Source organism: Streptomyces sp. NPDC056486 (assembly GCF_042795295.1).
GTDB lineage: Bacteria > Actinomycetota > Actinomycetes > Streptomycetales > Streptomycetaceae > Streptomyces.
Map to the genome: position 1 here is coordinate 1 of NZ_JBHTSF010000070.1, position 45,405 is coordinate 45,405.

Below are 45,405 nucleotides of genomic sequence, written 5' to 3' on the forward strand. Positions count from 1 at the left end.
GCGGTGGAATCCGCTCGGGCCGACGGCTTTCTGTCTTTCGGTCTGTGCCGCCGAGCTGCCTATCCGGCCCCGCGCAGCGCGGTGGTGGGGCGCTGCCGGAGGGCCATGCGGGTGGTGGAGACGCCGGTGGCGAGCGCGAGGATGCCGGCTCCGCCCAGGATGAGGGCGAGGGTGATGCCTGCGAGATGTGGGCGGGCCGATCCGGTCAGCGCGTGACTGAACACGGAGAGGACGGCCCCCGCGACCAGCGCTCCGACCAGAAGCGCGGCCAGGACGATCACCGCGGTCTCCAGACGCATCATGCGGGCGACCTGTTTGCGGGTGGCTCCGATGAGGCGGAGGAGAGCGAACTCGCCCGACCGTTCCATCGTCGTCATCACGAGGGTGTTCACGACCGAGATCGAAGTGAAGACCGTCACCACGACCAGAAGCAGATAGGTGGCGATCATGGAGGCATCCTGCCGGCGCAGCGCCTCGGCCCGGTAGGCATCACGGTCGAGCACGTGCCAGGACGGCTCGGCGCGGTGCAACTTTGCCAGGCCGTCGGCGAGTTGATTCCCCTGGCCGGGCTTGGCGCGCATGTACACGGCATCCTGGAGCAGCTGCCCGTCGCTCAGGTGACCGGCTGTCAGCCGCTGCGGAACCACGGCCTCGCCGAATCCACGGGAGCGGCTGTACACGGCCGCGACCTTGACCTTCTCCGTCCGGTCGTCCTCCATGGCCAGCCGCACTTCGTCACCGGCCCGCACATGGGCCCGCCGTGCCAGGTCCCTGCTCAACGCGACGTCCCGCGGCCCCAGTTCATGGGCGGTACCCTGTACGACGCCCAGATCCAGGACCTCGTCCAGCGGACCCCCGGTGACGGCTTGTGCGATGCCGCCGGACCCCGGTTGCGATCCGTCGTCGTCGACGGCGACCGTCACGTAGGTGCCCATCGTGCCGAGCGCGGCGCCAGTTCCCCGAATATCGCGCAGAGTTCGGGCGGCAGTGGCCGGCAGCCCGTTGCCGGTGCTCTGGACGACCTGGTCGGCCATCATGCGCTGCCCGTCCTGCTGCTGCTGTTCGTGCCACTTCATCTGCGGTACGAACAGGGCTACGGCAGCGAAGGCGACGGTGAGCGCGAGGGGAGTGGCCGCGGCGCCCAGCCGACGGTAGCCCGTGGTGAGGTTGGTCCTCACCAGCTGGCCGACGACGGGGAACAGCGCCTGGCACAGGAGGCCGAGCCCGGCGCCCGCCAGCTTCCCTGTCCAGGGGGCGAGCAGACCCACGGCGATCATCAGCACCATGACCATCGCCACGGCGCTGTTCGCCGCATCGGAGCCCCCGGAACCATAGATCGCCGCGAGCCCCCAGACGCCTCCGGCCAGGACTGCGAGGCCGCAGCCGGTACGCACCGAACCTGCCCGGCGGCGCGGCAGGGAAGCCTCGCTCAACGCCTGTACGGCGCGCACCCGGGAGGCCCTTCTGCCGCTGCTCCAAACCGCGGATTCGGCAGTGATCCAGCAGATCAACAGGGCGGTCAGGATGCTCAGCGGGCCGAAGTCGAGAGGGAAGGCGGCCGGGATCATGCCCTGGGCCACCAACCAGGCGCGCAGGCCCCCGGCCAGCAGCACACCGAGCCCGCAGCCGGGGACAGCGGCGATGCCGGTGACGACCAGTGCCTCGTATGCGATGAGTCTGCGGACCTGGCCGGGCGTCGCGGCGACGGCCCGCAGCAGGGCGACCTCCCGTATCCGCTGCTGGACGGACAGGGAGAACGCGCCCCCCACCGCGAACACCATGACGAACAGGCAGATGAAGCCGAAGGGCACGACGAAGGACACCACGTCCGCGCCGCCCTGAGCGGGAGTCGATCTGCTCCCGGCGTCCAGCAGTACCGCGCAGGCTGTGATCAGCGCCTGTGCACAGAGCATGGCCACGAAGGACCCGGCGAAGGAGACCTTCCTGGTGCGGATGGTCCACCATGCCAAGAGGAGGAGCATCTCTTCATGCCCCCAGTCGCGCCATGTGCTCGGCGATGGTGCCGGCCGACGCGCGTGGCAACACCTCGGTGATGCGTCCGTCCGTCAGGACCAGGACGGCATCCGCGTACGAGGCGGCCACCGGATCGTGGGTGACCATCAGAACCGTCTGGCCGATGTCGTCCACCAGGCCGCGCAGCATCTCGAGGACCTTGCGGGCCGAGGTGGTGTCCAGGGCTCCGGTGGGCTCGTCGGCGAAGACTGCCTCAGGGCGGGTGATGAGTGCACGGGCGATCGCCACCCGCTGTTGCTGACCGCCGGAGAGTTCACCCGGCCGGTGCCCACGACGCTCGGTGAGCCCGGTGTACTCGAGCAGCTGCTCGAGCCAGGGGCGGTCGAGCCGAGTGCGGCGGCCCGCCAACCGCACGGGAAGGGTGATGTTCTGTTCGGCTGTCAGTGCGGGGAGGAGGTTGAATCCCTGGAACACGAAACCGACGCGCTCCCGCCGCAGCACCGTCAGCTCGCGTTCGCCCAGGGGTCCCAGCTCCCGGCCGCCGATCTCGACGGTGCCCTGGTCCGGGCGGTCCAGACCGGAGGCGCAGTGCAGGAATGTGCTCTTGCCCGAACCGGAGGGTCCCATCACGGCGGTGAACGTTCCGTACGGCAACTCCGCGGTGATCCCGTCGAGTGCCGTCACGGCGGAACGCCCGCTGCCGTGCACCTTGCGCACCGCGCTGAGACGCACGGCCCAGGGACGCTGTCCAGGTGGCGCCGCGTCACGGTCCCGTGGGCGGTTGTGCGCCGACCCCCCTAAGTGAAGCCCGGCTCCAGCGCCTGCGTGATCGTTCACGTGCACTCTCTCTCGCTCCAGCATTTCCTGTCCGGCGATCGGTGACCGCCGGGTACGCGCCATCGGCCCCGTGGCCGGTTCACGTCACGGCGAGGGCCAGAGCACGGACGAACCGGGGAACGTCGACCGTGCCCCAGCCACTGGCCGTGTCGTAGCCGTGTCTCGCGGTGAACCCCGGTACTTCGGCATAGGAGTTGGCGCCCTGCGTGACATCGACGATCCCGGCGGCGGGACCAGCCGCGCCGAGCCGGTAGAGGGCCGGGTTGATGTCTCCGAGCGGCCCGCGGTGCGACTGCACCGCAAGGGCGAGCACCCCGGCGAAGAGCGGGGCCGACTGGGATGTTCCGGCCGCGCCCTGCATCGTGATGTCCGGAACCGAACGCCCGGACCCGGAGCCGGTACCCGCCACAGGACGCTGCCACAGGGGACGCGGGAAGACGGACGAGTGGCCCGCCCCCGACTTGGGCCACAGTGTGTCGGGGGAAGTGCGGTGGCCCTGTGGGTCGACGTGCAGCAGTGAGCCGCCGACAGCGGTCACCCCGGGGTCCGAGGCCGGCCAGGCCACCACACGCCGGGGGTGGTGCAGGGTGGGATCGTCGCGCAGTGGGCCGCTGGCTCCATGGTCTCCCGACGAGGCGACCAGGGTTGTGCCCGCAGCGCGGGCACGGGCAAGTGTCCGACTGTAACGGCGGAGGGAATCAGGGCTGTTGAAGTTCTCCTCGACGGAGCCGAAGCTCATGGACACCACATCTGCCAGCCGGTGCCGCGTGAGATGGTCCAGGGTGCGCATCATCTCGGGCATGCCGCTGTCGCCCTGGGTCTCGTCCACGGGCGAGGCAGCGATCAGGATGCGTGCCTCAGGTGCCAGCGAGTGGACCATCGCGACATCGAGCCGGGTCTCCGACACCCAGGCCAGGCAGTTTTCCGTGTTGACTCCGGGGTCGGTGCAGGAGGGCGGCTTTCCCAAGGGCTCCACCCGCCGGATGTCGGCCGGGGGAAGTGCGTACTGCTCGTCGTAGTCCGCCATGAACTTCTCTATGCCCGGGTCTCCGAAGGAGACGAGCACGGCGACGGTGGCACCCCGGCCCGTGATGCCACGCCGCCACAGTTCGTCCACGCGGTACGGCACGGCTATCGATGGCTCCCCGCTCGCGGCGGCGGCGTACCCGCCGGAGGTGCGAGTGGGACCCGCGCCCTGCGCGCCGGCCGAACCAGTACCGGGGACCAGCAGCACCATGACAGCCGCGAGCAGGCCGGCGGTCCGCTTCCATGTGTCGGCGACGCTGCGCGCCGGCTTCCTCTCCGACCCCATGCGGACCGCTCCCCTCCATTGGTCTCTCTTGTTCTCCAACAGGATCGGCCGGGTGCATGGGCGGAGCACGGTTCACCGGCGAAATCATGGGATATCCATGGGTGGCCCCACCGGGCGGCACAGATCTGGCTGCCGCACGCCCGGGCGGGCCGCGCTGGCCGGGATCAGTGCCCGAGCCGGGACATCGCCTGGTCCGGATAACGACCGCCGGCCACCGAGCCGTCCGGCACGGCACTCCTGAGCAGGCCGATGTGCTCCCTGCTCAGGACCACATCGGCAGCCCCCGCGTTCTCCTCCAGGTAGTGCCTCTTCTTCGTGCCGGGAATGGGGACGATGTCCTCGCCCTGGGCCAGCAGCCAGGCCAGCGCCGCCTGGGCGGGGGTGCAGCCGATCCGTGCCGCCACCCGGTGCACCGCGTCGACGAGCGTCAGGTTGTGCCGGATGTTCTCATCGGCGAACCGCGGCCAGCGCCTGCGATTGTCGTCGCTGCTCAACTCGCCGGAGGAGGTGATGTTCCCGGTGAGCATGGCGCGGCCGAGCGGTGAGTACGCCACCACAGCGATACCCAACTCCCTGCAGGTGTCCAGCATGTCGCCCTCCACCACATCCCGGGTGAACAGCGAATACTCCAACTGGACCGCGCTGATGGGATGTACGGCATGGGCCCTGCGCAGAGTGCCTGCGCTCACCTCACTCAGGGCCAGGTGCCGGATGTCGCCCGCTGCCACCAACTCGGCCATGGCGGCGACCGTTTCCTCGATGGGGGTCGCGGGATCGCGGCGGTGCACACAGTAGAGGTCTATGTACTCGACACCCAGGCGTCGCATCGAGGCGTGACAGGCTGTCCGTACGTATCCCGCAGACGTGTCCACGACGTTCACCCGGCCTGATGCCGCGTCGTGACGCAGCCCGAACTTCGTGGCCAGTACGACTCGTTCCCGGTCGGCCGCCCGGCGTCGCAGCCAGGCGCCCAGGAGTTCCTCGTTGGCTCCCCGCCCGTAGGCGTCCGCCGTGTCCAGGAAATTGACACCCAGATCGAGCGCCCGGTCCAGGGTGCGTCGGGACTCGGCGTCGTCCGGGGCCCCGTAGGCGATCGACATGCCCATGCAGCCAAGGCCCACGGATGACACACGTGGTCCGTGGGTGCCGAGCGTGCGGTACTTCACGAGGAACTCCTCTGGCCGGGGGGCGGAAGACGGGAGAAAGCTCTGGCCACACTCAGCAGCCAGGCCACTTCTGTGGCGTAGTCGCCACTCTCGCGCAGGTACGGCTCCCGTGGCGCGGGCACCTCGGGAACCCGGAGGCCGGGGTCGGCGCGCTCGGCCCGCAAGGCCTGGCTGAGCACCGTGGCCTGAACTGCCGCCTGCAGGGCTCTCCCTGACAGGCCTGCAAGTACGGCGGTCTCGCGGGCGCTTGCGGTGACCGCCGGGTCCATGTAGGGCCGAAGGGCCAGCAACCCGTCCTGGATCTCGATGACTTCACGGTAGAGGCGGTAGTTGATGTTGCCGGGCATCATGCGGACAAGAGGGGCGGACTGCTGTGGCTCCAGCACGATGTGGGGGTGTGCCTTGCAGAGGGCGCGCCACAGCGGTTGCAGCCGCTGGTAGCTGATGAAGTTGCGTACTTTGCGGGGTACGTCGGAGGCTGTCGGCCCCCAGGAAGGCATCGTGAGCCCCACCGAGAGAAAGAGAATGCCCAGTCCGTTGGCCAGCGGTGTGAGCAGCTCCCAGCGAAGCGGATCGAGCCCGAACTGTACGGCGAGCACTGCTGTCGCGCGATGAATGCAGTAGATGAGGTAAGCACCCGCGCCGATCCCGGTGGCGTACAGACCCCGTCGCAGCCATTGGCGTCCGGCGACGCGCCCGAATCGTCGGCACAGCCGGATGATCTCGACCATCCCGGATCCGAAAGCGGTCACATAAACCAGCAGATAGATGGCGACAGGCGGCCGGTGTGCCTGTTGCAGCAAGTAGTGGGTGGCCCGTCCTTGGGCCCCGGAGTGGGCCACGAACCACATCGTCACCATCACGGCGGCGCACAGCGCACTGCTGAGCAGTCTCCAGAAAGCCTTGCGGCGAGCCTCTTGCGGCGGATAGACCCAGTAGGCGATCGCGATGAGGATGGCTGCGCTCGAGGCTACGCCGCCGAAGAGATGGATGCCCAGCGCGCCCAGATCGGGTATCCCCGTGCGGCCGTCCACCGCTTGCGAGACCGACGGTGTGGACAGTGCGAAAGAGGCTGCCTTGCAGGAGAAAGCAATGAGCAGTGCCAGCAGCGCCGGGTCGGTGCGATGGGCGCGTACGTCGCGCAGTTTGTAGAGCAGGACGAGCACACAGAGGGCGGTGCACAGCGGAAAGACCGTGCTCTTGACCTCGAGCAACACAACTCCAGTCCGTCGGGGTCTCCGCGGGATCCGTCTGCTGAGTCCACACCGGCTATTTTGGGGACCTCAGGGACTGGTCGATCCGTGCAACGGTTTCCGCATCGCTGGAGGGCACCGCCCATCTGGACTCCATGGGCGGGCGGGAGATGTGCTCAAGGATCAGTGAGGCGACGATCTCCGCAGCCTGTTCGTCCTCGGTCGGATAGGCCGTTCGGCCGAGAATGCCGAGTACGCGCTCGACATCGAGGTGCGGAAACAGCAGGCTCATGTTCTCCGATTCCAGCTCCTGGGAGCCGGAATGGCTGCACAGCATGTGCGCCAGCTCGTGCGCAATGATGTGGTCCCGGTGGAACGCAGTGGTGTCGGCCTCGACGATGATGATGTCGACACTGTCCGTCGCCAGCCATATTCCGCAGGGTTCGCCGGCGCCCAGCGAGATCGGCAGCACCTGGATGGGACGGTTGCGCGTATCGCTCAGCCGGTCGATGAGTGCCGAGATTCCGCTTCCGGCGGGAAGATCGAGACGGTCCAGAAACTCTTGGGACGTACGGCGCAGTCGCCGGAATTTCCTGTGGACGGACCACCAGCGGGAGATGACGGATAACTTCACGGGCAATGACCGATTTCGCCCGAAGGACAGCTCCGGCGGCCTTCCGTCTGGCGAGGAAGCTCCCGGACTCGCGCGTTCTGCGGCATGCGTCCTCCAACCCGATGGCAAAGTCACGCGCCCGTACAGCGATTTGGGCACTTGAATGCTAACTGTCTCCGTGGGCTGCCGGTCGACCGTAATGGCCGGAAATGATCACCCTGTGGGTGCTCCCGCCCTACTCGCCGCCGGGCCCCGCAGCGGATTGTCCGGGGAGTCCTTCCAGCTCGCGGGCATGCTCGATGATCTCCTTGATGGACCGGAGGGTCTTGGGCGACAGGCCTGCGGCCCTCAGTGCCACGTGCTGCACTCCAGCGGTCCGCAGCGCGACCATCAATGCGAGTTCACGGTCGACGTCCTGGGTCACCTGATCGTCGAAGAAGTAGGCCGGCGGCACCCCGAAGAACCGGGCGAGCGCTTCGACGTGCTTGAGGGTGGGGTTGTCGCGCTGCCCCTTGCGCAGCAGCCAGATGTAGCTGCCGGAGATGGAGACGCTGCCGGAAGAGATGGCGCGTGCCACCTCTTCCGTGCTGTACGGGCCGCGCCCCACCGGCACAACTGTCTCAAATAGATAGTTCAACTTGGCGGCGAGCGAACCCACGTCGACGCCCTCTGGATCAGTCACATCGCACCTCCGTCCCCGCCTCAATCTAGCGGCACACTCGTGTGGGAGTCGATGGGCTGCTCATTCACATGAGTTGACGGGCGTGGATCAGCGGCTTAGCCTCCTGCTTCGTGGCATCAACTCATGTTGCTGTGCTGGGGGTTTGATCAATCAGTGGTTGATGGCCGCGAAGCAGGCGCCGGGTCTTGGCGCGGGTCCGTCAGGGAATGGACCTGATCTTCCGTACTGAGGGGGCGGGGGTTTCGTGAGCTTCACGAAAAGAGGAGCAAGTCGGCTTTACCTGTGCGGAGACGGGGAGGATGGTGCCTTCTCGGCGTTGATGAGCGTGGAACGGTTCCAGGGCCGCGTACCGGTCGACAGCGAGCCGGACACCATCGGTGTACTGATCATCGCGCAGGGCGCACTGTCGCGCAGCGGCATCGCCGCCATGCTTTCCTCCCGCGCGGGCATCCGGGTGCTGGGGGGTGCGGACGATGTGGTGTCCGTTCCGACGGGCGGGGAGCCCCGTCCCGATGTGCTGGTCCTTTGCCTGGCCGACGGCAGCAGAGCGGAATTCGAGAAGCTCGGACGGACCCGCGAGGCATTTCAGAGATCCGCGATCCTGCTGGTCATGGGAGCCCTGTCCGCGGGCGGGATCCAGCGTGCCCTGCAGGCCGACGTCGCCGGAGTGATCTCCGACGATGCATCGGCCGATGAGCTGGTCGAGACGGTCAGGCGCCTGAGCTGGGGTGAGCGCGTCGTCGGCACCGATGTGGCCGTCATGGGCAGCGCTCGGACACCCAACCCGCTGACTCCCCGGGAGTCGGAGATCCTCGGCCTGGCCGCCGAGGGCGAAAGCCCCGAGGAGACGGCCGCGCATCTCCACCTGTCCGTCGGGACCGTGCGCAACCATCTCCTGTCCACCGTGCAGAAAGCTGGAGCCAGGAGTCGACTCGACGCGGTTCGCATCGCTCGGCGCCGTGGGTGGCTCTGACCCGGACCTTGCGAGCGGTGATTCCGGCTCGCGTGGCCGACTCCACTTGATTGCGCATGAGTGCGAGCAGCGGACCTGTGGACAACTCTTGGCGTGCCCCTGATCGCACTTATCCACAGGGCAAACCGGAATCCGGTGATCCGCGGGAGAGTCGGCGCATGGCGAATCACAGCGAACAGAACGACCCGATCGACTCCATCGACTCGATCGACCCGATCGATTCCACCCACTCCACCCACCCCACCGACTCCATCGACGAGACCCTGGTCACTCTGCGCACCCCGGCCGAACTCGCTGATTCCTTGCCGTACTTGCTCGGGTTCCGGCCCGAGGAGAGCGTCGTCCTCATCGCTCTGCACGGCGAGCGGGGGCGGTTCGGTGGCCGTGTGCGCCTCGGTATTCCCGGGCGCGCGGAGGACTGGCCACCCATCGCGGAGCAGCTCGCCCAGTGTCTGGTGGGCGGCTGCGAGCGGCGTGGCACCCGGCCTGACGGCGTTGTCGCCTTCCTGTGCGCGGAGCCCGTCGGCGCCGAATCCGGACGGCAGGTCATGGAACGCCTGCGCCCCCTCGCGCAAGTGCTCCGCACAGCCTGCGGGAGCCTCGACGTCCCGGTCTTCGAGGTCGTGTGCATCTCGGCGGGCAGTTTCTGGACCTACTGCTGTCCGAACAAGCAGTGCTGCCCGCCGGAAGGCGTACCGCTGATGCGGCCGGGCTCGTCGGTCCTGGCCGCGGCCACGGCCTACGCCGGCGTCCAAGTGGGTGTCACACCACGGGAGATGCGGGCGCGGCTCGCCCCATGGGAATCCGCCGCCGCAGCGGACCAGGAGGCCGCTCTCGACGCGGCGGGCATGGCGATCGTGCGCCGGATCATCGAGGAGGACGGGCACGCCGAGGTCGCCGCTGACACGCTCGACCTGGCCCGCCGGATCATGGCGCGGATGGCTGCGGCGCCGACGGTCGTCGACAGGCTGGATGCGGATCTCCAGGACGACGAACTCCTTGCGCACGACGAAGCCGCGGCGCTGATCCTCGGCCTGCAGGACCGTACGACGCGTGATCAGGCTGCGGAATGGATGGAGGGCGACGCCGCGGCAACGGCACTTCGTCTCTGGAGGGTTCTGGCCCGTCGCTGCGTCGGCGCCTACGGAGAGCACGCCGCGGCGCCGCTGTCCCTCGCGGGCTGGGTCGCCTGGTCCCTCGGCGACGCCACGGAAGGTCAGGAAGCCCTCGCCATGGCGCTGTGTGCCGACCCCGGCTACACCTTCGCGCAACTTCTGCACCATGCCTGCGCCGGCGATCTGGACCCCGAGCCGATCCGCCGCTGCTTGCGAAGGGAGCGATCTGATCGATCTGACCGTGACGTGTCGGAGATGCAGACCGAACTGCCGCTGCCAGCAGAGCCCTTGGAATCCGCTGAAGAGCCGGTGGGCGCCGCACCCCGACGCCGCAGCCGCCCCGCACGCCCGAAGAGCGGCACCGGTGCACGGGCCACGGACAGGCCGAGCACAGGGCCGCAGAACCGCCGTCGCACCATCCGGCGCGCGGCGAAGAACGACACGTGAACACAGGAGTTCGGCACTGGAGGGCAGGCCAGCGGGCAGGCCGGAGGGCAGGCCGGCGGGCTGGGGCGAGATGGGGACCGGCGGGGACGCCTTACGCGGGAGAGGAGGGCCGGCCGGGTGGCTTCCCGTTCTGTGGGCGTGACCTGGGGCGGGGGCGGTCCGTTCACCTGAGTGGCGGTACCTGGGCCTGGACCGAGCCGCCGTACGACCTCCGACTCCCCGTAGCGCGGACAGCGCGGAAGAAGCCGCCTCATGTCCCTGCCCGCCCCGTCTCCTGTCTCCGGCAGAGAGGGTCCCCAGCGACCCGCGCCGACTCCATCGCGCCTGCCCGGCGGGCAGGCCCCGGCTCCCGTGCCGCGTCGCCCCGCACAGCTGCCGCCCGCGCACGCCGCGCTGATCTGTGTCGCCATGCCCGCGCTCGCGATCTCCACGGAGCAGGGGCAGTTGACCGGCCGCGGACTCGAAGGGTTCTATCGCGCGGGGCGCAGGTTGCTGTCCCGCTGCGAAGTGCGGGTGGCGGGGCGCGAGCCGCTCGCCGTGCAGGCCCGGATGCTCTCGGCCGACCGCGCCCGCTTCGTCGCGACGCTGCGCACGTCCGCGGACGGCGGCCCGGATCCGGACGTGGTCGTCGAGCGGACCCGGTACGCGGACGGTACGGAGCGGATCATCCTGCGCAGCGCAACGGGCCGTCTCCTGCGGTTGCCCGTGGAGGTGTCGCTCGGCACCGATCTGGCGGAGCTCGGAGCGATCGCGTCCGGCAACACCGGCCCCGAACTGCCCGCCAGTGTCCACGACTCCGGCATGCGCTGGTCCTCGTCCGCGGGCCACTGTGCGGTCACCGCGCATCCGGCGCCCGCGGACGCGCTGGCCTCCGCAGGGCTGTTGCGCTGGGAGGTGGAGTTGCCACCGGGCGGGACCTGGAGCCTGGAGCTGCGGGTGCGGACGGAGGGCGCGGGGCCGGTGCGGGCGGTCGGGCACGGGGTCTCGCGCTCCCTCGCCACGGCGCGGGCCGCGGGCGACGATCCCAGGGCCCGGACCCTGCTGGACCGATCGGTGGAGGATCTCCAGGCGCTGCTGATGCGGGACCCCGAGCACCCGACCGATGTCCACCTGGCCGCGGGGGCGCCATGGCGCTGTGGCCTCGCTCCGGCCGAGGCGCTCGCTGCCGCCCGGATGACCTTGCCGCTCGGCACCCGGATCGCCGTGGGGACGCTGCGTACGCTTGCCCGCCGTCAGCTTGCGGGCAAGGGGCCGCGGGCGGGCATGATCCCCGGACCTGTGCGGAACAAGGGGCCGTATCTGCCGCCAGGATGCACGGGGATCGAGGCGACGCTGCTCTTCCCGGCGCTGCTGGCGGAGGCGTGGCGTTGGGGGCTGTCGGCGCAGGAGACGGAGGAGTTGCTACCGGCTGCCGAGCGCTGCCTGAGGTGGCTGCTCGCGGCGGTCGGCGACGGAGTACGACTGCCGGATCCGTATCCCGGTGGCCCCGCGCGCTGCGAGACCCAGGCCCATGCCCACCGGGCCGCGCTGCTCGGCGCCGACCTGCTCGACGCGCACGGCCGCGCGGGCGGCACCGGCCTGCGGCAGTGGGCGGAGCGACTGCGGGCCACGTTCCGGGAGGACTTCTGGGTGGAGGACCGGGCGGGTGGCCGACCCGCAGCGGCCTGCCTGACCGACGGCCGCCCCGTTCCTCTCCTCACCGGTGGTGCCGCCCACCTCCTCGACACAGGGCTGCTCGGGTCCGGTGCGCTCGCACCAGGACTGCTCGACAAGGTGCAGACCGAGCAGCTTGCCCGGCTGCTGGGCGGGCCCGCCATGGACTCGGGATGGGGGCTGCGGAGCCTGGGCGTCAAGGAAGCCGCGTACAACCCTTTCGGGCACCGTGGCGGAGCGGTCCGTATCCATGAGACGGCGGTCGCTGTCTCCGGTCTGGCCGCCGCCGGTTACGAGAAGGAGGCGAGTGGACTGCTGCGAGGGGTGATGGCGGCGGCCGAGTCGTTCGACTACCGGCTGCCTGAGATGTACGCGGGGGAGCAGCGCACGGAGGGCGGCGCTCCGTTGCCGCACCCCGCTGCCTGCCGTCCTGCGGCCACCTCCGCGGCCGCAGGGGTGCAGCTCCTCACTGCGCTCGCCGGGATCCGCCCCGACGCCCCGTCGGGCACGGTGACGCTGAGCCCCGTTCGCAGCGCGCCCTTGGGGGAGCTGGGGCTGACGGCGCTGCGTGTCGCGGGTGCCCCGTTCTCCGTGCGCGTCAGCAGGCTCGGTCTCGCCATGGTCGAGGAGGCCGCCGAGGGGCTGCAGTTGGGAGTGTGACCCACGGGAGAAGGCCTGCGGTGGGTGTGGCGCAAACCTGACGCGCGGCCCGGTGGATCCAACCGTGCAGGCAGGAACAGTTCTTCGCGCACGTCAGCAGGGACAGTTCCTCGGGCACGTCAGCACGAACAGTTCTTCGCGCACGTCAGGAAGGGCGGCCGACCTCCCAGGCCGCCTCGACCATCCGGAAGATCTCGTCCACCGCGGCCTCCGGATCGGCCGCCTCTCGGGCCAGCGCATAGGCGTCGATCGCGAACCTCGCGATCGTCCGGCAGGCCGTCGTGGTCTGTGGCAGGTCGAGATCGGCGGCGATGGCCGTTGCCAGCGACTCCGCATGGCGCAGCTGCATCGACTCGTCGTACTTCCGCAGGGCAGGTGATTCGTCGATCATCCGGAAGACCGGGGCGGCGCCGTCCGCCGTGCAATGTCGCACCAGGGCCTGGATCTCGTGGCGCAGTGCAGGGACGAGCGGTTCGTGCGGTGCCCGGCCGGTGACTGCCTGCGTGAGGCGTTGCTCGAAGTCTTCGTCCTGCTCGAACACCAGTGCCTCTTTCGAGGCGAAGTGGGAGAAGAGCGTGGTGACGGCCACGTCGGCCTCAGCGGCCACGTCACGGATGCCCACCGCGTCGTACCCGCGTTCCAGGAAGAGCTGCAGGGCGGTGTCAGCGATCTTCTGGCGGGTCGCGGCCTTCTTGCGCTCTCGACGTCCGGGCGGCTCGGTCATCCAGTGACCCTATCAAGTGCAAAACAAAAACCGTTCTTAAACACTAACCGTTAGTGTTACGGTCAACGGCATGAAGAGAGTGAGCTTCGCCGAGTTCGGCGGTCCGGACGTTCTGCAACTCCTGGATGCCGAGGAGCCCCACGCGGGCCCCGGTCGGATACGCGTCGCCGTACGGGCGGCAGGTGTGAACCCCGTTGACTGGCGGGTCCGTGAAGGTCAGGTCCTGGGGGCCCATCCGATCAAGTTGCCCGCCGGGGTCGGCCTTGACGCCGCCGGGGTGGTGGACGAGGTCGGCGAGGGTGTCGAAGGGGTCGAGATCGGTGACCATGTGTTCGGTGAAGGCGACAGCACCTATGCCGAGTTCGCCGTGCTGTCGGCTTGGGCGCACATGCCCGAGGGTCTGACGTTCGAAGAGGCAGCCGGTTACCCCTCCGTGGTGGAGACCGCGCTGCGCATCATCCGCGAGTCCGGTGTGCGGTCCGGGCAGACGCTGCTGGTCAGCGGTGCGTCCGGGGGAGTCGGCTCGGCGGTGCTGCAGATCGCCCGCGACCGTGGCATAGCGGTGATCGGCACGGCCGGGGCGGCGAATCAGGACTACCTGCGAAGCCTGGGTGCCGTCGCCACGACGTACGGCGAGGGCTGGGTCGAGCGGGTGCGGCAGCTCGGCCGTGTCGACGCGGCTCTCGACCTGGCTGGCTCGGGCGTGATCCGCGAGCTCGTCGAGCTGACCGGGGATCCGCAGAAGGTGATCTCCATCGCCGATCTCGGTGCGCCGGAGTTCGGTGTCCGCTTCTCCGGCGTGGCCGGGAGCGTGCCGGCGGCGCTCGCCGAGGCCGCCGGTCTCATCTCGCGCGGAAAACTCCACATCCCGGTCGAGAAGTCGTACACGCTCGCCGAGGCCGCGGAGGCGCACATCGACAGCCAGGCCGGTCACACGCGCGGGCGCCGGGTCGTGGTCATTTGAGCCGTTGTCCGTGCGGCTGCCCGGCCCGGCGCGGCCCGGCAAGCTGAATTCCTGGTGGGTCCGATTCGGCGAAGTCCGTCAACCGCAGCTCTGGGTAAGGGGCTTCGCCGAGTCGGTGCGTCCACGTACTGAATCAACGTCACGTGGAAATGCTCACGAGGTCGCGGAACCCGGAACCGGGATCGGATGCCGGAGGAGCTGTTTATCGTCAGGCAGACGACTATGATCGCGGCATGTCGCCCTACGACCCGTCGGCTTTCCCGCCCTTCGCTGTCACCGTCGATCTGGTCGTGCTGACCGTGCGCCGCCACGCGCTCTGCGCGCTTGCCGTCCGGCGGGGTGAGTCGCCGTTCCAGGGTCGTTGGGCGCTCCCCGGCGGATTCGTGCGCGACGACGAGGATCTGTCGGCGGCCGCCGCGCGGGAGCTGGTGGAGGAGACGGGCCTGTGCGCCCACGACCGGGACACTCCGGTCCAGGCGAACGGCGCGCACCTGGAGCAGCTCGCCACGTACGGCGATCCCAAGCGCGATCCGCGGATGCGGGTCGTGAGCGTCGCCCACCTCGCGCTCGCTCCCGATCTGCCCGCACCGCGGGCCGGTGGTGACGCGAAAAGCGCGCGCTGGGCGCCGGTCGAGGCGCTGCTCCATCAGGGCGGATACGGCCGTGAGGGCGAGCAGGCGGCGCCCTTGGCCTTCGATCACGCGCAGATCCTGGCGGACGGCGTGGAGCGCGCCCGTTCGAAGATCGAGTACTCCTCGCTCGCGACGGCCTTCTGTCCGCCCGAGTTCACCGTCGGCGAGCTGCGCCGGGTGTACGAGGCCGTGTGGGGCGTCGTGCTCGACCCGCGCAACTTCCACCGCAAGGTGACCGGCACGCCGGGCTTCCTCGTCCCCACCGGCGGTACGACCACCCGCCAGGGCGGCCGCCCCGCCCAGCTCTTCCGCGCGGGCGGCGCGACGCTGCTCAACCCGCCGATGCTGCGCCCCGAGGTCTGAGGCCCGCGCCACGGGTCACGCGCTGGTCACCTGTCGGTCTGGCCGCGCGATGGACACCCGCGACCCACACCCTGACCGAAATGACGGAAATATCGCGTTATCTTGCTGAAGTACCCACGGGGTTCGTCCGTCCCCGACCCGGCGGACGAACCTTGGCCGCCGAGCGGTCGCACATCCCGCGAGAGAAGCGATGATCCAGGCCATCGGACTGACCAGCAATCTCCGCCAGGAGCTGCCACCCGCCGTCGACGACGTGTCCTTCGAGGCGCGAACAGGCCGTGTCACGGCGCTGCTCGGCGCACAGGGCGCCGGCAAGACGACGGCGCTGAGACTCATGCTCGAAATCCAACAGGGCCGAGGAGTCACCTACTTCAGAGGGCGTCCGCTGCACCGCATCACCCATCCCTCACGTGAGGTGGGCGTCCTTCTGGGCGAGGTGCCGGGACACCCCGGCCGCTCGGTCCGCGGCCAGCTGCGCATGCTGTGCGCTGCCGCCGGCGTCCCCGTCCAGCGCGCCGACGACGTACTCGAAGTCGTCGGTCTCGTCAGCCTCCGCGATCAGCGGCTCGGCACGCTCTCGCGCGGCATGGACCGTCGTCTCGGCCTGGCCTGCGCGCTGCTCGCCGACCCGCACACGCTCGTCCTCGACGGTCCGGCCGACGGGCTTTCGGCCCGGGAGGGCGGGTGGCTGCACGACGTTCTGCGCGCGCACGCCTCCCAGGGGGGAACGGTCCTGTTCTCCACGGCCGACCCCAAGGAGGCCGCACGGGCCGCCGACCGGGTCGTCACGCTGGAAGCAGGCCGTCTGATCGCCGACCAGGAAGCCGGGGATTTCGCCCGCACCCGGCTGCGTCCCCGGGTCGCGGTGCGCAGTCCGCACGCGGCGCGCCTCGGCGCACTGCTGTCCAAGGAGGCCCGTGCGGGGCAGCGCTCCATCGAGGTGGTGAAGGAGTACGGCAACCGGCTTTCGGTGTACGGCAGCAATTGCGCCGAGGTCGGAGAGACGGCGTTCCGTCACGGAATCCTCGTCCATCAACTCGCCGATGAGATCGGGGATGCGGGGCCAGTCGCCGCGCCCGCGCCAGCGCCCGAACGAAGAGTCGAAGCCTCCGGTGCTGCGGCTGTGGGGGGTGCGGGTACGGGGCAGATGTCACGCCAGGGTTCGGTAGGAAACCCGGCAGGAGAGCACCCGGCAGGAGAGAGGCCGGCCGGGGACAGGCCAGCCGCGGCAACCGACGTGCTGCCCGAGAGCGGGACCGAGGGCGGGACCGAGAGCGGAAGCGAGTCCGAGTCCGAGTCCGAGATCGGGACCGGGACCGGCACCGAGACCGAGACCGAGACGGAGACAGGGACCGAGGTCGTGTCCACGACCAAGAACCTCATCCCGCTCGCCTCCGTGGACCCGCACACCACCACGGACCTACTACACGCCACCGCCGACCCGGTCGTCACTACCGCCCCGCGGGCTCCCGTGGCCCCATCCCCCTTGCCGCCCCCCATCTCGATCCGTCCCGCCCGCAGCCCTCTTCGTCCCTTGCGCTACGAGCTGTACCGCGTCGCCGGTGTAGGCACCGGATACCTCGCCACGGCCCTCGTGCTCGCCGTCTCCGCCGTCCTCTGCGTCTTCCTCGCCCGGAGCGGTCACACGCCGCAGCCGCTCCTGCTGGCCGCCTGGCCTCAGGAACTTCCCCTGCCGCCCGCAGCGCTCGGCGCCGGGCTGCTCGGCGCGCTCGCCTTCGGTGAGGAGTTCCGTCACCCCGCCCTCGCCGTCGACCGGGGCACCGTCCCCCGCCGCTTGGGGCTGCTCTGTGCCAAGTTGATCGTCGCGGCGGCCACCGCGCTCCTGCTGAGCCTGCTCGTCCTGGCTTCCGACACCGCGCTGCTCCACCTCGTATACGGAGAGGAGCTCGCGAAAGTTCCCGCTGACTGGCTCTCGCTAAGCGCGAGTTGGATCGCTCTGGTGGTGGGCTGCGCCTGGGCGGGGGTGCTCGCCGGCGGAGTCTTCCGGTCCACGACGGCCGGCCTCGCCGCGGTTCTCGCGGTGCCGATCGTCGTCGTACCACTCGTACAAAAGGCCTTGGAGGGACCGTCTGTGCGATCGGCGGCGGGGCTGCCGGGGAGGCTGCGCGATCTCGCGCTGGTGCAGTGGCCGTTCGGTGTCGAGCGGTATCTGGCCGGCGGAGTCCGGATGGTCGCCCAACCTGTCGGCAGCGCACTGATGTTGTCACTGACCGCTCTACTCTGCGCATATCTGCTCGCGGGGATGCGCAACAGGGCTCGATAACGATCGACCGGCACTTACGTTCCCGTGCTGCGCACAACTCCTCGGAGAACGGCCATTTCTTTCCGATAAGGCGTCAAGTGCGGCGGGGTAAGCGATCACCCTTTCGTGTGCTTTTCACCAAAGACCTCAAGGGACTTGGGAGCCACGCCGACAAAGGATCCGTGAGTACCCTTGCGCACACCATGATGACCGCCGCCCGCTCCGCAGACTCCGGTCTCGCCGGCCCGGGCGAACTCGACCGCTACCCCTACGCAGAGGCACCGGGCGCCGACCGCGTCGTCGCGTCCCCGTGGGACAGCGCCGACCAGGACCTCGGCCGCGTAGGCCGACGCACCGCAGGAAACCGCGGCCGCGGCCTGCACGGCCAACTCGTCCAGCAGCTCGGCCAGATGATCGTCTCCGGCGACCTGGGTGCCGACCGCCCGCTGGTGCCCGAGGAGATCGGCCAGCGTTTCGAGGTCTCCCGCACCGTCGTGCGGGAATCCCTGCGCGTACTTGAAGCCAAGGGCCTGGTCAGCGCGAGGCCGAATGTCGGCACGCGCGTACGCCCCGTCAGTGACTGGAACCTCCTTGACCCGGACATCATCGAGTGGCGCGCGTTCGGGCCGCAGCGCGACGACCAGCGCCGCGAACTGGGCGAGCTTCGCTGGACGATCGAGCCCCTCGCCGCCCGGCTCGCCGCGGGCCACGGCCGCGAGGAGGTGCAGCAGCGGCTCGCCGACATGGTCGAGATCATGGGTCACGCCCTGAGCCAGGGCGATGGGATCACCTTCTCCAGGGCCGACGCGGAGTTCCACTCGCTGCTCATCCAGCTCGCGAGCAACCGCATGCTGGAGCACCTGTCCGGCATCGTCTCGGCCGCACTCCAGGTCTCCGGTGGCCCGGTCACCGGCTGCGACCGTCCCACCGAGGCGTCCCTGGTCCACCACTCGCGCATCGTCGACGCTCTCGGGGCGGGCGACGGACCCGGCGCCGAAGCCGCCATGCGTCAGCTGCTCACCACCCACCCGGAGGTGGAGCGCGTCGTGCCCGCCCCCCGCGAGCACTGACCGGCCGGGTCTGCGTCCGTACGGCCGGCTCATGCGCCTCGCGGCCCGACCTCATCACTCCGTTGGCGCGGTACCGTCGCCGGGCCTCTGCGGGTTCCTCGGGGACCAGGCAGGGACCCGGCGACACGGTTGTCGCCGTCTGGACGGTCGCCAGAGGCTAAGTTTGGGTGCTTCTGACCGTATACGGCAGCTTTTGGGCGCTTACGGGGTGTGACTCGGGCCACGTAGATTGGGCGTAACGCTCCTCGGGGCAGCGCGATGACCTAAGAGGTGATAGCCGAGGAGGGAATACAGCAGTCGTTCGCGACGCTGTGTAGCTCCCCGGCCCCGCCTGCGCCGTCGGCCCATCCCCAGTCGTCGGTCGTCGGTCCTGGTCCACAATGGACGGGGCCGGAAGCCGTTTTTCAACGTTCCGAGAGGTTGTTCGTGTCGGCCAGCACATCCCGTACGCTCCCGCCGGAGATCGCCGAATCCGTCTCTGTCATGGCGCTCATCGAGCGGGGAAAGGCTGATGGGCAGATCGCCGGCGATGACGTGCGTCGTGCCTTCGAAGCTGACCAGATTCCGGCCACTCAGTGGAAGAACGTTCTGCGCAGCCTCAACCAGATCCTCGAGGAAGAGGGTGTGACGCTGATGGTCAGTGCCGCGGAGCCGAAGCGCCCCCGCAAGAGCGTCGCAGCGAAGAGCCCGGCCAAGCGCACCGCGACCAAGACGGTCGCGGCCAAGACGGTCACGGCGAAGCAGGCCACCGCGTCCGCCGCCCCCGAGGCGTCGGCCGTAGATGTCGCAGCTGAGGACTCGCCCGCGAAGAAGGTCGCTGCCAAGAAGACGACGGCAAAGAAGGCCGTCGCCAAGAAGACCGTCGCCAAGAAGGCGACGGCAAAGAAGAGTGCGTCCAAGCAGGATGACGAGATCCTGGACGACGAGGCCAACGAGGAGACACCCGCCAAGGGCAAGCCCGGTGAGGGCGAGTCCACGGAAGAGGGTCCCCAGGCAGGCTTCGTGCTGTCCGACGAGGACGAGGACGACGCCCCGGCCCAGCAGGTCGCCGCGGCCGGTGCCACCGCCGACCCCGTCAAGGACTACCTGAAGCAGATCGGCAAGGTCCCGCTCCTCAACGCGGAGCAGGAGGTCGAGCTCGCCAAGCGCATCGAGGCCGGCCTGTTCGCCGAGGACAAGCTGGCGAACGCCGACAAGCTCGCGCCGAAGCTCAAGCGCGAGCTGGAGATCATCGCCGAGGACGGGCGCCGCGCCAAGAACCACCTCCTGGAGGCCAACCTCCGTCTGGTGGTCTCCCTGGCCAAGCGCTACACCGGCCGCGGCATGCTCTTCCTGGACCTCATCCAGGAGGGCAACCTCGGTCTGATCCGCGCGGTCGAGAAGTTCGACTACACCAAGGGCTACAAGTTCTCCACGTACGCCACCTGGTGGATCCGTCAGGCGATCACCCGCGCCATGGCCGACCAGGCCCGCACCATCCGTATCCCGGTGCACATGGTCGAGGTCATCAACAAGCTCGCGCGCGTGCAGCGCCAGATGCTCCAGGACCTGGGCCGTGAGCCCACCCCGGAGGAGCTGGCCAAGGAACTCGACATGACCCCGGAGAAGGTCATCGAGGTCCAGAAGTACGGCCGCGAGCCGATCTCCCTCCACACCCCCCTGGGTGAGGACGGCGACAGTGAGTTCGGTGACCTCATCGAGGACTCCGAAGCGGTCGTTCCGGCCGACGCGGTCAGCTTCACGCTTCTTCAGGAGCAGCTGCACTCCGTGCTCGACACCCTGTCCGAGCGTGAGGCGGGCGTGGTCTCCATGCGCTTCGGTCTCACCGACGGCCAGCCGAAGACCCTCGACGAGATCGGCAAGGTCTACGGAGTGACGCGTGAGCGCATCCGTCAGATCGAGTCGAAGACGATGTCGAAGCTGCGTCACCCGTCGCGTTCGCAGGTCCTGCGCGACTACCTCGACTAGTCACCAGCGCTCCACAAGGAAGACCCGAAACCTCACGCGAGGCTTCGGGTCTTTCTGTTTGTCCTATGTGTTCGCCCCGGCACGGACGTGCGTGGCGCGGGTGCGGGCCGTGCCGCACTGGATCACTGTGGGTGTGCCATGGCAACCCAAAGTGAGGAGATCGCATGCCTCGTCCTTTCGCCCGAACATTTACGGCGGCACTGGCCCTTGTCGCACCGGTGGCGGTGCTGCCGCTGGCCTCCCCGGCCCCCGCGGCGGCAGACAGCATCGTCATCGGCGGCAGTCCGGTCCGGGTGGCCGACAACCCCTGGGTGGTGGCGCTGTCCAGCCGTGACCGGTTCGGGGGTACGCGCTCGGGACAGTTCTGCGGAGGTGTGGTGGTCGGTCCCACGACCGTCCTCACCGCGGCGCACTGTATGGGCGAGGAAGTCCTCGGAGTGCCGCTGAGGAAGATGAGCGACCTGAAGGTGATCGCCGGCCGGGACGATCTGAGCACGTCGGCCGGCCGCGAGATTCCGGTACGCGAGGCGTCGGTCAATCCGAAGTACGACAGCTCGTCGAACTCCGGAGACGTCGCGGTCCTGTCGCTGGCCAGCCCGCTTCCGAAGAGCTACGCGATCCGCATGGCCGGGGAGGGTGACCCGGCATACGAACCCGGCACGCGGGCGGCTGTCTACGGGTGGGGTGACACGACGGGATCAGGTGATTACGCGCGTACGTTGCGCGCCGCGCCCGTGCGAGTACTGCCTGACTCGACGTGCGTGGAGGCCTACCCGGGCAGCTCTGACGGAACGTACGCGGCCGCATCCATGCTGTGTGCGGGGGAGGTCAAGGGTGGGCGTGACGCCTGCCAGGGGGACAGTGGCGGCCCGCTTGTCGCACACGGGCGGCTGATCGGCCTGGTGTCGTGGGGGAGCGGCTGTGGGCGGGCCGGGAGTCCCGGCGTCTATACGCGGATCTCGGGCGTCGCGCGGGACATGCCTCTGCGCGGCTGAGATTGCGGAAGTGCGCACGCGGGGAGAGTGGAGCGCCGCGTGAGACCGCCGAGAAGGTGCCTGGGCGGCCGTGTGACGAGAGCGGGCGGCCGCCCCTGGGGTTGGCAGGGTCGGCCGCCCGGTCACCGGCCTGGAGTGCGCCGGATGGCTCGTCGTGGGTGCGAGGTGTCAGCGTTCCTCGTCGTTGGTCTCCGGGACGGCCGTCAGCCGCTCCGTCTCGTCCTGTATCTCAGCGGCGATCTTCTTGAGTTCCGGCTCGAACTTGCGGCCGTGGTGGGCGCAGAAGAGCAGTTCACCGCCGCTCAACAGGACGACGCGCAGGTATGCCTGGGCGCCGCAGCGGTCGCAGCGATCAGCGGCCGTCAGGGGGCTCGCGGGGGTCAGAACAGTAGTCACGTCGCCTCTTCTCTAGCTCGACGAGCTGTCGTACCAGGGTCAACATCCAACCAGGCCGAAAACGTTCCCGCTCGTGGCTTTTCCTCGAAGTTTTTTCCGAGGCGGCTGTCTGCTGCCGGTTGGCGGCGAATGTGCCGTATTACGTCTCTAACGTGTCGTACGGTTTCGCGCTGTCTGTCAGGTCGGTCGTCCGCCGGCTGGGTTGCCGGTTGTTCATGAGGACGTGCCCGGAGCCTAAATGGTTCATGCCTGGAAGGGAACGTGACGTGCGCTTCACTCCATCGAGGGATCGAACAAGCGTACGGTGCTGGACTAGTGTGAGTTGAGACGAGGGTGGCGTTACAACGGCTCTACCAGGCCTCGGTACCCTCTGAGCGGCAACCGAAGCCGGGGCCTTACCCCAAAGGACCCCATTTGAAATTCAGCGAGGAGCGAACCGCGTGACCGCCGAGACGTCCGTGCCGTCCACAGCGTTGCTGACCGGAGCAGACCGGGACGGTTCCAACTACACCGCGCGGCACCTGCTCGTCCTGGAGGGGCTCGAGGCCGTTCGCAAGCGCCCGGGCATGTACATCGGGTCCACGGACAGCCGTGGCCTGCTGCACTGCCTCTGGGAGATCATCGACAACTCCGTCGATGAGGCCCTGGGCGGCTACTGCGACCACATCGAAGTAATCCTCCACGACGACGCCTCCGTAGAGGTCCGGGACAACGGCCGAGGCATCCCGGTGGATGTCGAGCCCAAGACCGGTCTCTCCGGAGTCGAGGTCGTCATGACGAAGCTCCACGCGGGCGGCAAGTTCGGCGGTGGCTCCTACGCTGCCTCCGGCGGCCTGCACGGTGTGGGTGCCTCCGTGGTGAATGCCCTGTCCGCGCGCCTCGACGTCGAGGTGGACCGCGCGGGGCACACCCACGCGATCAGCTTCCGTCGTGGCGTCCCCGGCGCCTTCGCCAAGCCCGGCCCCGATGCCGACTTCGACTCGTCGGCCACGCTGCGCAAGGCGAAGAAGATCCCCAAGAACCGCACCGGCACGCGCGTGCGCTACTGGGCCGACCGGCAGATCTTCCTCAAGGACGCCAAGCTCAACCTGGACACGCTGCACCAGCGTGCCCGGCAGACCGCCTTCCTGGTGCCGGGCCTGACGATCGTCGTGCGCGACGAGTACGGCCTCGGCGACGGCGGCACCAAGGGCGAGGAGTCCTTCCGCTTCGACGGCGGCATCAGCGAGTTCTGTGAGTACCTCGCCCAGGACAAGGCCGTCTGCGACATCCTTCGCCTCACCGGGCAGGGCAGTTTCAAGGAGACCGTCCCGGTCCTCGACGACCACGGGCAGATGACCCCCACCGAGGTCACCCGTGAGCTCACCGTGGACGTCGCCATGCGCTGGGGCACCGGTTACGACACGACGCTGCGGTCCTTCGTCAACATCATCGCCACCCCCAAGGGCGGCACCCATGTGTCGGGCTTCGAGCGCTCCCTGACCAAGACGATGAACGAGGCGCTGCGCACCCAGAAGGTGCTGCGTGTCGCCGAGGACGACATCGCCAAGGACGACGCCCTGGAGGGACTGACCGCGGTCGTCACGGTCCGTCTCGCCGAGCCGCAGTTCGAGGGCCAGACCAAGGAGGTGCTCGGCACTTCGGCGGCCAACCGCATCGTCGCCAACGTCATCGCCAAGGAGCTCAAGGCGTTCCTGACGTCCACCAAGCGCGATGCCAAGGCGCAGGCGCGCGCCGTGATGGAGAAGGCCGTCGCTGCGGCCCGCACGCGCATCGCGGCCCGTCAGCACAAGGACGCCCAGCGCCGGAAGACGGCCCTGGAATCCTCCTCGCTGCCCGCGAAGCTCGCCGACTGCCGCAGTGACGACGTGGAGCGCAGCGAGCTCTTCATCGTCGAGGGCGACTCGGCGCTCGGCACCGCAAAGCTGGCGCGGAACTCCGAGTTCCAGGCACTCCTGCCGATCCGCGGCAAGATTCTCAACGTTCAGAAGGCGTCCGTGACGGACATGCTGAAGAACGCCGAGTGCGGCGCGATCATCCAGGTCATAGGGGCAGGGTCCGGCCGGACCTTCGACATCGACGCGGCGCGCTACGGGAAGATCATTCTCCTCGTCGACGCCGACGTCGACGGTGCGCACATCCGGATTCTGCTGCTCACCCTCTTCCAGCGCTACATGCGCCCGATGGTGGAGGCGGGCCGGGTCTTCGCCGCCGTGCCGCCGCTGCACCGCATCGAGCTGGTGCAGCCGAAGAAGGGCCAGGACAAGTACGTCTACACGTACTCGGACAACGAGCTGCGCGAGACGCTTCTGGAGTACCAGCGCAAGGGAATCCGCTTCAAGGACTCCATCCAGCGCTACAAGGGCCTCGGCGAGATGGACGCGGACCAGCTCGCGGAGACCACCATGGACCCCCGCTACCGCACTCTGCGGCGGGTCAACATCGGCGATCTGGACGCCGCCGAGCAGGTCTTCGATCTGCTGATGGGCAACGACGTGGCGCCCCGCAAGGAGTTCATCACGAGCTCGGCGGCGACGCTGGACCGCTCGCGCATCGACGCGTAACGCTGCTCCGATGTCCTGACCAGGTCTTTTCCGTAGCGTCGAAGGCGTCGATCCTCCTCGGATCGGCTCCGCACTCTCTCGCTCCACGGAGGCCGTCATGTCTGGGCTCGCCAATGTCTTGGTGGTCTGCGCCGTCGTCGCGTTGGTGATCGTGCGCCAGTTCAAGGCGCAGCAGATCACCGCGGACAGGCGCTGGTGGGTCATACCCGCCGTGCTGGTCGTCATGGCCGTGCGCGAGCCCGATCTGCTGGATCCCCATCACCACGCGGCGTCCATCGCCCTGCTCGGTGCCGAGCTGCTGGTCGCTCTGGCCATGGGCTTCGGCTGGGCGCGGACCACGTATGTGTGGACAGCGCAGGACGGTGCGGTATGGGGCAAGGGGACCAAGGCCACCGCCCTCGTCTGGGGCGTCGGGATCGGGCTGCGGCTCGGCCTGTTCGGTCTCGGTGCGCTGCTGGGGGTGCGACAGGGCAGTGCCGCTCTGATGCTGGCCCTCGCTGCCACGCTGCTTGTGCGCAGCGGCATGCTGGTGCAGCGGGCCGGTCTGTTCCGCCCGGCGTACGGTGTTGCGGACGCGGCGTACGAGCCGATGCGGAAGGACCCCGTGTGATCTCGGACCGGTGGATGAGATGGCCCGCCCGGGAAGCGCTCACCCGGGGAGGGCAGAGCGTCGCCCGGCTGTGGTTCGTCAGGGTCCTGCGGGTGGCGATCGCCGGCGGCCTGCTGTGGAACGCGTTCCATCACGACAGGGGCTGGCGCCTGGTGGCCGGGGTCGGCCTGGTCGTGCTCTGCTGCGGGCTTGCCTGGGCGTTCTTCCGCACCTCCTTCGATCGTCGGTTGTGGCCCTCGGTCGCTCTGCTGCTCCTGCTGATGGGGGCCGGGTATGCCGCGCAGGCGGGCGACTGGAGTGTGCTGGCGCTCGTGCTCTGGTGCAGTACGGGGGTTCTGGCCCTGGAGCGGCTGCCGCTTCTGGCGGCCGCGGCCTGTGTGCCTGCGGCGATGATCGGGTTCGCGGTGTACAACAACGACAGCTGGCTCGTCACGAGCCTCATCGTCATCGGGCTCGCACTGGCCGGATACACCCTGCGGCTCGATGCCGACGCGCGAGGCAACGCCCAGCGACTGCTCGCCCAGGAGCGGGCCGCCCGCACGGCAGAGGCCGAGACGGCCGCGCTTGCCGAGCGGGCCCGCATCGCCCGGGAGATCCACGACGTGCTCGCGCACAGCCTCTCCGCACAGATGGTCCATCTGGAGGCGGCGCGTCTGCTGATCGAGGGGGATGCGACACGCGATCAGATACTCGAGCGCGTGGTGGCGGCGCGGTCCATGGCCCGGGAAGGGCTCGCGGAGACCCGGCAGGCGCTCTCCGCGCTGCGCGGCGAGATGACGCCCGTCGAGGACTTCCTTCACGAGCTGGTCGCCTCGGACAAGGCCGCGGTGTCCGTGACGGGCGCGCGGCGCGCTCTGCCCGCCGAGGCGTCACAGGCGGTGCGCCGCGTCGCGCAGGAGGCCCTGACGAACGTCCGCAAGCACGCGCCGGGCGCCACGGTGTTCGTGCGTCTGGCGTACGGGGAGGGTGAAGTGACGCTGGACGTCAAGGATTCGGGCGGGCCGCCGGGTGAACTCGCCGCGTCCGGAGCCGGGTACGGTCTGCTCGGTATGCGGGAGAGAGCCGAGCTGCTGGGCGGGTCCCTGACGGCCGGGCCGGGCGAGGAGGGCTTCATCGTGACGCTGAAGGTGCCCACATGACGACCCAGGGCGGCGCCAAGGCGCCGGCGCGGGTGATCGTGGTCGACGACCAGACCGTGGTGCGCGAGGGAATCGTGATGCTGCTGGGGCTGCTGCCCGGTATCGAGGTCGTCGGTTCCGGGGGCGACGGCGAGGAGGCTGTCCGGCTCGTCGCCGAACTCGCGCCGGATGTCGTCCTGATGGACCTGCGCATGCCCAGGGTCGACGGCGCGGAGGCCACCCGACGTATCCGTGCCGAGTACCCGGGGACGCAGGTCGTCGTGCTGACGACCTTCGCCGACGACGACTCGCTCTTCCCGGCGCTGAGAGCCGGTGCGCGTGGCTATCTCACCAAGGACGCCGGTGGGGACGAGATCGTGCGGGCCGTCGAAGACGTGCTCTCGGGCAACGGGGGGCTTTCGCCACAGATCCAACGGCGGTTGTTGGAGCGGCTCTCGGAGTCCGAGCAGCCCGCGCCCGCCGTGGAGCCGCCCGACGGTCTCACCACACGCGAGACCGAAGTGCTCGTCCTGATCGCCGAGGGAATGACGAACCAGGAGATCGCCCGCGAGATGCATGTCTCCACCGCGACGGTGAAGACACACATCAACAACCTCTTCGCCAAGACGGGACTCAAGGACCGTGCGCAGGCGGTCCGTTACGCCTACGGGCACGGACTCGCCAAGCCCCCGAGCGCCAGGTCCACCTGAGAGGGGTTTTGATGAGGTCCGTCACCTGATGGGGTGAAGTGAAGGGAGAGAAGAGTCAGGGATCTTCCCGTTCTGTCCATCCTTGGGCACGCAGCCGAACAAGGCTGCGGACAAGGAGAGTTCGGTGGAGAAGCACGACGGGCGCGATGCCGGGCAGGCGCGGACCGGTGATCCGAGGGATCCCTGGTACGACGCGCTTGCGTCGGGCTGGGGCGAGTTGGACGGCACGGGTGCTCCGGCGCCTGCCACGCCGCCCCGAACCGCGCCGGAGCGGAGCGCGAGTGCGGCCGACATCTATCTGGAGGTCCAGCGCAGTGCTGCCTTCCAGGAGGTGCGCGGCCGGTATCGGCGGTTCGTCATCCCTGGTGTGGCCGTCTTCTGCACCTGGTACGTCGCGTATGTCGTGACGGCGACGGCTGCGCCCGGGTTCATGGCGCGGCCTGTCACCGGATCGGTGAACGTCGCGATGCTCGCGGGCCTCGGGCAGTTCCTCACCACCTTCCTGCTGACCTGGGCGTATGCGCGGCATGCCCGGCTGAGGAGGGATCGCGAGGCGCTTGATCTGCGCTGGGCCGTGTTCGAGCAGAAGCGGGAGCAGGACCAGAAGCGGGTTCAGGCCCAGCGGGAACACGACCGGTGGAGCGATCTGGAGCCGGGCCGGGGGAGCGAGCGATGACCGGGGACCACCAGACGCTCGCACTCCTGCTGTTCGGCGTGTTCGTGGCCGTCACGCTCGCCATCACGACGTGGGTGAGCCGGAACCGACACGGCTCGGCGGAAGAGTTCTACGCGGGCGGGCGGCTCTTCTCGCCCATGGAGAACGGATTCGCCATCGCGGGCGACTACATGTCGGCCGCCTCCTTCCTCGGCATCTCCGGGCTGATCGCGCTCTTCGGGTACGACGGGCTGCTCTACTCGGTGGGCTTTCTCGTCGCCTGGCTTGTCGTGCTGTTCCTGGTGGCCGAACTGGTGCGCAACTGCGGCCGGTTCACGCTCGCCGATGTCGTCGCCGCCCGGATGAGGGAGCGGCCCGTGCGCATCGCGGCGGGAACTTCCTCGGTGACCGTGTCCGTTCTCTACCTGGTGGCGCAGATGGTGGGGGCGGGCTCACTGGTCGCGCTGCTGCTCGGCGGGACGAGCGAGGCCGCGCAGACCTGGACGGTGATCGGCGTCGGCGCGCTCATGGTCGTCTATGTGTCGTTGGGAGGGATGCGGGCCACCACCTGGATCCAGATCGTCAAAGCGGTGCTGCTGATGTGCGGCACGATCGCGCTGACCGTGCTCGTTCTGGTGCGTTTCCACGGCGACTTCGACCAGTTGCTGCGGACCGCGGCCGATCGCAGCGGACACGGCAGCCAGTTCCTCGCGCCCGGCTTGAAGTACGGCGGCGACTGGACATCACGCCTGGACTTCATCAGCCTCGGGCTCGCGCTCGTCCTCGGCACGGCCGGTCTTCCGCACATCCTCTCCCGCTTCTACACGGTGCCGACCGCGCGCGCCGCCCGTCGCTCCGTCGTCTGGTCCATCGGGCTCATCGGCAGCTTCTACCTGATGACGATCGTCCTTGGCTTCGGCGCCGCCGCGATCGTGGGACCCGATGCCGTACGAGGATCGAATGCCGCGGGGAACACGGCGGTTCCGCTCCTCGCGCTCGATCTCGGGGGCGGCGCGAACTCCACAGGCGGAACGGTTCTGTTCGCGATCGTCGCCGCGATCGCCTTCGCCACGATCCTCGCCGTCGTCGCCGGGATCACGCTCGCCTCCTCGGCGTCCGTGGCCCACGATCTGTACGCGTCGCTGCGGCGCAAGCATGCGAAGCCGCGCAGTGAGGTGGCGGTGGCGCGGCTTGCCGCGGCCGGGATCGGCGTGGTCGCGATCGGCCTGGGGCTGCTCGCCCGAGATCTCAACGTGGCGTTCCTGGTGGGCCTCGCCTTCGCGGTCGCCGCGTCCGCCAATCTGCCCGTGCTGCTCTATTCGCTGTTCTGGCGGAACTTCACCACACGGGGAGCGGTCTGGTCGGTCTACGGGGGCCTGCTGCCCTCCCTGGCGCTCGTCGTGCTGTCACCCGTGGTCTCCGGAGGGCCGGGCTCTCTCTTCCCGGGGGTGGACTTCCAGTACTTCCCACTGGAGAACCCGGGGCTCGTCTCCATTCCGCTGGGCTTCATCGCCGGATGGCTCGGCACCGTCACGTCGCCGGAGCCCGCGGACGAGGCCAAGCACGCGGAGACCGAGGTGCGGTCGCTCACCGGGGCGGGAGCGGTGTAGCTGTCCTCCATGAGCGCCCGGCTAGGAAGCGCTGGGCGCCCATTCGTAGCGGTGCTCCGGGCGGCCCGTATCGCCGTACTTGAGGCTGAGCCTGACCCGGCCCGAGCGCTCCAGGAGCTTCAGATAGCGCTGGGCCGTCTGGCGGCTCAGCCGGGTGCGGTCCGCCAACTCCTGGGCGGACAGCGGCCCCTCGGCGCCCATCAAGGCCCTGCGAACCAGCTCGGCCGTGGTGGGGGAGTGCCCTTTGGGCAGTTCCGGCGCCGGAGTCGCCGAGAGGGCGCCGAAGATCCGGTCGACCTCGGCCTGCTCGGCCTCGCCCCCGCCGTCCAGGGTGCGGCGCAGGGTCGCGTACGCGTCGAGCTTGGCCCGAAGTCCCGCGTAGGAGAACGGCTTGACCAGGTACTGCAGGGCGCCGTGACGCATCGCGGCCTGGACGGTGGCGACATCGCGCGCGGCCGTCACCATGATCACATCGGTCTGATGGCCGCGCTCACGCAACGTACGGACCACCGCGAGCCCCGTCTCGTCCGGCAGATAGTGGTCGAGGAGCACCAGGTCGACGGGGAGCTCCTCGACGAGCCGCAGCGCCTCGGCGGCGCTGTGTGCCTTCCCGGCCACCCGGAAGCCGGGAACCTTGGCCACGTAGGCGGCATTGACGTCCGCGACCCGAACGTCGTCGTCCACGACGAGCACCTCGATCATCGTGTCTCCTCCGTCGGGGCAAGGTCGGACTGGGCGAGCGCTTCGGGCAGCACGACGGTGAACTCGGCGCCCCCGTCGGGCGCGGCGCCGGCCCGTGCGCTGCCGCCCTGCCGCTCGGCGAGCCTGCGGACCAGGGCGAGCCCGATGCCGCGCTTGCCGTGAGCCGGAGGCTCCTTGGTGGACCAGCCCTCCGTGAAGATCGTCTCGCGCTGTTCGGACGGTACGCCAGGGCCCGTGTCGCGCACCTGTAGGACGACGGCGCGTCCCTCGGTGCGTACATCGACCTCCACGCGCGCGTGGAGGGTGCCCGCCGCCGCGTCGAGTGCGTTGTCGACGAGGTTGCCGACGATGGTGACCAGGCCGCCCGGATCGATCAGACGGTCGGGCAGCGCGGTGTCGCGCGGCACTGCGAGGACGACGCCTCGCTCAGCGGCGACCGTGGCCTTGCCCACCAGGAGCGCGGCGAGCAGCGGATCGCCGATCTTCTCCGTGATCTGCTCGGCGGTCACCCGGTGCGCGCCCGCCACCTCGCCGACGAACTCCGCGGCCTCCTCGTACATCTCGAGCTCCAGGAGGCCCAGCAGTGTGTGCATGCGGTTGGCGTGTTCGTGGTCCTGGGCGCGCAGTGCGTCGATGAGGCCGCGGGTGGAGTCCAGCTCGCGGCCGAGCTGCTCCAGTTCGGTGCGGTCGCGCAGGGTGGCGACGGCGCCTCCGTCGTCCGTGGGCATGAGGTTGGCGACCAGGACACGCTGGCCGCGGACGGTCAGGAGGTCGGTGCCCGTGACCCGTCCGGCGAGCACGTCGGTCGTACGGCCCGGGCCGAGCGCGGTGTCGACCGGTTGCCCGATGGCTTGTGCCCCGAGGCCCAGGAGCCGCTGGGCCTCGTCGTTGAGGAGGCGGATCCGGCCTGCGCGGTCCAGTGCGACGACGCCCTCGCGGATGCTGTGCAGCATGGCCTCGCGTTCCGCCAGGAGCGCCGAGATGTCGGAGAAGGCCAGGTCACGCGTCTGCCGCTGCACCCTGCGTGAGATCAGATAGGCGGCGAGCGCGCCGACGGCCAGCGCCCCGCCCGCGTACGCGAAAAGGCCGGGGATCGCGTGGATGAGGCGGGCACGGACGCTGTCGTACTCGATGCCGACGGAGACGGCACCCACGATGTCCCCGTCGATGTCCCGCAGCGGCACCTTGCCGCGCGCCGAGCGGCCCAGGGTGCCGTCGTCGATCTCCATGACCTCGTCCCCGGCGAGCGCGTCGCTGGGGTCGGTCGAGACGAGCTGTCCGATCTGGTCATGGTCGGTGTGGGACCAGCGAACGCCGTCCTTGTTCATGATCACGACGTACTCGGCGCCGCTGGCGCGCCGGATCCGTTCCGCGTCCCTCTGCACAGGGCCGTCGACGGTCGGCTTCGAAGAGCGCAGGTCCTCGGCGATCTGCGGCTGGGCGGCCGTGGTCTGCGCGATGGCGAGCGCGCGGCGCATCGCCTGGTCGTCCAGCTGATCGCTGAGCGGAGCAAGGAAGAGCCCCGTGGCGAGCACGGCGACCCCGGCGGCGATCGCCAGCTGCATCAGCAGGACCTGCGAGAAAACGCGCCGCGGCAGGCCGAGGCGGAGTCTTCGGGCAGGGGAGGTCGGGCTCATGTGTACGAACGGTACGGCGACCGGAGTGCTACTCCGAAGTCACTGTGGCGGGGATCTCCTGTACGGAGCCGTACGCGATCCGCCGCACCGCCACGACATCCATGCGCGCCGGGGCCGCCAGTGCCGCCCCGCAGCTCTCAGGGCGCGGCGGCAGCGAGGTCCCCTGGGCGACCGTCACGCGCCACCGGCGTCCGTCGGTGTGGGCCACCGTCACGTCCCAGCGTGGGGCCGTGCCGTCCGTGTGGACGACGCTCAGGGCCCCCGCAGCACTCTCGCCCGTCTCGGTGCGCACCGCGAGCTCGGCGGCCTGTCCCGGGCGATCCCAGGCGGAGCTGCCCCGGCAGCCTTCGGTGACGACGCGGCCCGTGCGCACCCCTTCGAGGATCTCCTTGACGGCGGCCTGTCCGGAGCGGCCGTACGCGTAGCCGAAGGGCAGGACCAGCAAGGTGGGGGAGAAGCGGTGACCACCCAGATGAGTGACTTCCCAGGCGCCTTGTTCACCGGACGCGGTGAGCTCGGCGGCGAGCGGCCTGCCGAGAAGGGCGCAGCAGCGGTCACGCTTGCCGTTCGTGCAGACGAGGGCGAGCGGGGCGCCCGTGTGCGGGGTGCCGAATCCGCCGTGGTCGCCCGCGCCGAGGGCCGTGAAGTCGAGGTCGAGCAACTCCTGTGGCCTGTCCGTGACGTGGCCGCGCAGCCAGGTGTTGCCAGGCATGGTGTGGGCCACGAACACCCGGCGGAGCGCCGGGGCGTGGCTGTCGGCGTGGCGTCCGGGGCGGCGGATGAGCGCGATGCGTACGCCGGTTCCCTCGGCGGCGGCCTCAAGGGCGCGGCCGACCTCCGGATCCAGGTGGCTCTCGGTGAGCGCTCTGGCGCCCCACGGGCCCGGCTGCTCAAGCAGCAGCCAGGTCCTGGCGGTGGCCGCGGTCCCCGCGAGAGGCTCGTCCAGATCCCGCGAAGCGGTGGCGCACTTACTCACAGAGGGGAGCCTAACCCCCGCCGCGTCTGTGGTGGTTCATCCGCCGTCGGGCACGGGCATCGGCTGGGGCGGGCGCAGCCCGACGTACTGCCCGCTGGGGCGCATGCGCAGCGGGCGTTCCTCGTACTCCTCAAGGGCATGGGCGATCCAGCCGGCCGTGCGTGCCACGGCGAAGATCGTCTCGCCTGCCTCGGCGGGCATCCCGGACGAGGCGGTCAGGACGGCCAGGGCCAGGTCGACATTGGCGTGCAGGTCGGTGTGGCGGGCCGTGGTGGCCACCACGTCGCGGGCCGCCGCCAGGGCGGGGCCGGTCTGGGGGATGACCTCCAGGAGGGCGAACAGGGCCTCCGCGCGCGGGTCTTCGCCGGGGTAGAGCCGGTGACCGAGGCCAGGGACGCGGCGGCCCGCGCGAAGTTCGTCGGCCACTACGGGGGCCGCGCTGCCCCGGTCCAGGACGTCCAGGAGCATGCGGTGCGCGAGGCCGCTTGCCGCGCCGTGCAGGGGGCCCTCCAGGACGCCGAGGCCGGCGGACACCGCCGCGTACGGGTGGGCGCGGGCGGAGGCGGCGACGCGGACGGCGAGCGTGGACGCGGCGAGGTCGTGGTCGACAAGGAGGGCGAGCGCGGTGTCCAGGGCGTGCAGGGAGGTGTCGTGCGGCTGCCTTCCCGTCAGCCGTGCCCAGAGCTGGTGGGCCAGGGGGCCGTCGTCCCGGTGAGTACGGCTGACCGGTGGCAGTGCGGTGACGAGGGTGGGGATGAGGGCGCGTGCGGTGCCGATGACGGCTTCTTCGGAGAGGTCGAAGCGCAGGGGGTCCGCTGCCGCGGCCGAGATGGCGGCCACGCGCAGGCGGTCGGTCGGGCCGCTGTGCTCGGGCAGCGCGTCGATGGCGCGGCGTGCGGCGCCGACGGTCTCCGCGGGGGCGGTGAAGCGGATGCCGGGGCGCATGACGCCGGTCCACAGCCACTCGGCGACCTCTTCGTACGAGTGCGTCAGGGCCAGGTCCATGGCGTCGACCCCGCGGTAGTAGTAGCGGTCCTTGCCGATGAGCGTGATGCGGGTGCGGACGGCGAGTTCGCTGCTCACGGAGGCGGCCGCGGGCTCCCGGCGGTTCTTGCGGGCGAGCGACTCGACCTCCTTGGCGTCGAAGGTGCTGCCCCGGGCGCCGGGGCCTCGGCGGCTGCTGAGCTGGCCGCGGCTCACGTAGGCGTACACGGTCTCCGGCTTCACGCCGAGCAGTTCGGCGGCTTCCCGGGTGCTCAGGCGACGGCTCTCGCGGGTGGCTGCCGACGCGGCGTGGCCCGATGTCTCGCTGTCCGTGCGGGTCACTTCTCGATCCGTCATGGGCGACACCGTATCCAGATTGACGTTATGTTGATTCAATCAATATTGACAAGGATTCAGTCAAGCATGGACAGTCAAATCAAGTCCAGGGAGGAAGTCGAGGAAAAACATGCCGATCAATGGCTCCACCACCACCCCCACCGCCCCCGTGGAGGTCCCCCGCGGGCTCGCGGGCGTCGTCGTGACCGAGACCCGGCTCGGAGACGTCAGGGGTTACGAGGGCTTCTACCACTACCGCCAGTACTCGGCCGTCGAGCTCGCGCAGACCCGCAGCTTCGAGGACGTCTGGCACCTGATGTTCCACGGCGCGTTGCCGGACGCCGAGCAGCGGACCGCTTTCGCCGCGCGGACCGCGAACCTGCGTCGGCTGCCCGACGATGTACGCGCCGCGCTGCCCGCCATAGCCCGCGCAAGCGCCCTGTCGGGGCCGCTCTCCGCACTGCGCACGGCACTGTCGCTCTTCGGTGCGGCGAAGGGCTTCCGCCCGGTGTACGACATAGACGAGGACCGGCGCCGCGACGACGCCCTCGCCGCGTCCGCCGTGGTGCCGACGCTGCTCACGGCCCTGTACCGGCTCGGCCAGGGACTCGACCCCGTCGAACCACGCGACGACCTGTCGTACGCGGCCAACTACCTCTACATGTTGACGGGTTCGGAGCCGGACCCCGATCGCGCGCGGGCGATCGAGCAGTACTTGATCTCAACCATTGATCACGGATTCAACGCGTCAACCTTCACGGCCAGGGTGATCACCTCGACCGGCGCGGATGTCGCGGCCTGCCTGGTGGGTGCCGTGGGTGCGCTGTCGGGTCCGTTGCACGGCGGGGCGCCGAGCCGCGCACTCGACACGCTCGATGCCATCGGCACGCCCGACCGCATCGACGACTGGATCCGCGAGCGGGTCCTCGCGGGGGACCGCATCATGGGCTTCGGCCACCCCGTCTACCGGACGGAGGACCCGCGTTCGCGGATGCTGCGGGGCATCGCCCAGCAATTCGGCGGCCGGATGGTGGAGTTCGCGGTCGAGGTCGAGCGTCAGGTCGAGGCGATCCTCGCCGAACTGAAGCCGGGGCGCGAGCTGCACACCAACGTGGAGTTCTACGCGGGCGTCGTCATGGAGCTGTGCGGCCTGCCGCGCGAGATGTTCACGCCTACGTTCGCGGCGGCGCGCGTGGTGGGCTGGGGCGCGAACATCCTGGAGCAGGCGGAGGACTCGAAGATCATTCGGCCTGCGGCGCGGTATGTGGGGGAGCGCGCGCCACAGGCGGTGCCGACGGCCCTCTAGACGGAGGTGGCGTGCGACTAGACGGGGGTGGCAGGTAAAACGGGCTCGGCCTCAAGAGAGGCCGAGCCCGTAATGCGTACGCCGAGTGACGTCAGGCGTCCGGGATGTCGCCCTTGGCGCGGACCAGCGTCTCGCGGCTCACGATCACGATGCGTTCATAGTCCGCCCGTGAGGCGTCCGGCGGTAGTTCCTTCTCGAGCGCCGCAGTTGCCTCTCTCCCGATGACAGCGAAGTTCCCGTCGCTGAGTTCAAACACGTCAGGGCACGACTGCCCCGATGCGCTGCCTCGCTGCTGGGGAGAGACGCCGATGCGCCGCACGATCTTCAACGGTATCCCTCTAAGAAGTTTGGTGGGCGGCGTTCTGGGGCAAGTCGCGCGCCCGCGATTGTGGGGTACAACGCGCGCGCCCACCTTAGGGACTGGAGATGCCCGAGACAAGCCGGGGCAACTCGGCATGCGACGTCATCGAAGGGTTCGACCAGCCTCAATCGAAGGGCTCAACCAGCCTTATTCGTCAGGGGGTTCACCGACGACCCACCATTCGTCGGTGTCCGCTTCCTCGAGATCCCGGATCAGCTTGTCCACCATTCGGCCCAGACGAGCCTCGTCCGAAGCATCCAGCAGGCTGGCCCGGTGTGGCCCGGTGGCCTTCCAGTAGCTTCGGAAGATCGGGTTCTGGCAGATCAGGCGCAGATGCCCGTGCACCTCTTCCCAGCTGAAGTTGCCGACGCGCCAGAACAGCAGCGCGTTGGTGTACACCGCGTTGGCGAACAGGTACTGCCGCAGGGTGCGGGCATCGAGAGGCATGTCGAAGGTGTCCAGGACCGCGGCCAGGTCGGGGTCGTCCATCGCCTTGCTGAGCATGTCGAACTGCAGCCGCTGCTGCGTGATCAAGTTGGCGTTGCGCTGGTGTTCGGACTGTTCTGTGCACGTGAGTCGCAGCCGCAGCGCCCCGTGCTTGCGTTGCTGAGCGGTCAGGGCCGTCAGAGCCCCGACGGCGAAAGCAAGGCCCGCAGTAGCAGCGGACCCCAACCCCCGTATCCCAAAATTCTGTGTGGCCATGTCAACCCCCGAATCGGCGACCGTCCGCCGGTCGTCGGATGCGGGTCGACAGGGTGAGGACCGGCGAGCGATGGGCGGCACGCTTGCCGCTTCCCAGGATGCCGAGCGGCTCTGATCGGCAGGGAGGCGGAGAGGCGGCGCACGGAAGGCAGCAGTGGTCGCGTGTCCCGACGCCGTGCCCGATGTGTGCCCCGCCTGCGCCGCTAACAATCGTTCACTTCGTGGCCCCTCTACGCGCTCGTATGCTGGGGCGGCAGTCGTTCGTTGTACGCGAGCCGGGCACGCGCCGGTGCGCGCTTCAGTGTGAAAGGGGTCGCACGTTGACTCAGCCGGATGCGCAGCCAGGTGCTCGGCCAGGTACGAGGCAGATCCCCGTAGTCGTCCTCACCGGCTTCCTGGGTTCCGGCAAGACGACGCTGCTCAATCATCTGCTCCACCGCAGCGGTGGCAGCCGGATCGGTGCGATCGTCAATGACTTCGGGTCCATCGAGATCGATGCCATGGCCGTCGCGGGGCAGCTCGGTGACTCCACCGTCTCGCTCGGCAACGGGTGCCTGTGCTGTGCCGTGGACGCCAGCGAGCTCGACGTGTATCTGGAGCGGCTTGCCCGGCCCTCCTCCCGGATCGACGTCATCGTCATCGAGGCCAGCGGGCTCGCCGAGCCGCAGGAGCTCCTGCGGATGGTGCTCGCCAGCGAGAACCCGCACATCGTGTACGGAGGGCTCGTCGAGGTCGTCGACGCCGCCGAGTTCGACTCCACCCGGCAGCGGCATCCCGAGGTCGACCGGCATCTGGGGATCGCCGATCTTGTCGTCGTCAACAAGGTCGACCGCGTCCCCGAAGCGGAGCGTGAGCGGATCCTCGGCGTCGTCCGGGGCTTCACCGATCGCGCGGCCGTGGTCGCGGCCTCGTACGGACGCGTCGACGTGGAGCTGCTCCTCGACCGGAAGCCGGTGGGGGAGCGGGTCGGGCAGCTGTCCTTCGACGACCTGCATCAGCATGAGGACGACAACCCGCATCAGCATGAGGACGGCGGGCGGGACGGGCACCACGATCACCTGCACTCCGCCTACGAAAGCCTCGCCTTCTCCTGCGAAGTACCCATGAGCCCCCGCCCGTTCATGGCCCTCCTCGACAGCCGGCCCGAAGGGCTCTACCGCATCAAGGGGTACGTCGACTTCGGCGCCGCCGACCCGCGCAACAAATACGCCGTGCACGCCGTGGGGCGGTTTCTGCGCTTCTACCCCGAGCCGTGGGCGCCGGGCGAGGCCCGCCTGACCCAGCTCGTCCTCATCGGGGCGTGCATCGACGTACCCGCTCTGGAGAAGGAGCTCGACGCATGTCGTGCGTACGCCCCGCACGCTGATGCCGACGAGCACAGCATGTGGGGCGTACTGCGGTACGTACAGGAACTCGATCCGGTGGAGTAAGCGGAGTAGGCGGAGCAGCAGTCGGCTACGCCGGGCCTGCCACCGCCGCCACCGGCTTCGCCAACGAGACCCCCGAGCCGTCGCGGCGCGGGTCGATCTCCGGCAGCTCCGCCGGCAGGCCACTGCGCTGGGCCGCGAGCGGCGGTGTCGGGCCCGCCCACGCGAAGCTCAGACAGTCCTCGCCCTTCAGGAAGCGCTGGACGCGCACGCCACCCGTGGCCCGGCCCTTGCGGGGGTACTGGTCGAACGGCGTCACCTTGGCCGTCGTCTGCACCGAGTCGTCGAGCGTGCCGCGCGAGCCCGCCACCGTGAAGACCACGGCGTCCACGGCCGGGTCCACCGCCACGAAGGAGATGACCTTGACGCCGTCCGCGAGCTTGATCCCCGTCATGCCGCCCGCGGCACGGCCCTGCGGGCGTACCTGCGCGGCTTGGTACCGCAGGAGCTGGGCGTCGTCCGTGATGAAGACCAGGTCCTCCTCACCCGTGCGCAGCTCGGCCGCGCCGACGATCCGGTCACCGTCCTTGAGGGTGATGACCTCCAACTCCTCCTTGTGGGAGGGATAGTCCGGGACCACGCGCTTGACCACGCCCTGTTGGGTGCCGAGGGCGAGGCCCGGTGAGGACTCGTCCAGGGTCATCAGGCAGATCAGGCTCTCGTCCCCCTCCAGGGAGAGCAGCTCCGAAACCGGCGCACCTCCGGAGATGTTGGGTGCCGCGTGCGTCTCCGGAAGTTGCGGGAGGTCGACCACGGAGAGGCGCAGCAGCCGTCCCTCGGACGTCACCGCGCCCACCTCGCCCCGCGCGGTCGCGGGGACGGCGGAGACGATCACGTCGTGCTTGACGCGCTTGGTGTCGCTCTCGGCGAACGGCTCACCATTGGCCGTACGGGCCAGGAGGCCGGTCGATGAGAGGAGCACGCGGCACGGGTCGTCCGCCACCTGCAGCGAGACCGTGGGCGCCGGGGTGCTCGCCGACTCCAGGAGGACCGTGCGCCGGTCAGTGCCGAACTTCTTGGCCACGGCGGCCAGTTCGGCGGAGACCAGCTTGCGCAGCTCCGCGTCCGACTCCAGGATCCGGGTCAGCTCGTCGATCTCGGCCTTGAGCTTGTCGCGCTCGGACTCCAGCTCGATACGGTCGAACTTGGTCAGGCGGCGCAGCGGCGTGTCCAGGATGTACTGCGTCTGGATCTCGCTCAGCGAGAAGCGCTCCATCAGGCGCTCCTTGGCCTGTGCGGAGTTGTCGCTGGAGCGGATGAGCCGGATGACCTCGTCGATGTCCAAAAGGGCGACAAGGAGCCCCTCGACCAGGTGCAGCCTCGCCTGCTTCTTGCTGCGGCGGAACTCGCTGCGGCGGCGCACGACGTTGAAGCGGTGGTCGAGATAGACCTCGAGGAGTTCCTTGAGGCCGAGCGTGAGGGGCTGGCCGTCCACCAGGGCCACGTTGTTGATGCCGAAGGACTCCTCCATCGGCGTCAGTTTGTAGAGCTGCTCCAGGACGGCCTCAGGGACGAAGCCGTTCTTGATCTCGATGACCAGACGCAGGCCGTGCGAGCGGTCCGTGAGGTCCTTGACGTCGGCGATGCCCTGGAGCTTCTTCGAGCCGACCAGGTCCTTGATCTTCGAGATGACCTTCTCGGGTCCTACGGAGAAGGGCAGTTCCGTCACGACCAGGCCCTTGCGGCGGGCCGTCACGTTCTCGACGGCCACCGTCGCGCGGATCTTGAAGGTGCCGCGCCCTGATTCGTACGCGTCCCTGACCCCGGAGAGGCCGACGATGCGGCCACCCGTGGGCAGGTCCGGGCCCGGCACGAAACGCATCAGCGTCTCCAGGTCGGCCCCGGGGTGCTTGATCAGGTGGCGGGCGGCGGCGATGACCTCGCCGAGGTTGTGCGGCGGCATGTTCGTCGCCATGCCGACGGCGATGCCCGACGAGCCGTTGACCAGAAGGTTCGGATAGGCCGCAGGGAGGGTGACCGGCTCCTGCTCCTGGCCGTCGTAGTTCGACTCGAAATCGACGGTGTTCTCTTCGATCGACTCCGTCATCAGAGACGTCGCGTCGGCCATCTTGCACTCGGTGTACCGCATGGCGGCCGGCGGGTCGTCGTTGCCGAGCGAGCCGAAGTTGCCGTGCCCGTCCACCAGGGGCAGGCGCATGGAGAAGGGCTGGGCCATGCGCACCAGGGCGTCGTAGATCGACGCGTCGCCGTGCGGGTGCAACTTACCCATGACCTCGCCCACGACACGGGCGCACTTCACATAGCCGCGGTCGGGGCGCAGGCCCATCTCGTTCATCTGATACACGATCCTGCGGTGCACCGGCTTCATGCCGTCGCGGGCGTCCGGCAGGGCGCGCGAGTAGATGACCGAATACGCGTACTCGAGGAAGGAGCCCTGCATCTCGTCGACGACGTCGATGTCGAGGATCTTCTCCTCGAACGACTCGTCGGGCTGCGGGGTCTTCGTGCTGCGGCGGGCCATCGCTGCTGCGGCTCCTTCACGGTGTCTGCCAGGGCATCAACGGGATCTGACGCCGACCATTGTGCTCTGTCCCACTGACAACGCCGACCACGACCCGGACTTCGACCGCGACTACGCCGAGCGCGGAGCGGGAACTTCACCGGTTGTCAGCACGCTTGCATACAGTGGCACGACTGGCAGAATTTCCAGCTTTTCGCGATCGAAGGGACGTACATGCCCATGGGTCACACGGCCACAGCCGAGGCCGGCTCCGGCGGCCTGACAGCGACCGAGCACCGGCTGGCCAACGGCCTGCGCGTGGTGCTCTCCGAGGACCACCTGACCCCGGTCGCCGCGGTCTGCCTCTGGTACGACGTCGGCTCGCGCCACGAGGTCAAGGGGCGTACGGGCCTCGCTCACCTCTTCGAGCACCTGATGTTCCAGGGCTCGAAGCAGGTGCACGGCAACGGCCACTTCGAGCTGGTGCAGGGTGCGGGCGGGTCGCTCAACGGCACCACGAGCTTCGAACGCACCAACTATTTCGAGACCATGCCCACACACCAGCTCGAGCTGGCCCTGTGGCTGGAAGCCGACCGGATGGGCTCGCTGCTCTCCGCGCTCGACGAAGAATCCATGGAGAACCAGCGGGACGTCGTCAAGAACGAGCGCCGCCAGCGCTACGACAACGTTCCCTACGGCACGGCGTTCGAGAAGCTGACCGCCCTCTCGTACCCCGAGGGCCACCCCTACCACCACACCCCGATCGGCTCCATGGCCGACCTGGACGCGGCGACGCTGGAGGACGCGCGGAACTTCTTCCGTACGTACTACGCGCCCAACAACGCCGTCCTGTCGGTCGTCGGCGACATCGACCCGGAGCAGACCCTCGCCTGGGTCGAGCAGTACTTCGGGTCCATCCCCTCGAACGACGCCAAGCAGCCGCCGCGCGACGGCTCGCTGCCCGACACGATCGGCGAGGAGCTGCGCGAGGTCGTCGAGGAAGAGGTACCGGCCCGCGCCCTGATGGCCGCCTACCGCCTCCCGGAGGACGGCACGCGCGCGTGCGACGCGGCCGACCTGGCGCTCACTGTCCTGGGCAGCGGCGAGTCGTCGCGGCTCTACAACCGCCTGGTGCGCCGCGACCGCACCGCGGTGGCGGCCGGGTTCGGCCTGCTGCGCCTCGCCGGGGCCCCCTCGCTCGGCTGGCTCGACGTGAAGACGTCCGGCGACGTCGAGGTCCCCGTCATCGAGGCCGCCGTCGACGAGGAGCTCGCCCGCTTCGCGGAAGAGGGCCCCACCGACGAGGAGATGGAGCGCGCCCAGGCACAGCTGGAGCGCGAGTGGCTCGACCGGCTCTCCACCGTGGCAGGACGCGCGGACGAACTGTGCCGGTACGCCGTCCTGTTCGGAGACCCGCAGCTCGCCCTGACCGCCGTCGGGCGCGTCCTGGACGTCACCGCCGAAGAGGTCAAGGCGGCCGCAGCGGCCCGCCTGCGCCCCGACAACCGCGCGGTGCTCGTGTACGAGCCCACAGCGGCCCCTGAGGGCGCCGAAGCCACCGACGAGGACGAAGAGGAGGCGGCGAAGTGACCGAGGCCGCGACGATGCAGTTCCACCCACAGCCCCAGGCAGGCACCGCACGGCCGTGGGCCTTCCCCGCGCCCGAGCGAGCCACCCTGGACAACGGCCTCACCGTGCTGCGCTGCCACCGCCCCGGCCAGCAGGTCGTCGCCGTGGAGATCCACCTCGAGGCGCCGCTCGACGCCGAGCCCGCGGGCCTCGACGGCGTCGCCACGATCATGGCGAGGGCATTCAACGAAGGCACCGACAAACACTCCGCCGAGGACTTCGCCGCGGAACTCGACCGCTGCGGCGCCAGCATGGACGCGCACGCCGACCACCCCGGCGTCCGCGTCTCCCTCGAAGTGCCGGTCTCCCGCCTCCCGAAGGCGCTCGGCCTGCTCTCCGACGCCCTGCGCGCCCCCGCCTTCGCGGACAGCGAGATCGAACGCCTCGTACGCAACCGCCTGGACGAGATCCCGCACGAGGCCGCCAACCCGGGTCGTCGCGCCGCCAAGGAGCTCTCCCGGCAGCTGTTCCCGGCGACGTCGCGCATGTCGCGCCCCCGCCAGGGCACCGAGGAGACGGTCACGGCCATCGACTCGGCGGCGGTGCGTGCCTTCTACGAGAAGCACGTGCGTCCCGCCACGGCGACCGCCGTCGTCGTCGGCGACCTGACCGGCGTCGACCTGGACGCCGTCCTCGCCGACACCATCGGCTCCTGGACGGGCGGCACGGCCGAGCCGCGCCCGGTGCCCCCGGTGACCGCCGACGACACCGGCCGTGTCGTCATCGTGGACCGCCCCGGCGCCGTCCAGACGCAGCTGCTCATCGGCCGCGTGGGACCGGACCGGCACGACCGCGTGTGGCCCGCGCAGGTGCTCGGCACGTACTGCCTCGGCGGCACCCTCACCTCGCGCCTCGACCGCGTCCTGCGCGAGGAGAAGGGATACACCTACGGCGTACGGTCGTTCGCCCAGGTCCTGCGTTCCGCGCCGGACGGCACCGGTGCCGCGATGCTGGCCATCAGCGGCTCGGTGGACACCGAGTCCACAGGACCGGCGCTCGACGACCTGTGGAAGGTGCTGCGCACCCTCGCCGCCGACGGCCTCACGGACGCCGAGCGCGACGTCGCCGTGCAGAACCTGGTGGGCGTGGCCCCGCTCAAGTACGAGATGGCGGCGTCCGTCGCGGCCACCCTCGCCGATCAGGTCGAGCAGCACCTTCCGGACGACTTCCAGGCGCAGTTGTACCGCCAGTTGGCCGCGACCGGCACCGTGGAGGCCACCGCCGCCGTGGTGAGCGCCTTCCCGCAGGACCGCCTGGTGACGGTGCTCGTCGGTGACGCCGCACAGATCGAGGAGCCCGTCAGGGCGCTCGGCATCGGTGAAGTGAGTGTGGTCACGGGCTGAGTGACAGTCAGGACATATCGGGACCCCGGTGGCTGGAATTTGCTACCGGGGTCCTCATATGTCCGAATTAGTATGGAGGTTACGTGTCTGCCCTGTGGCGTGCGCTACAAAAACTCTGATCCGTTTGTCGTTTGAAAGACGCCCCGCTTAGCGTCGGTCCGGCTGTTCGTCATGCAGTACGCCGCACCCGCGGCACCGGACAGTCATCGCCGAGTCCCCGTACGGCGCGAGCCAGGGGAGCCGGGGACCCACATGTCCCCTTGGGGTGAATCGGGAACCTTGCCGTGAGGCGAGGGACTCGTAGGAGACCTTCCTGCTCCGAACCCGTCAGCTAACCCGGTAGGCGAGAAGGAAGGAAAGGATCAGCCGCTTCATGGCGTTCACCCGTGCCACCGGGAAGCACCGTCGCCCGAGCCGCCTCACGCGTACGACCGCGAACGTGGCGGGCGTCGCAGCCCTCACCACCACCGGTGTCATAGGAGGCCTGGCCGCTCCGGCCCTCGCCGCCGACGACGCCGTGGCCCTCGAGCACACCGGCCTCACCCAGGCGGTCTCCGTCGGCGACTCGCTCGCCCAGAGCATCGACGCGCAGGCCGCTGCCCAGCAGCAGGCCGCCGACGACGCGGCAGCGGCCAAGAAGGCCGAAGAAGCCGCCAAGAAGAAGGCCGAAGAGGCCAAGCGCAAGGCCGAGGCCGAGGCGAAGGCCAAGGCCAAGAAGGAGCGCGAGGCCAAGGAGCGTGCTGCTCGCGAGGCCGAGCGCAAGCGCCTGAACAGCTACGTCTCCCCGATCACCGGCTCGTCCGTCTCCACGGGCTACCAGACCGGCGGCGGCATGTGGTCCTCCGGCAGCCACACCGGCATCGACTTCCACGCCGCGTCCGGCACCACGGTCCACGCGGTCGGCTCCGGCACCGTCGTCGAGGCCGGCTGGGGCGGTGCCTACGGCAACAACGTGGTCATCAAGATGAACGACGGCACGTACACCCAGTACGGCCACATGTCGTCCCTCGGCGTCACCGTCGGCCAGGCGGTCACTCCGGGCCAGCAGATCGGCCTCTCGGGCTCCACCGGCAACTCCAGCGGCCCGCACCTCCACTTCGAGGCCCGCACCGGCGAGGACTACGGCACGGACATCGACCCGGTCGCGTACCTCCGCGCGCACGACGTCGGCGTCTGATCCCTGACCCCGGACCGTCGCACGAAGCGCATCTGATCCACCGAAAGCCCCGGCTCGTCGAGAGCCGGGGCTTTCGCGGTACCCGAGTGCCCCCGAACCGCACCCGTGCCGCCTTTGGCCAAAATATATCCATGGATTTCGGCCCGCCATCGGAAATTCAGCCGCCCTGCAATAGGGTCACTGAAAAGGCGTCGATCGACCGCGTTTCGCGGGGATTAAGGCGGAGGTCAGGTCATGCGCATTCCCGCGCACTCGGTATGCACGGCCATCCGGGACGACATCGTCTCCGGTGTCTACGAACGGGGTGGCCGGCTCACCGAGGAACTGCTCGCACGCCGCTATGGAGTCTCCCGCGTCCCCGTGCGCGAGGCCCTGCGCACCCTGGAGGCCGAGGGCTTCGTCGTCACGCGCAGACATGCGGGCGCGTGCGTCGCGGAGCCCACCGAGCAGGAGGCGGCCGACCTCCTGGAGATACGCATGCTCCTGGAGCCCCTTGGTGCGGCCCGCGCCGCACAGCGCCGCACGGATGCGCACCTGAAGGTCCTGCGTGGCCTCGTCAGGCTCGGCCAGGACCGTTCGAGGCGCGGTCAGAGCGAGGATCTGCGCTCGTTGGGCGGCTGGTTCCACGAGACGCTCGCCCAGTCGTCCGGCAGCCCGGGCCTCACGGCTCTGCTCACCCAGCTCCGGCACAAGATCGCCTGGATGTACGTCGTCGAGACGTCGGCCGCCCCCGCGGAGTCCTGGGCGGAGCACGCCGCGATCGTCGACGCGGTCGCTCGCGGGGACGCGGAACGGGCCAGGTCGCTCGCCGCGGCCCACGCGGAACGGTCGACGGACGCGCACCGGCTGCGCTTTCCCCCGCAGGGGCACCGGGCCGCCGTCCGTGATCGTGTGAGGGATTCGCAACATGCCGTAAACAGGGTGGGCCTCCGGCATTAACAGAGGCGCCGTATACAAAGAAGTGCTATTCGGTGGGGTCTATTTCGGCTGCCCGAATTCACTGTATTCAGCGCGCGACGCCGATATTCGGCAGGCGGAAGCGGCAGAAGAATCGGAAGTGGAAGCAGAAACGCCGAAGGGCCCGCCCTGTTTCGGGC

At 69.4% G+C, this 45,405-nt stretch carries 37 protein-coding genes and 1 riboswitch; of the genes, 21 read left to right on the plus strand and 16 right to left on the minus strand.

Annotation, left to right across the window (positions count from 1 at the left end; genetic code table 11):
* Window positions 1–59 precede the first annotated feature (59 nt).
* The 7 genes from ACFQ7F_RS25400 to ACFQ7F_RS25430 form a co-directional block, all read right to left on the minus strand.
* The gene (locus tag ACFQ7F_RS25400; RefSeq protein WP_383274271.1) at window positions 60–1,970 is read right to left on the minus strand and encodes an FtsX-like permease family protein; all 1,911 of its coding nucleotides are present in this window, start codon (window positions 1,968–1,970) and stop codon (window positions 60–62) included.
* Between the two features lie 16 nt (window positions 1,971–1,986).
* Window positions 1,987–2,706, minus strand: a complete 720-nt coding sequence (locus tag ACFQ7F_RS25405; protein WP_383274273.1) for an ABC transporter ATP-binding protein — start codon at window positions 2,704–2,706, stop codon at window positions 1,987–1,989.
* A gap of 184 nt (window positions 2,707–2,890) precedes the next feature.
* Window positions 2,891–4,123, minus strand: coding sequence for a S8 family serine peptidase (locus tag ACFQ7F_RS25410; protein WP_383274276.1), 1,233 nt, complete (start codon window positions 4,121–4,123; stop codon window positions 2,891–2,893).
* Between the two features lie 164 nt (window positions 4,124–4,287).
* Window positions 4,288–5,289, minus strand: a complete 1,002-nt coding sequence (locus ACFQ7F_RS25415) for an aldo/keto reductase (protein WP_383274279.1) — start codon at window positions 5,287–5,289, stop codon at window positions 4,288–4,290.
* Window positions 5,286–6,503, minus strand: coding sequence for an MAB_1171c family putative transporter (locus ACFQ7F_RS25420; protein WP_383274282.1), 1,218 nt, complete (start codon window positions 6,501–6,503; stop codon window positions 5,286–5,288). Before ACFQ7F_RS25420 ends, ACFQ7F_RS25415 begins: the two co-directional genes overlap by 4 nt.
* 55 nt (window positions 6,504–6,558) lie before the next feature.
* Window positions 6,559–7,116 carry a hypothetical protein gene (locus tag ACFQ7F_RS25425; RefSeq protein WP_383274285.1) on the minus strand — a complete coding sequence of 186 codons (558 nt, stop codon included), beginning with the start codon at window positions 7,114–7,116 and terminating at the stop codon, window positions 6,559–6,561.
* Between the two features lie 214 nt (window positions 7,117–7,330).
* Window positions 7,331–7,777: an XRE family transcriptional regulator gene (locus ACFQ7F_RS25430; protein WP_383274287.1), complete on the minus strand. Its 447-nt coding sequence runs from the start codon at window positions 7,775–7,777 to the stop codon at window positions 7,331–7,333.
* A gap of 319 nt (window positions 7,778–8,096) precedes the next feature.
* Between ACFQ7F_RS25430 and ACFQ7F_RS25435 the strand changes: the two genes are divergently transcribed.
* The 3 genes from ACFQ7F_RS25435 (at window position 8,097) to ACFQ7F_RS25445 (ending at window position 12,625) form a co-directional block, all read left to right on the plus strand.
* Window positions 8,097–8,750 carry a DNA-binding response regulator gene (locus tag ACFQ7F_RS25435; RefSeq protein ID WP_383274290.1) on the plus strand — a complete coding sequence of 218 codons (654 nt, stop codon included), beginning with the start codon at window positions 8,097–8,099 and terminating at the stop codon, window positions 8,748–8,750.
* Window positions 8,751–8,908: 158 nt separating this feature from the next.
* On the plus strand, window positions 8,909–10,312 hold the full coding sequence (locus ACFQ7F_RS25440) for a DUF4192 domain-containing protein (RefSeq protein ID WP_383274293.1): 1,404 nt from the start codon (window positions 8,909–8,911) through the stop codon (window positions 10,310–10,312).
* Between the two features lie 252 nt (window positions 10,313–10,564).
* Window positions 10,565–12,625 (plus strand): glycogen debranching N-terminal domain-containing protein, encoded by a 2,061-nt coding sequence (locus tag ACFQ7F_RS25445; RefSeq protein WP_383274296.1) that lies wholly within the window; start codon window positions 10,565–10,567, stop codon window positions 12,623–12,625.
* 145 nt (window positions 12,626–12,770) lie between these two features.
* Here the strand turns inward: ACFQ7F_RS25445 and ACFQ7F_RS25450 are convergent, their stop codons facing one another.
* On the minus strand, window positions 12,771–13,349 hold the full coding sequence (locus ACFQ7F_RS25450) for a TetR/AcrR family transcriptional regulator (protein WP_383274299.1): 579 nt from the start codon (window positions 13,347–13,349) through the stop codon (window positions 12,771–12,773).
* A gap of 70 nt (window positions 13,350–13,419) precedes the next feature.
* Here ACFQ7F_RS25450 and ACFQ7F_RS25455 point away from each other — a divergent pair, with 70 nt between their 5' ends.
* The 6 genes from ACFQ7F_RS25455 (at window position 13,420) to ACFQ7F_RS25480 (ending at window position 21,604) form a co-directional block, all read left to right on the plus strand.
* Window positions 13,420–14,313 (plus strand): NADP-dependent oxidoreductase, encoded by an 894-nt coding sequence (locus ACFQ7F_RS25455; protein ID WP_383274301.1) that lies wholly within the window; start codon window positions 13,420–13,422, stop codon window positions 14,311–14,313.
* Between the two features lie 233 nt (window positions 14,314–14,546).
* Window positions 14,547–15,308 (plus strand): NUDIX domain-containing protein, encoded by a 762-nt coding sequence (locus tag ACFQ7F_RS25460; RefSeq protein WP_383274304.1) that lies wholly within the window; start codon window positions 14,547–14,549, stop codon window positions 15,306–15,308.
* A 190-nt stretch (window positions 15,309–15,498) separates the two neighbouring features.
* Window positions 15,499–17,592 carry an ATP-binding cassette domain-containing protein gene (locus tag ACFQ7F_RS25465; RefSeq protein ID WP_383274307.1) on the plus strand — a complete coding sequence of 698 codons (2,094 nt, stop codon included), beginning with the start codon at window positions 15,499–15,501 and terminating at the stop codon, window positions 17,590–17,592.
* Window positions 17,593–17,753: 161 nt separating this feature from the next.
* On the plus strand, window positions 17,754–18,641 hold the full coding sequence (locus ACFQ7F_RS25470; protein ID WP_383274310.1) for a FadR/GntR family transcriptional regulator: 888 nt from the start codon (window positions 17,754–17,756) through the stop codon (window positions 18,639–18,641).
* Window positions 18,642–19,061: 420 nt separating this feature from the next.
* Complete coding sequence (locus tag ACFQ7F_RS25475; RefSeq protein ID WP_383274313.1) at window positions 19,062–20,609, plus strand: RNA polymerase sigma factor; 1,548 nt, start codon at window positions 19,062–19,064, stop codon at window positions 20,607–20,609.
* 164 nt (window positions 20,610–20,773) lie between these two features.
* Window positions 20,774–21,604, plus strand: a complete 831-nt coding sequence (locus ACFQ7F_RS25480) for a serine protease (protein WP_383274316.1) — start codon at window positions 20,774–20,776, stop codon at window positions 21,602–21,604.
* 168 nt (window positions 21,605–21,772) lie between these two features.
* On the opposite strand, the gene ACFQ7F_RS25485 is transcribed toward ACFQ7F_RS25480, so the two are convergent.
* Entirely contained in the window at window positions 21,773–22,000 is a 228-nt protein-coding gene (locus ACFQ7F_RS25485; RefSeq protein ID WP_249587303.1) for a hypothetical protein, read from the minus strand.
* A 440-nt stretch (window positions 22,001–22,440) separates the two neighbouring features.
* Between ACFQ7F_RS25485 and ACFQ7F_RS25490 the strand changes: the two genes are divergently transcribed.
* From ACFQ7F_RS25490 to ACFQ7F_RS25515, 6 genes are all read left to right on the plus strand, one after another.
* Window positions 22,441–24,564: a type IIA DNA topoisomerase subunit B gene (locus tag ACFQ7F_RS25490; RefSeq protein WP_383274320.1), complete on the plus strand. Its 2,124-nt coding sequence runs from the start codon at window positions 22,441–22,443 to the stop codon at window positions 24,562–24,564.
* A gap of 97 nt (window positions 24,565–24,661) precedes the next feature.
* Window positions 24,662–25,174: a DUF1453 domain-containing protein gene (locus tag ACFQ7F_RS25495; RefSeq protein WP_383274323.1), complete on the plus strand. Its 513-nt coding sequence runs from the start codon at window positions 24,662–24,664 to the stop codon at window positions 25,172–25,174.
* Entirely contained in the window at window positions 25,171–26,313 is a 1,143-nt protein-coding gene (locus tag ACFQ7F_RS25500; protein WP_383274326.1) for a sensor histidine kinase, read from the plus strand. Before ACFQ7F_RS25495 ends, ACFQ7F_RS25500 begins: the two co-directional genes overlap by 4 nt.
* A complete protein-coding gene (locus ACFQ7F_RS25505) occupies window positions 26,310–27,002 on the plus strand; it encodes a response regulator (RefSeq protein ID WP_383274329.1) in 693 nt (230 codons plus the stop codon). The genes ACFQ7F_RS25500 and ACFQ7F_RS25505 overlap by 4 nt, the downstream gene beginning before the upstream one ends.
* 124 nt (window positions 27,003–27,126) lie before the next feature.
* Window positions 27,127–27,678 carry a DUF485 domain-containing protein gene (locus tag ACFQ7F_RS25510; RefSeq protein ID WP_383274332.1) on the plus strand — a complete coding sequence of 184 codons (552 nt, stop codon included), beginning with the start codon at window positions 27,127–27,129 and terminating at the stop codon, window positions 27,676–27,678.
* On the plus strand, window positions 27,675–29,267 hold the full coding sequence (locus tag ACFQ7F_RS25515; RefSeq protein WP_383274335.1) for a cation acetate symporter: 1,593 nt from the start codon (window positions 27,675–27,677) through the stop codon (window positions 29,265–29,267). The genes ACFQ7F_RS25510 and ACFQ7F_RS25515 overlap by 4 nt, the downstream gene beginning before the upstream one ends.
* Window positions 29,268–29,288: 21 nt before the next feature.
* Here ACFQ7F_RS25515 and ACFQ7F_RS25520 read toward each other — a convergent pair whose 3' ends face one another.
* Genes ACFQ7F_RS25520 through ACFQ7F_RS25535 form a run of 4 tightly spaced genes read right to left on the minus strand, consistent with a single transcriptional unit; the run spans window position 29,289 to window position 33,923 of the window.
* Entirely contained in the window at window positions 29,289–29,969 is a 681-nt protein-coding gene (locus ACFQ7F_RS25520) for a response regulator (protein WP_383274338.1), read from the minus strand.
* Complete coding sequence (locus tag ACFQ7F_RS25525; protein WP_383274341.1) at window positions 29,966–31,606, minus strand: ATP-binding protein; 1,641 nt, start codon at window positions 31,604–31,606, stop codon at window positions 29,966–29,968. Before ACFQ7F_RS25525 ends, ACFQ7F_RS25520 begins: the two co-directional genes overlap by 4 nt.
* Before the next feature lie 28 nt (window positions 31,607–31,634).
* Window positions 31,635–32,582, minus strand: a complete 948-nt coding sequence (locus tag ACFQ7F_RS25530; protein ID WP_383274344.1) for a sucrase ferredoxin — start codon at window positions 32,580–32,582, stop codon at window positions 31,635–31,637.
* A 36-nt stretch (window positions 32,583–32,618) separates the two neighbouring features.
* A complete protein-coding gene (locus ACFQ7F_RS25535) occupies window positions 32,619–33,923 on the minus strand; it encodes a citrate synthase family protein (RefSeq protein WP_383274347.1) in 1,305 nt (434 codons plus the stop codon).
* A gap of 109 nt (window positions 33,924–34,032) precedes the next feature.
* On the opposite strand from ACFQ7F_RS25535, the gene ACFQ7F_RS25540 reads away from it, so the two are divergent.
* On the plus strand, window positions 34,033–35,208 hold the full coding sequence (locus ACFQ7F_RS25540) for a citrate synthase/methylcitrate synthase (protein ID WP_383274350.1): 1,176 nt from the start codon (window positions 34,033–34,035) through the stop codon (window positions 35,206–35,208).
* A 91-nt stretch (window positions 35,209–35,299) separates the two neighbouring features.
* Here ACFQ7F_RS25540 and ACFQ7F_RS25545 read toward each other — a convergent pair whose 3' ends face one another.
* Window positions 35,300–35,536, minus strand: coding sequence for a hypothetical protein (locus tag ACFQ7F_RS25545; RefSeq protein WP_383274353.1), 237 nt, complete (start codon window positions 35,534–35,536; stop codon window positions 35,300–35,302).
* Between the two features lie 180 nt (window positions 35,537–35,716).
* Window positions 35,717–36,271: a DUF6082 family protein gene (locus ACFQ7F_RS25550; RefSeq protein ID WP_383274356.1), complete on the minus strand. Its 555-nt coding sequence runs from the start codon at window positions 36,269–36,271 to the stop codon at window positions 35,717–35,719.
* 320 nt (window positions 36,272–36,591) lie between these two features.
* Here ACFQ7F_RS25550 and ACFQ7F_RS25555 point away from each other — a divergent pair, with 320 nt between their 5' ends.
* Window positions 36,592–37,701: a CobW family GTP-binding protein gene (locus ACFQ7F_RS25555; protein ID WP_383274359.1), complete on the plus strand. Its 1,110-nt coding sequence runs from the start codon at window positions 36,592–36,594 to the stop codon at window positions 37,699–37,701.
* A 25-nt stretch (window positions 37,702–37,726) separates the two neighbouring features.
* Here the strand turns inward: ACFQ7F_RS25555 and ACFQ7F_RS25560 are convergent, their stop codons facing one another.
* Window positions 37,727–40,180: a DNA topoisomerase (ATP-hydrolyzing) subunit A gene (locus ACFQ7F_RS25560; RefSeq protein WP_383274362.1), complete on the minus strand. Its 2,454-nt coding sequence runs from the start codon at window positions 40,178–40,180 to the stop codon at window positions 37,727–37,729.
* Window positions 40,181–40,399: 219 nt separating this feature from the next.
* On the opposite strand from ACFQ7F_RS25560, the gene ACFQ7F_RS25565 reads away from it, so the two are divergent.
* The 4 genes from ACFQ7F_RS25565 (at window position 40,400) to ACFQ7F_RS25580 (ending at window position 45,247) form a co-directional block, all read left to right on the plus strand.
* Window positions 40,400–41,749, plus strand: coding sequence for a M16 family metallopeptidase (locus tag ACFQ7F_RS25565; protein ID WP_383274374.1), 1,350 nt, complete (start codon window positions 40,400–40,402; stop codon window positions 41,747–41,749).
* Window positions 41,746–43,131 (plus strand): M16 family metallopeptidase, encoded by a 1,386-nt coding sequence (locus tag ACFQ7F_RS25570; protein WP_383274365.1) that lies wholly within the window; start codon window positions 41,746–41,748, stop codon window positions 43,129–43,131. Before ACFQ7F_RS25565 ends, ACFQ7F_RS25570 begins: the two co-directional genes overlap by 4 nt.
* A gap of 197 nt (window positions 43,132–43,328) precedes the next feature.
* Window positions 43,329–43,492, plus strand: a riboswitch (cyclic di-AMP (ydaO/yuaA leader).
* Between the two features lie 12 nt (window positions 43,493–43,504).
* Window positions 43,505–44,308 (plus strand): M23 family metallopeptidase, encoded by an 804-nt coding sequence (locus ACFQ7F_RS25575; RefSeq protein ID WP_383274368.1) that lies wholly within the window; start codon window positions 43,505–43,507, stop codon window positions 44,306–44,308.
* A gap of 234 nt (window positions 44,309–44,542) precedes the next feature.
* Complete coding sequence (locus ACFQ7F_RS25580) at window positions 44,543–45,247, plus strand: GntR family transcriptional regulator (protein WP_383274371.1); 705 nt, start codon at window positions 44,543–44,545, stop codon at window positions 45,245–45,247.
* The last annotated feature ends 158 nt before the right edge of the window (window positions 45,248–45,405 follow it).

Bases quoted from the DNA above. Each gene is read 5' to 3' on its own strand.
- ACFQ7F_RS25410 (WP_383274276.1), bottom strand. From the start codon at position 4,123: ATGGGGTCGGAGAGGAAGCCGGCGCGCAGCGTCGCCGACACATGGAAG.
- ACFQ7F_RS25435 (WP_383274290.1), top strand. From the start codon at position 8,097: ATGAGCGTGGAACGGTTCCAGGGCCGCGTACCGGTCGACAGCGAGCCG.
- ACFQ7F_RS25440 (WP_383274293.1), top strand. From the start codon at position 8,909: ATGGCGAATCACAGCGAACAGAACGACCCGATCGACTCCATCGACTCG.
- ACFQ7F_RS25445 (WP_383274296.1), top strand. From the start codon at position 10,565: ATGTCCCTGCCCGCCCCGTCTCCTGTCTCCGGCAGAGAGGGTCCCCAG.
- ACFQ7F_RS25450 (WP_383274299.1), bottom strand. From the start codon at position 13,349: ATGACCGAGCCGCCCGGACGTCGAGAGCGCAAGAAGGCCGCGACCCGC.
- ACFQ7F_RS25455 (WP_383274301.1), top strand. From the start codon at position 13,420: ATGAAGAGAGTGAGCTTCGCCGAGTTCGGCGGTCCGGACGTTCTGCAA.
- ACFQ7F_RS25460 (WP_383274304.1), top strand. From the start codon at position 14,547: ATGTCGCCCTACGACCCGTCGGCTTTCCCGCCCTTCGCTGTCACCGTC.
- ACFQ7F_RS25465 (WP_383274307.1), top strand. From the start codon at position 15,499: ATGATCCAGGCCATCGGACTGACCAGCAATCTCCGCCAGGAGCTGCCA.
- ACFQ7F_RS25480 (WP_383274316.1), top strand. From the start codon at position 20,774: ATGCCTCGTCCTTTCGCCCGAACATTTACGGCGGCACTGGCCCTTGTC.
- ACFQ7F_RS25495 (WP_383274323.1), top strand. From the start codon at position 24,662: ATGTCTGGGCTCGCCAATGTCTTGGTGGTCTGCGCCGTCGTCGCGTTG.
- ACFQ7F_RS25505 (WP_383274329.1), top strand. From the start codon at position 26,310: ATGACGACCCAGGGCGGCGCCAAGGCGCCGGCGCGGGTGATCGTGGTC.
- ACFQ7F_RS25515 (WP_383274335.1), top strand. From the start codon at position 27,675: ATGACCGGGGACCACCAGACGCTCGCACTCCTGCTGTTCGGCGTGTTC.
- ACFQ7F_RS25520 (WP_383274338.1), bottom strand. From the start codon at position 29,969: ATGATCGAGGTGCTCGTCGTGGACGACGACGTTCGGGTCGCGGACGTC.
- ACFQ7F_RS25525 (WP_383274341.1), bottom strand. From the start codon at position 31,606: ATGAGCCCGACCTCCCCTGCCCGAAGACTCCGCCTCGGCCTGCCGCGG.
- ACFQ7F_RS25535 (WP_383274347.1), bottom strand. From the start codon at position 33,923: ATGACGGATCGAGAAGTGACCCGCACGGACAGCGAGACATCGGGCCAC.
- ACFQ7F_RS25540 (WP_383274350.1), top strand. From the start codon at position 34,033: ATGCCGATCAATGGCTCCACCACCACCCCCACCGCCCCCGTGGAGGTC.
- ACFQ7F_RS25550 (WP_383274356.1), bottom strand. From the start codon at position 36,271: ATGGCCACACAGAATTTTGGGATACGGGGGTTGGGGTCCGCTGCTACT.
- ACFQ7F_RS25560 (WP_383274362.1), bottom strand. From the start codon at position 40,180: ATGGCCCGCCGCAGCACGAAGACCCCGCAGCCCGACGAGTCGTTCGAG.
- ACFQ7F_RS25565 (WP_383274374.1), top strand. From the start codon at position 40,400: ATGGGTCACACGGCCACAGCCGAGGCCGGCTCCGGCGGCCTGACAGCG.
- ACFQ7F_RS25575 (WP_383274368.1), top strand. From the start codon at position 43,505: ATGGCGTTCACCCGTGCCACCGGGAAGCACCGTCGCCCGAGCCGCCTC.
- ACFQ7F_RS25580 (WP_383274371.1), top strand. From the start codon at position 44,543: ATGCGCATTCCCGCGCACTCGGTATGCACGGCCATCCGGGACGACATC.